At 58.7% G+C, this 57337-nt stretch carries 53 protein-coding genes and 1 pseudogene (1 of these 54 cut by a window edge); 20 read left to right on the plus strand and 34 right to left on the minus strand.

Annotation, left to right across the window (positions count from 1 at the left end; all coding sequences use genetic code 11):
- Positions 1–566: the 5' portion of a pantoate--beta-alanine ligase gene (gene panC, locus BN77_RS21985; protein WP_007536147.1), read on the minus strand. 310 nt of this gene lie to the left of the window's left edge; only the first 566 of its 876 coding nucleotides appear in the window; it begins with the start codon at positions 564–566; its stop codon lies beyond the left edge, outside the window.
- Between the two features lie 301 nt (positions 567–867).
- Between panC and BN77_RS21990 the strand changes: the two genes are divergently transcribed.
- A complete protein-coding gene (locus tag BN77_RS21990) occupies positions 868–1533 on the plus strand; it encodes a J domain-containing protein (RefSeq protein WP_007536149.1) in 666 nt (221 codons plus the stop codon).
- A gap of 20 nt (positions 1534–1553) precedes the next feature.
- Here the strand turns inward: BN77_RS21990 and BN77_RS21995 are convergent, their stop codons facing one another.
- From BN77_RS21995 to BN77_RS22005, 3 genes are all read right to left on the minus strand, one after another.
- Positions 1554–2549, minus strand: a complete 996-nt coding sequence (locus BN77_RS21995; RefSeq protein ID WP_007536150.1) for a Tim44 domain-containing protein — start codon at positions 2547–2549, stop codon at positions 1554–1556.
- Between the two features lie 86 nt (positions 2550–2635).
- Positions 2636–3094 (minus strand): YbaK/EbsC family protein, encoded by a 459-nt coding sequence (locus tag BN77_RS22000; protein ID WP_007536152.1) that lies wholly within the window; start codon positions 3092–3094, stop codon positions 2636–2638.
- 52 nt (positions 3095–3146) lie between these two features.
- On the minus strand, positions 3147–3920 hold the full coding sequence (locus tag BN77_RS22005; protein ID WP_040678622.1) for a DeoR/GlpR family DNA-binding transcription regulator: 774 nt from the start codon (positions 3918–3920) through the stop codon (positions 3147–3149).
- 613 nt (positions 3921–4533) lie between these two features.
- Between BN77_RS22005 and BN77_RS22010 the strand changes: the two genes are divergently transcribed.
- From BN77_RS22010 to BN77_RS22035, 6 genes are all read left to right on the plus strand, one after another.
- Positions 4534–5277 carry a glycosyltransferase family 25 protein gene (locus BN77_RS22010; RefSeq protein WP_007536155.1) on the plus strand — a complete coding sequence of 248 codons (744 nt, stop codon included), beginning with the start codon at positions 4534–4536 and terminating at the stop codon, positions 5275–5277.
- Complete coding sequence (locus BN77_RS22015; RefSeq protein ID WP_007536157.1) at positions 5274–6632, plus strand: O-antigen ligase family protein; 1359 nt, start codon at positions 5274–5276, stop codon at positions 6630–6632. Before BN77_RS22010 ends, BN77_RS22015 begins: the two co-directional genes overlap by 4 nt.
- 5 nt (positions 6633–6637) lie before the next feature.
- The gene (locus BN77_RS22020) at positions 6638–8560 is read left to right on the plus strand and encodes a polysaccharide biosynthesis protein (protein WP_007536161.1); all 1923 of its coding nucleotides are present in this window, start codon (positions 6638–6640) and stop codon (positions 8558–8560) included.
- 52 nt (positions 8561–8612) lie between these two features.
- The gene (locus tag BN77_RS22025; RefSeq protein WP_040678303.1) at positions 8613–9524 is read left to right on the plus strand and encodes an NAD-dependent epimerase/dehydratase family protein; all 912 of its coding nucleotides are present in this window, start codon (positions 8613–8615) and stop codon (positions 9522–9524) included.
- A 44-nt stretch (positions 9525–9568) separates the two neighbouring features.
- A complete protein-coding gene (locus BN77_RS22030) occupies positions 9569–10147 on the plus strand; it encodes a sugar transferase (protein WP_007536166.1) in 579 nt (192 codons plus the stop codon).
- 108 nt (positions 10148–10255) lie between these two features.
- Positions 10256–10690, plus strand: coding sequence for a GFA family protein (locus BN77_RS22035; protein WP_007536168.1), 435 nt, complete (start codon positions 10256–10258; stop codon positions 10688–10690).
- On the opposite strand, the gene BN77_RS22040 is transcribed toward BN77_RS22035, so the two are convergent.
- Together BN77_RS22040 and BN77_RS22045 are read right to left on the minus strand one after the other, a co-directional pair.
- The gene (locus BN77_RS22040) at positions 10687–11784 is read right to left on the minus strand and encodes an adenylate/guanylate cyclase domain-containing protein (protein ID WP_007536170.1); all 1098 of its coding nucleotides are present in this window, start codon (positions 11782–11784) and stop codon (positions 10687–10689) included. The genes BN77_RS22035 and BN77_RS22040 overlap by 4 nt on opposite strands.
- Before the next feature lie 80 nt (positions 11785–11864).
- Positions 11865–12311 (minus strand): SRPBCC family protein, encoded by a 447-nt coding sequence (locus BN77_RS22045; protein WP_007536172.1) that lies wholly within the window; start codon positions 12309–12311, stop codon positions 11865–11867.
- Between the two features lie 520 nt (positions 12312–12831).
- Here BN77_RS22045 and BN77_RS22050 point away from each other — a divergent pair.
- Complete coding sequence (locus BN77_RS22050; protein ID WP_007536174.1) at positions 12832–13962, plus strand: calcium:cation antiporter; 1131 nt, start codon at positions 12832–12834, stop codon at positions 13960–13962.
- A gap of 97 nt (positions 13963–14059) precedes the next feature.
- Here BN77_RS22050 and BN77_RS22055 read toward each other — a convergent pair whose 3' ends face one another.
- From BN77_RS22055 to BN77_RS22070, 4 genes are all read right to left on the minus strand, one after another.
- On the minus strand, positions 14060–14419 hold the full coding sequence (locus BN77_RS22055; protein ID WP_007536176.1) for an SPW repeat protein: 360 nt from the start codon (positions 14417–14419) through the stop codon (positions 14060–14062).
- A 210-nt stretch (positions 14420–14629) separates the two neighbouring features.
- Positions 14630–16408, minus strand: coding sequence for a serine aminopeptidase domain-containing protein (locus BN77_RS22060; protein ID WP_244426227.1), 1779 nt, complete (start codon positions 16406–16408; stop codon positions 14630–14632).
- A 161-nt stretch (positions 16409–16569) separates the two neighbouring features.
- Positions 16570–17988 (minus strand): lipopolysaccharide biosynthesis protein, encoded by a 1419-nt coding sequence (locus tag BN77_RS22065; protein ID WP_007536181.1) that lies wholly within the window; start codon positions 17986–17988, stop codon positions 16570–16572.
- Positions 17985–19067 (minus strand): endo-1,4-beta-xylanase, encoded by a 1083-nt coding sequence (locus tag BN77_RS22070; protein WP_007536183.1) that lies wholly within the window; start codon positions 19065–19067, stop codon positions 17985–17987. Before BN77_RS22070 ends, BN77_RS22065 begins: the two co-directional genes overlap by 4 nt.
- A 198-nt stretch (positions 19068–19265) precedes the next feature.
- Between BN77_RS22070 and BN77_RS22075 the strand changes: the two genes are divergently transcribed.
- The 3 genes from BN77_RS22075 to BN77_RS22085 all read left to right on the plus strand — a co-directional run bounded on the left by BN77_RS22075 (position 19266) and on the right by BN77_RS22085 (position 23157).
- Positions 19266–20750: a GumC family protein gene (locus BN77_RS22075; RefSeq protein WP_007536185.1), complete on the plus strand. Its 1485-nt coding sequence runs from the start codon at positions 19266–19268 to the stop codon at positions 20748–20750.
- Positions 20743–22101, plus strand: coding sequence for an O-antigen ligase family protein (locus BN77_RS22080; RefSeq protein ID WP_007536187.1), 1359 nt, complete (start codon positions 20743–20745; stop codon positions 22099–22101). Before BN77_RS22075 ends, BN77_RS22080 begins: the two co-directional genes overlap by 8 nt.
- A 123-nt stretch (positions 22102–22224) precedes the next feature.
- The gene (locus tag BN77_RS22085) at positions 22225–23157 is read left to right on the plus strand and encodes a glycosyltransferase family 2 protein (protein ID WP_007536189.1); all 933 of its coding nucleotides are present in this window, start codon (positions 22225–22227) and stop codon (positions 23155–23157) included.
- An 89-nt stretch (positions 23158–23246) separates the two neighbouring features.
- Here the strand turns inward: BN77_RS22085 and BN77_RS22090 are convergent, their stop codons facing one another.
- From BN77_RS22090 to BN77_RS22100, 3 genes are all read right to left on the minus strand, one after another.
- Positions 23247–24575 (minus strand): hypothetical protein, encoded by a 1329-nt coding sequence (locus BN77_RS22090; protein WP_007536191.1) that lies wholly within the window; start codon positions 24573–24575, stop codon positions 23247–23249.
- 188 nt (positions 24576–24763) lie between these two features.
- Positions 24764–25624 carry a DUF6492 family protein gene (locus tag BN77_RS22095; protein ID WP_040678309.1) on the minus strand — a complete coding sequence of 287 codons (861 nt, stop codon included), beginning with the start codon at positions 25622–25624 and terminating at the stop codon, positions 24764–24766.
- Positions 25625–25637: 13 nt separating this feature from the next.
- On the minus strand, positions 25638–26417 hold the full coding sequence (locus tag BN77_RS22100) for a WecB/TagA/CpsF family glycosyltransferase (protein ID WP_007536195.1): 780 nt from the start codon (positions 26415–26417) through the stop codon (positions 25638–25640).
- A gap of 272 nt (positions 26418–26689) precedes the next feature.
- Here BN77_RS22100 and BN77_RS22105 point away from each other — a divergent pair, with 272 nt between their 5' ends.
- Together BN77_RS22105 and BN77_RS22110 are read left to right on the plus strand one after the other, a co-directional pair.
- Positions 26690–27796: a glycosyltransferase gene (locus tag BN77_RS22105; RefSeq protein ID WP_007536197.1), complete on the plus strand. Its 1107-nt coding sequence runs from the start codon at positions 26690–26692 to the stop codon at positions 27794–27796.
- Between the two features lie 62 nt (positions 27797–27858).
- On the plus strand, positions 27859–28071 hold the full coding sequence (locus tag BN77_RS22110) for a hypothetical protein (RefSeq protein ID WP_007536199.1): 213 nt from the start codon (positions 27859–27861) through the stop codon (positions 28069–28071).
- A 184-nt stretch (positions 28072–28255) separates the two neighbouring features.
- Here BN77_RS22110 and BN77_RS22115 read toward each other — a convergent pair whose 3' ends face one another.
- The 6 genes from BN77_RS22115 to kduI form a co-directional block, all read right to left on the minus strand.
- A complete protein-coding gene (locus BN77_RS22115; protein WP_007536200.1) occupies positions 28256–30040 on the minus strand; it encodes an ABC transporter ATP-binding protein in 1785 nt (594 codons plus the stop codon).
- 61 nt (positions 30041–30101) lie between these two features.
- Complete coding sequence (locus tag BN77_RS22120) at positions 30102–31205, minus strand: glycosyltransferase family 2 protein (RefSeq protein WP_007536202.1); 1104 nt, start codon at positions 31203–31205, stop codon at positions 30102–30104.
- Between the two features lie 3 nt (positions 31206–31208).
- A complete protein-coding gene (locus BN77_RS22125) occupies positions 31209–32375 on the minus strand; it encodes an acyltransferase family protein (RefSeq protein WP_007536204.1) in 1167 nt (388 codons plus the stop codon).
- Between the two features lie 281 nt (positions 32376–32656).
- Positions 32657–33409 carry a 2-dehydro-3-deoxy-D-gluconate 5-dehydrogenase KduD gene (gene kduD, locus BN77_RS22130; protein WP_007536206.1) on the minus strand — a complete coding sequence of 251 codons (753 nt, stop codon included), beginning with the start codon at positions 33407–33409 and terminating at the stop codon, positions 32657–32659.
- Positions 33410–33416: 7 nt separating this feature from the next.
- Complete coding sequence (locus tag BN77_RS22135; RefSeq protein WP_007536208.1) at positions 33417–33755, minus strand: cupin domain-containing protein; 339 nt, start codon at positions 33753–33755, stop codon at positions 33417–33419.
- A 9-nt stretch (positions 33756–33764) separates the two neighbouring features.
- Positions 33765–34607, minus strand: a complete 843-nt coding sequence (gene kduI / locus BN77_RS22140) for a 5-dehydro-4-deoxy-D-glucuronate isomerase (RefSeq protein ID WP_007536210.1) — start codon at positions 34605–34607, stop codon at positions 33765–33767.
- A 245-nt stretch (positions 34608–34852) separates the two neighbouring features.
- Between kduI and BN77_RS22145 the strand changes: the two genes are divergently transcribed.
- Positions 34853–35626 (plus strand): FadR/GntR family transcriptional regulator, encoded by a 774-nt coding sequence (locus BN77_RS22145; RefSeq protein ID WP_007536212.1) that lies wholly within the window; start codon positions 34853–34855, stop codon positions 35624–35626.
- Positions 35627–35674: 48 nt separating this feature from the next.
- Here the strand turns inward: BN77_RS22145 and eglC are convergent, their stop codons facing one another.
- The 3 genes from eglC to BN77_RS22160 are packed head-to-tail and all read right to left on the minus strand — an operon-like array spanning position 35675 to position 40215.
- On the minus strand, positions 35675–37108 hold the full coding sequence (gene eglC / locus BN77_RS22150) for an endo-1,3-1,4-beta-glycanase EglC (protein WP_007536214.1): 1434 nt from the start codon (positions 37106–37108) through the stop codon (positions 35675–35677).
- A 57-nt stretch (positions 37109–37165) separates the two neighbouring features.
- Complete coding sequence (locus BN77_RS22155) at positions 37166–38473, minus strand: HlyD family type I secretion periplasmic adaptor subunit (protein ID WP_007536216.1); 1308 nt, start codon at positions 38471–38473, stop codon at positions 37166–37168.
- Positions 38470–40215, minus strand: coding sequence for a type I secretion system permease/ATPase (locus BN77_RS22160; protein ID WP_007536218.1), 1746 nt, complete (start codon positions 40213–40215; stop codon positions 38470–38472). Before BN77_RS22160 ends, BN77_RS22155 begins: the two co-directional genes overlap by 4 nt.
- A 797-nt stretch (positions 40216–41012) precedes the next feature.
- Here BN77_RS22160 and BN77_RS22165 point away from each other — a divergent pair.
- Entirely contained in the window at positions 41013–41858 is an 846-nt protein-coding gene (locus BN77_RS22165; RefSeq protein WP_040678636.1) for an inositol monophosphatase family protein, read from the plus strand.
- Here BN77_RS22165 and BN77_RS22170 read toward each other — a convergent pair.
- From BN77_RS22170 to BN77_RS22210, 9 genes are all read right to left on the minus strand, one after another.
- Positions 41849–42700, minus strand: coding sequence for a glycerophosphodiester phosphodiesterase (locus BN77_RS22170; RefSeq protein ID WP_007536222.1), 852 nt, complete (start codon positions 42698–42700; stop codon positions 41849–41851). The two genes, BN77_RS22165 and BN77_RS22170, sit on opposite strands and share 10 nt — an antisense overlap.
- A complete protein-coding gene (locus BN77_RS22175; RefSeq protein ID WP_007536224.1) occupies positions 42693–43772 on the minus strand; it encodes an ABC transporter ATP-binding protein in 1080 nt (359 codons plus the stop codon). Before BN77_RS22175 ends, BN77_RS22170 begins: the two co-directional genes overlap by 8 nt.
- 37 nt (positions 43773–43809) lie before the next feature.
- Positions 43810–44634 carry an ABC transporter permease gene (locus tag BN77_RS22180; RefSeq protein WP_007536226.1) on the minus strand — a complete coding sequence of 275 codons (825 nt, stop codon included), beginning with the start codon at positions 44632–44634 and terminating at the stop codon, positions 43810–43812.
- Entirely contained in the window at positions 44634–45524 is an 891-nt protein-coding gene (locus BN77_RS22185) for an ABC transporter permease (protein WP_007536228.1), read from the minus strand. Before BN77_RS22185 ends, BN77_RS22180 begins: the two co-directional genes overlap by 1 nt.
- Complete coding sequence (locus BN77_RS22190) at positions 45524–46669, minus strand: extracellular solute-binding protein (protein WP_007536230.1); 1146 nt, start codon at positions 46667–46669, stop codon at positions 45524–45526. Before BN77_RS22190 ends, BN77_RS22185 begins: the two co-directional genes overlap by 1 nt.
- A gap of 227 nt (positions 46670–46896) precedes the next feature.
- On the minus strand, positions 46897–47688 hold the full coding sequence (locus BN77_RS22195) for an amino acid ABC transporter ATP-binding protein (RefSeq protein ID WP_007536232.1): 792 nt from the start codon (positions 47686–47688) through the stop codon (positions 46897–46899).
- Positions 47685–48353, minus strand: a complete 669-nt coding sequence (locus tag BN77_RS22200) for an amino acid ABC transporter permease (protein ID WP_007536235.1) — start codon at positions 48351–48353, stop codon at positions 47685–47687. Before BN77_RS22200 ends, BN77_RS22195 begins: the two co-directional genes overlap by 4 nt.
- A complete protein-coding gene (locus BN77_RS22205) occupies positions 48350–48991 on the minus strand; it encodes an amino acid ABC transporter permease (RefSeq protein WP_007536237.1) in 642 nt (213 codons plus the stop codon). The genes BN77_RS22200 and BN77_RS22205 overlap by 4 nt, the downstream gene beginning before the upstream one ends.
- A gap of 87 nt (positions 48992–49078) precedes the next feature.
- Positions 49079–49906 (minus strand): transporter substrate-binding domain-containing protein, encoded by an 828-nt coding sequence (locus BN77_RS22210; protein ID WP_007536240.1) that lies wholly within the window; start codon positions 49904–49906, stop codon positions 49079–49081.
- Positions 49907–50142: 236 nt separating this feature from the next.
- Between BN77_RS22210 and BN77_RS22215 the strand changes: the two genes are divergently transcribed.
- The 4 genes from BN77_RS22215 (at position 50143) to BN77_RS22230 (ending at position 53816) form a co-directional block, all read left to right on the plus strand.
- Complete coding sequence (locus BN77_RS22215) at positions 50143–50886, plus strand: UTRA domain-containing protein (RefSeq protein WP_007536244.1); 744 nt, start codon at positions 50143–50145, stop codon at positions 50884–50886.
- The gene (locus tag BN77_RS22220; RefSeq protein ID WP_007536246.1) at positions 50883–51821 is read left to right on the plus strand and encodes a LysR family transcriptional regulator; all 939 of its coding nucleotides are present in this window, start codon (positions 50883–50885) and stop codon (positions 51819–51821) included. The genes BN77_RS22215 and BN77_RS22220 overlap by 4 nt, the downstream gene beginning before the upstream one ends.
- A gap of 92 nt (positions 51822–51913) precedes the next feature.
- Complete coding sequence (locus BN77_RS22225) at positions 51914–53263, plus strand: LLM class flavin-dependent oxidoreductase (RefSeq protein WP_007536248.1); 1350 nt, start codon at positions 51914–51916, stop codon at positions 53261–53263.
- A gap of 16 nt (positions 53264–53279) precedes the next feature.
- The gene (locus BN77_RS22230; protein ID WP_007536249.1) at positions 53280–53816 is read left to right on the plus strand and encodes a flavin reductase family protein; all 537 of its coding nucleotides are present in this window, start codon (positions 53280–53282) and stop codon (positions 53814–53816) included.
- On the opposite strand, the gene speB is transcribed toward BN77_RS22230, so the two are convergent.
- Positions 53807–54778: an agmatinase gene (speB, locus tag BN77_RS22235; RefSeq protein WP_007536252.1), complete on the minus strand. Its 972-nt coding sequence runs from the start codon at positions 54776–54778 to the stop codon at positions 53807–53809. The genes BN77_RS22230 and speB overlap by 10 nt on opposite strands.
- Before the next feature lie 204 nt (positions 54779–54982).
- Here speB and BN77_RS34950 point away from each other — a divergent pair.
- Positions 54983–55190: pseudogene (locus BN77_RS34950) on the plus strand (arginase family protein); the annotation flags it as partial.
- A 56-nt stretch (positions 55191–55246) separates the two neighbouring features.
- On the opposite strand, the gene BN77_RS22240 reads toward BN77_RS34950, so the two are convergent.
- Both BN77_RS22240 and BN77_RS22250 read right to left on the minus strand, forming a co-directional pair.
- Complete coding sequence (locus tag BN77_RS22240; RefSeq protein WP_007536257.1) at positions 55247–55714, minus strand: MEKHLA domain-containing protein; 468 nt, start codon at positions 55712–55714, stop codon at positions 55247–55249.
- Positions 55715–56812: 1098 nt separating this feature from the next.
- A complete protein-coding gene (locus BN77_RS22250) occupies positions 56813–57103 on the minus strand; it encodes a DUF982 domain-containing protein (protein WP_007536259.1) in 291 nt (96 codons plus the stop codon).
- Between the last annotated feature and the right edge of the window lie 234 nt (positions 57104–57337).

Below are 57337 nucleotides of genomic sequence, written 5' to 3' on the forward strand. Positions count from 1 at the left end.
ACGTTGCGCGAAGAGCAAGCAAGCCCGTCAGCCTCCCGCACGGTTGGCACGGCAACGACGCGAACCGGCTGGGCGAGATCCTCGACCATCCGTTTGATGAGCGCGACCTGCTGGTAGTCCTTCTCGCCGAAATAGGCACGATCGGGCTGCACGAGGTTGAAAAGCTTCGTGACGACGGTCGCCACCCCGGCGAAGTGTCCGGGCCGTACCTCTCCCTCCAGCTGATTTCCGAGTGCCGGCACATCGACGAGCGTCAGCATCGGCTGCGGGTACATCTCGCTGACTTCAGGTGCAAACAGAATATCGGCGCCGGCAGCCTCGAGCATCGCACGGTCGCGTGCCAGATCCCGCGGATACTTGCCCAGATCCTCGTTGGCGCCAAACTGCAGCGGATTGACGAAGATCGAGACCACGCTCACGTCATTTTCGGCACGTGCGCGGGCGACCAGCTCCATGTGGCCGATATGCAGGAATCCCATGGTCGGCACAAAACCGATCGTTTTGCCGTCCCGCCGAGCGACACCAAGCTGATCGCGTAAGTCTGCTATCGTGCGGATTATGCGCATAAAACCTCCTCCGAATTCCTCTGGCCGTCGTGCAGCCGGACAAATGGTGGCGGATAGAACGCGATTTGAGGAAAACCGTCAACGCGAGCAGCGCTATTATAACGATTAAGCAGCCGGCGACGCACGCGTTATTTGCCTCCCGCACGTGGTGAAGGCCACCGGCCCTGTCGGACGATTCCATCGTGTGACTTTGTTTATTCTTTTTGTCCAAACTCCGCCCCAGTGATGATAGAAGAAAGCCTCGATGGACGAATGCCCTTCATGGGTGGCACGGCAATGTCCGAACAGCGACGGAGGGATGGTGACCAATCCTTATGAGATTCTCGGCGTCCGGCGAGATGCGACCGACGACCAGGTGAAGGCCGCCTATCGGCGCCGCGCGAAGGCGACGCATCCAGACTCCGGCGGCGATCCGGAGGCATTCAGCCGCGTTCAGAAAGCTTACGAGCTCTTATTGGATCCAGTCCGCAGGAAGGTGTTCGATGACACCGGGTACGACGTCGAGCTTGCGGATCCCATCGACTTGCAGGCCCTAATGGTCATTGAAAAACTGGTCAATCAGCTGACCTTGGACGAACGCGAGCCTGGCACGTTTGATCCGCTGAGCCGCATGCGCGCCGACCTATCGGAGGACATGCGCAAGGCGCGATTCAGCAAGCGCGAACTCGAGCGCCACGCCTCACGCATCGAGCATCATCTGGAAAGGCTGGAAAAGCGACCGGCGACAGACATTCTCGGCTCCATGCTGCGCGCGCGCATCAAGGCTATTTCGACGGCAATCGGCGAAACGGAAGCAAAGATCAAGGCCAGCGAGCGGGCATGCGAAATGCTCTACGACTACAGCTATGAAGTGGATATTCAAGAAGGCGAGGAAGGCCTCGCCGTCGAAGATCAATCAGGCCCGGCCTTGCGCAACAAGCGTGACGATCGCCCGCTTTGGGTCGTCCCTACAGCGCAAGAAGGTTAGCGGACCATCCGCCCGCAAGATTATGCCGCGCGTGGCTCGGTGCCCTGGATTGCCGCGAGCTTCCACTCGCCGCCTCCCCGGCGCACAAACGTCCAGACTTCTGTCGTTTCCGTCGGTCGACTTTTGTCCCCGCTGACGAGCCTGCCGCTCGCCCGCTCGACGAGCGCGTCGACTGAAGAATAGCGCATCGCCAGCGTCGCGTATTCCGCGCCGTCCTCGCGCCAGGCTTCGGCGATGTCGCCTTGCAGCAGCTTGACGTTCGACACGTCGTTGCGCACACCGTTCGTCGCATTCTCCCCGAGTTCCTCGGCAAGGTAGGACATGGCTTCGGGCGTCGTCAGGCGGCGCAACGTGCCATAGTCTTCGGCCCCGTACGCGGTCTGCACCTCGGTTAGCAGTTGCTCGAATCGGTCAAGGTCGCGTCGGCTCAAGCCGAGTTCGTCATTCGGCTTCGCGCTTGCCTGGCGCTGGCCGTAGCCAGCCGTCGACCCAATCGACGGGATCTGAAATGAGGTGTTGCCGCTGGAAGCCATATTGCTGGCGGTTGTGCTACCGGGACGGCCATAGGCGGGCTGGCGACGATTGGCAAAGAAGCGCATGGCAAACGAAATCGCAACCGCGATCAGGGCGATCTGCAACAGCATGCCGAGGAAGCCGAAGCCGCCGCCAAAGCCGTGGCCGAGCAACATGCCAAGAAGACCGCCAGCGATGAGGCCGCCGATCATCGATCGTCCGAAGCCATTGAAAAAGCCGGGCCTCTGCGTGCCGAACGGTTGCTGGCCCGCATACGGCGCATTGGTTTGCGGGCGCGGGGTCATTGAACGCTCAATTGGGGCAGCCGGCGACGGCGCGGTGCTCGTAACGGGCGGCGCCTGGAACGTTCGTGTGCCGCGACTGCCGAAACCAAAGCTGCCCGCACGGCGCGCATCGGCCTCGCCGATCGAGACAAACACGCTAGCGCCTGTCAGAACGGCAATCGCCGCGATCTTGGCAAAACGCGAAACAGCACGGGGCATCCAATCTCTCCTGTCATGACAAACAACGCATGTCGGAGCTTATATAGGGACTGCTTGGCGGGTTTGAAGCTTTGCAGGGCCGATCTCTATTGGCAGACATCGACCCAGGTCGCCCCGGTGAGCTGCGCCAGGCGTTCTGTCGATATGCGAACGGCCGAATTGGTGGAACCCGCTGCCGGCACGACCTCATCAAATCGCCGCAGCGAAACGTCGCAATAGATCGGCAAAATCCTTGGCAAGCCGAAAGGGCAGACGCCGCCGACCGGGTGGCTGGTAGCCTCCGCGACCTCCTCGGGGCCAAGCATTCGGCCCTTGCCCCCGAAGGTATGCTTGAACTTCCTGTTATCGAGCCGAGCGAGACCGCCGGCAACGACCAACATCGTTTCCTCTCCCACACGCAGGCAGATCGTCTTGGCGATCTGAGCAGGATCGACCCCATGCGCCGCCGCCGCCAGCGCCACCGTCGAAGAGCTTTCGGCAGTTTCGATGATCTCGATATCGGGAGCATGCGCGCTGAGGAACGCGCGGACGGTTTCTAGACTCATGGGCGAAAGCTAGCGCAGGACAAGGGTCAAATGAACCCCAAATCCTCAGCATCTACGCAGGTGCTGATCCGGTTTCGATCAGCTTAACGCTGTTTTCCTGACAGAGGCGACGGATCGAAGGTGCAATGCACCGATCGGTAATGAATGTATGCACCTGGGGTAGCTGCGCGATGCGAACAGGTGCAGTGCGTTCGAACTTCGTCGAATCCGCCACCAGAATGACGTGCCGTGCATTGGCGATGATGGCCTGCGCGACCTTCACCTCGCGAAAGTCGTAGTCAAGCAGCGCGCCGTCCTCGTCGATCGCGGATGCGCCGATCACGGCATAGTCCACCTTGAATTGCCTGATGAAATCGACGGCCGCCTCGCCGACGATGCCTCCATCGGAGCCACGCACCACGCCGCCGGCTATCACGACCTCGATGGTCGGAAGTAGCCTGAGTCGGTTGGCAACGTTGATATTGTTTGTAATGACCATCAGTTCGTGATGGTTCGTCAGCGCTTCGCCGACCGCTTCCGTTGTCGTGCCGATATTGATGAAAAGCGAGGCGTTGTTGGGGATGAGACCGGCTGCTGCAACGCCAATGGCCTGTTTTTCGGTCGCGGCGATCTGGCGTCTCGCCTCATATTTCACGTTCTCAGTACCGCTTGGAAAGTTGGCGCCGCCATGGACGCGCGTCAATATCTGAGCGTCGCAAAGATCATTCAGATCCTTGCGGATCGTTTGCGGTGTGACGGAGAAATGCGCAGCCAGTTCTTCGACGAAAACACGGCCATTCGACTTGGCCATCCCGACTATTTCCGTTTGGCGATCGCTCAGGAACATGAGTTCGGTCTCTTTCACTTGCATTTCGGTTTTCCGCTTGAGAATGCTTAACAGAGGATCGGTCGTGCGCAAGAGCGATCACGTGGCGTCGGTTTGCGTCTGCGACATGTGCTTTACAACGGCACTCGCGCCAAATTGCCGGACGGGGCAGACCGCTCATCGCATCACGACCGCAAGGGTTGCTAATTAGATCGAAGCTTTCCGGTTCGTCGTCTATCACCCGCCTGCCAAAACACCCGCGGGACCAACATTCGCCAGGGGAAATTTGTCCTCGCGCTCTCCTAAAGACTTGCAAAGGCGCTTAAGAACGACGATAGCGGGCCTCATGCGGCTAGCGCGCTGAAATTTGCCATAATTGAAGTGGCATGCAGAGCCTTGCTGCAGCTGGGTTACGGTGGCCATAAATATTGTCTGTGATGGTTGTGGATACACGCAGAAGTGTTTAGGTGACGATAAACGAAAACGCTACTCATGAAACGGTCGGAGAGGGCTCCGTCCATTTTTCGGATTTGCATGATCTCCTCGTAAGCAGAGGTAACGCAAGCGCCTGAAGAGTGCCACAAATGACGCGGATCAGATGCTAGAATTGAACACCCAAACAGGAAGGAAGCGCTTGCAACGTTTGATCGGTGCTTACGTGATCAATCTGGATCGTTCCTCCAAGCGGTGGGCAGAAGTATCATCGCAAGCGATCTCAGCTGGCATGCAGATCGACCGGGTGCCTGGGGTCGACGGAAGCTTGATCCCCGCCGCGCAACGATCTGGGTTCAACGAGAAGGCGTTCCTGCGCCGGAATGGCAGGCAGATGTTGCCCGGCGAGTACGGCTGCTATCGTGCTCATATGAGGGCCTTGGAAGCCTTTCTCTCCAGCAACTACGAAAGCGCCATCATCATGGAAGATGACGTCGAGTTGCGCCAGGATTTCACCCTTAGGGCAGCCGCGATCTTACGAGCAGTGCCGTCCGCAGACGTGGTAAAGTTGCTTAATCACAGATCAAAATGGTGCCGGACGGTGGCCATCTCGGAATATGGAGATAGCATTGGCCGCTGTCTGCACGGACCGCAAGGGTCCGCGGCTTGCTACCTGGTCACGCGCGAAGGCGCTCGAAAGCTGCTTAAGAGTGCAGACAATATCGAATTTCCCTACGATATGACGCTTGAGCGCGGATGGAAGACGGGCGCTAACATCTATACCGTTCGAGAAAATATCGTCGAATTGTCCGAACGCTCGGCTGTAAGCCAGATTGCCAACAGGGCCCAATACCGCGCTGTAAAGTTGAGGGGCCCCCGTAAGATCGGCACGCACCTTCTTCGTTTGATCGAGTATGCGCGCCGAATACGGTATGCACTGTCATGACGATATCCCCATCCCGCAGTCAGGTCCTTGAGTTCGTCACCGGCATCTCATGGCTGGCGATGATGTCAGTCACGTTGATAGAAAGCGATGTCTATCGATATGCTGCCATTCTGCTCATGGGCTTGACCTTCACACTTCGAAAGGCGCCCCTGCGCCCGGCGTTGGCAGACTGGCTGGCGATCGTCTGCGTGGCCTGGGGTGCCCTGACCTTGTTGAGATTTCTCTTCGGGCTGATTGTGCTCGGCGAGAGAGGCGCGTCGGAGTGGCTCTACGCTTTCGCGATCTTTTTTCCCGCGATGGGCGTGGCGCTGCATACGAGCTGGCATCTCATCAAGCCAATTTTGCTGGTTTTCTTCTCTAGCGCGCTCGTCGTTCTGATGGTCTCGACGCCATTGTCCGCGATTATGGCGGGCGAGCGGATCTCCCCTGGCTTCCACCACAATTCGATCCACGGCGCCGTCGGATGCGGCTTCATCTTTATCGGAGCCTTTTACTGGGCAGTCCATCAATGGGAGATTGGCAGCTCTGCACGAACAAAGACAATTGTCTCGGCGATTGCCGTGATGGTCATCGGTTTGGCCCTTTTCAATATTTATGGCGCCAAGTCGAAAGGCGTATGGCTGGCGTTGCTGCCGGCCGTCGGGCTGATGTTTATAACGACCCTTCTCTATCTCAGACGAAGAACTGTGCTGATTGCCGCAATCGGTGGCCTGCTGCTTTTGTCGTGGGGGGTCTATGAGGTCCGTGACAACCTCGCGCATTATGGTGCAGCGACGCTCAATTCCGTCGTGATGATCGGCGAGCGGTTGGATAGCGGCACTCCACTTGAGCGCGTCATGAAGGACGCAATTGACTCTTCAGAGACGCCTCCCTCCTTGGATGAGCGCCTGCAACTTTGGGCCAATGCAGCTAGCGTTATTTCCGTCGCGCCGATATTCGGCAATGGAAACGGGTGGCTTACGATCTGGAGGACAACAGCTTATGCCAGCGTTCCGTACACGCTGCTACACAATGGCTACCTGGAGATTTTGGTCCGGTATGGTTTTGCCGGTCTCGCAATATTGGCGCTGATCGTTGTGTCGGCCATCTTTCGGGTTCATCGCGCGTCGTCGGCGGGCGTGATCAGCAAAAGCACTTTTGCGTGCTACCTCACATTCGCGACCTACTTTGCGTTTACGATCCTGAGTAACTCGAATAACCGGCTTGCTCTCGGCGAATCATACGCCCTGTTGTTTGCGGCCACGTGTTTTGCCTCTTCGATCAGGCTGCGCTCCCGCTCGAAGGCCCGCCGCAGTAATGTTGCTTCCCATATCGATGGCTTGTCCGAGGCGATCACGGCCCGCGTGCAGGGATAGCGCGGATGCGGGCGGTTTCCGACAGGTATGTTCAAAGCATTCTTGATTTGCCGCGGCCAACAAAGCGGGCCCTGGCAGTGCTGGTTGATTCATGCCTTTGCATTCTGACCATCTGGCTCGCCTTTTGCTTTCGCCTGAATGACTGGGTGACGCTGACGGGGGGGCAGCTTCTAACAATTCCAGTATCCCTTGTGATTGCGCTACCCATCTTCATCACAATGGGCCTCTACCGGGCGATCTTCCGCTTCCTCGGCTGGTCGGCATTCATCACTGTGATCAAGGCCATCACGATTTATGGCCTTGCGTTCATGGTCATTTTTACGGCCATCAGCTTCCCAGGGATACCGCGCACGATCGGCATCATGCAGCCGTTGTTGCTGCTCCTGGCAATCGGCCTCACCCGTTTCATGGCAAGATACTTCCTGAGTGAGGCCTACAAGCGGATACTGCGGCAAAATACGCAGACGAATATGCTCATCTATGGTGCGGGGTCCCGCGGCAGGCAGGTTGCCGGGGCGCTGAGCGGCAGTGTTGACTTCAAGGTCGTCGGCTATCTCGACGATGACAAGAGCCTGCATGGAAGTCTTATCGGCGGTGCTGCCGTCTATAACCCCGAGAAGATCGTTGAATTGAGCGCACGGCTGAATGTGCGCACGATCCTCTTGGCGCTTCCCAAGATCGATCGATCCCGCCGAAACGAGATCCTGGAGCAGCTTCGGGGCGCACGCGTTGCCGTTCGTACCGTCCCCGACCTGAACGCCCTTGCCCGTGGACAGGCGGAATTCACCGACCTGCAGGAACTGGATATCGAAGATCTGCTGGGTCGAACACCAGTTCAGCCCGATCAAGCGCTGCTGGAACGCAACATCCATGGCCGGGTGGTCCTCGTGACCGGCGCGGCTGGTTCAATCGGTAGCGAACTTTGCCGCGGGCTGGCTCGATTGAAGCCTGCTGCATTGTTGATCCTCGACCAAAACGAGTATGGCCTCTATGCGCTGGAGAACGAGCTTACCGGCGACCCGGATACCGGTCTTCAGATCGTGCCTTTACTTGCAAGTGTTTGCGACGAGCTTCGGATCCAGAAGATCATGGAGACCTGGCAGCCAAACATTGTCTATCATGCTGCGGCCTACAAACATGTGCCGTTGGTGGAGAAAAACCCGGTCGAAGGGGTCAAAACGAATATCTTGGGGACGGTGACAGTGGCGCGAGCAGCGATTGCCGCCCGCGCTGAAAGATTCATCTTGATCAGCACGGACAAGGCCGTCAGGCCGACAAACGTCATGGGCGCCACCAAACGGCTCGCGGAAATGGCGCTTCAGGGTTTGGCAGCCGAGCGCGCCTCGACGATTCTCACGATGGTGCGGTTCGGCAATGTATTGGGATCCTCCGGTTCGGTCGTCCCCTTGTTCCGCCAGCAAATTCGTCAGGGCGGGCCAATCACCCTGACGCATCCCGAGATCACGCGCTTCTTCATGACTGTGCCCGAAGCCACCGAGCTTGTGATCCAGGCCGGCTCCATGGCCAAGGGAGGCGACGTCTTCGTCCTCGACATGGGCGAGCCAGTCAAAATTATCGATCTCGCCCGCCGGATGGTGGAGCTATCCGGCTTGACCATCAGGGACGAACGAAATCCGTCCGGAGACGTCAGTATCGTCACCACAGGGCTGCGGCCGGGTGAGAAGCTTTACGAAGAACTGCTGATCGGAGACAATCCCGAGCCAACCGAGCATTCCAAAATAATGCGTGCGCGCGAGCGGTTTATCGAGTGGGCGATGCTGGCGCCAAAACTTCGGCAATTGAGTTCCGCCGCCGAAGAGGGAGATGTCGAGGAACTCAGACGCATATTGAGCGAGCTTGTGCAAGACTACCGTCCGTTCGACGGGGTCGTTGACCTTGTGTCAGTTCGCCAGGGGACCTCCAAGTGATAGTCTGTGTCAAACGATCGCTTGGCATGCCGGCGTCGACCCGGAGCTGACGATGCTGCTCGTTACCGGCGCGACCGGTTTTGTCGGTCAGGACCTTCTGCGCAGATTGCGCCTCCGCAACCTCCCGTTCAAGGCGGCCTGTCGCTCGGATCGGGCGGGATATCTTGCCGTCGGGGACATTGATGGTGGAACGGATTGGAAAGCCGTTTTGCCTGGCGTCGATGCCGTCATCCATCTCGCCGCTGCAAACCAGAATGTCGTCGATGGATCAAACCCTGGACCTGAAGTTTTCCGGACGGTGAACACCGAAGGGACAATCAATCTTGCTAAACAGGCCGCCGCGTCTGGGGTCAAACGGTTCATATTTATCAGTACCATCAAGGTGAACGGCGAACGTTCGGCCAAGGAGCGTCCGTTCACACCGCAGGATATACCGAATCCTGCGACCGACTATGCCGTTTCAAAGCTTGAAGCAGAACGCGCCCTGATCGCCCTTTCCAAGACGTCGGACATGCAGATCGTCATCATCCGCCCGCCGCTGGTCTATGGACGCGGCGCAGGCGGAAGCTTCAAGGCACTCGCGCAACTCGTTCGGAGTGGAATTCCGCTGCCCATGGCCTCGATCGGCAATCGACGATCCATGATATACGTCGAAAATCTCGCGGATCTTATCGTGACTGCGGTAGTTCATCCTGCCGCGGCTGGCCAGGTACTGTTGGCAGGCGATGGCGAAGCCGTCTCGACGCCCGAGTTGTTAAGGCTGCTCGCCGCTGCAATGGGACGCCGGGCCAGACTGGTCCCGTGTCCTCCGGCCGTTCTTCAGATGCTCGGCCGGGCAATCGGCAAAGAGGAGCTTGTAAGCCGCCTGACCGATTGGTTGGAAGTGGACACATCGCATACGCGCGCGCTATTGGACTGGACGCCGCCTTTTGATATGCGCGACGCCCTGAAACGCTCCTTTTGAGCGCTTTGGCATCGATACTTGACATGAGGAACTTGAATCTCCCGATGCTCACCGGCTTTAACAGATCCCTGAAGCGACTGTTTGACATCTGCGCTGCGTTCTTCGGACTTATCGTTCTTTCCCCGATCTTCCTTGTCCTTGTCGTTCTCGTGCGCAGGTCCTCCCCTGGTGGCGCGTTGTTTCTTCAGGAGCGAGTGGGGCGGTTCGAAGTGCCATTCGTTTGCATCAAATTTCGCACGATGGCAGCAGGTTCTCCCAATGTCGGGTCTCATGATGCAGCGTCGTCCTGGATCACTCCGCTCGGCCGAAAGTTGCGAGCATACAAGCTCGACGAATTGCCTCAGCTTATCAACGTTCTGCGCGGTGAAATGAGCTTCGTGGGTCCCCGCCCCTGTCTTCCAACGCAGCATGACGTCATTCTCGCACGACGAAAGCGCAAGGTGTTCTCCGTGCGGCCTGGCATAACCGGACTGGCCCAGCTTCAGGGAATTGACATGTCGACGCCCGAAACTCTTGCGGAAGTCGACGCCCGCTACATTCAAAAAGCTGGTTTCTGGCAAGACATGATACTCGTCATCAGCACATTGGCCGGACGAGGAACAGGGGATGCGGCCCCAAAGTAAGCTGGCTGGACGTCGAGCTGCGCCGCCGGCCGCCTGACGACAATCGCAGGCTATTACTCCCTGGCCATCTGCGGTAGAAATATAAGTTATCCTCGGGGGAGAATTTGCATGACTGCAGACGACGCCCAGCCTGTCCCCAAAATAACCCGCGGCTCTTGTCATTGCGGCGCGGTTCACTGGGAGTTTCGAGGCATTATTCCAGATGCCACGATCTGCAACTGCACGGTTTGCCGGCGCTACGGCGTGCTGTGGGCCTATGACTATGATGGCCAGGGCATTCGCGTCGAAGATAAAACCGACGCGCTCACCGCCTATATTTGTGGCTCGCAGAGCCTTTCCTTCAATTTCTGTCGTCGGTGCGGTAATCTCGTCAGTTGGCGCGCTTTGAGGCCAAGCCGAAACGGGCAGACGCGAATTGCAGTCAACCTCCGTCTTGCCGAACCCGCGGAGGTGGCCGACATTCGCCTGCAGCGGTTTGATGGTCTCCATAGTTTCGAGGACTTGCCGCCCGATGCGCGCACGGTGGCCGATGTTTGGTTCTAGCCGTCCAATTGTCGTTCCTCACCAACGCCGGCAGTCTCATCGTCAGGCAGCGTATAGACCGCACACGGCTCTCTAATTCCCCGCAACGGGTGGCTGCCCAGAGAAATCAATGCGGCGCTCGTCTCAGCCGCCACCGCGCCAGAAAGCAAGACGGTGTGCCCCAAGACCTTGCACAGCCCCTCAAGACGGCTGACCAGATTCACTGCTGGCCCAATAGCCGTAAAGTCCAGTCGGTCGGCCGCGCCGATATTGCCCCAGAGGATTTCCCCGAAATGGACTGCCACGCCGAACGGAAGCGGTGGTAAACCCTGGCCTTGGCGCACGATGTCGAGATGGTCCATGCCCGCACGCGCGGAAGCGATGGCAAGCAGCGCCGCCTCACAGGCGATGCCCGGCGTGCTTGTGACAGGGAAGATCGCCAGGACCCCGTCCCCCATGAATTTAAGCACCTCACCGCCAAAGGCGTGGACGGCACCGGCAATTCGATCAAACCAGGCGTCGAGCGTGGCGATCATCACCGCCGGTTCCGTTGCCTCGGAGAGCGCCGTAAAATCGCGCAGATCTGCGCAGAGCAGCGCGGCCCTTATCGTCTCGCCGGTGCCGCGAGACAGAGCACCGGCTTGCACGCGGGCGGCGCTTCGTCGACCGAGATAGGCCTCGAGAAGCGCGCTCAGTCCTGCCCTTGCCGACAGCGCTGCCAGGGACGGCGCGGCGAAGCGTGCTGCCAGGTCGAGATTGCCGACCTCGGCAGGCGTGAACGGCCGTGTCCCCGCCCAGCCCAGTACGGGGCTATCAAGCATTGAGCCCACAGTGCTTTCCTGGACGGGTCCAAGACCGGTCAACCATTCATGCCCGGCCCGATCGTCTGTAGTAACGACAAAGCTCAGAGCCTCGATCACGGCCCCGGTTTCGGCGCGCCACAGCCAGGTGCGGCGCGCGATGATCGGGTGGGGTGCTGCAAGTGTCAGGGCGCCGCCTGCTAGCGGCAACCCGTCATTTAGCAGCCGGCGGCCCAATTCAGCCAGGAACCGCTCGGGATCCGGCGATGCGCCTGCTTCGTCGATCAGCCATGCAAGGGAGGTGGGCAGATCCATTCTTAGATCATGCCATGGCGGCCGAAAGCTGTCACTTGCCGCGCAATTTGTTTACTGCGGTACCGATCGGAAAAAGGCTATCAAACCCGACCGGCCCATTGATCCGGGCCCGGATCACGCCCGGCCGCGCATTCCGCCAGTCTGCCGATATAATGCTCCCAGCCTTCCGCATGTCCGGCACACTGCTCGGCATTTGGCAATCCGGTATGTGTCAATCGCAACAGGGTTCCGCCCGACTTCTCGATCAGATCTATTTCCACCAGGCTCGACCCGGGCGGTACAATCTCACTCCCGTCCCACCCAAAGCTGTAGGCGAGCCGATGGACGGGCACAACCTCTCGGAAAGACCCCCGAGCGAAGCGAGCGCCGGTAACGTTGACGAGATAAAGCCCACCCGGCTGAGGCTCGACCTGTGCCTCCGTCCCCATCCAGCGCAGGATCTTTTCAGGATCGGTGAGCAAGGCAAAAACCGCAGAAGGCGGCGCCGAGATGTGGGTCTCGCGGTGGACGACAAGAGGCTCCTGCATCAACTCCTCCTATGGCTGCTGCAATCCGATCCGCCAACCGGCCTGTTGGCGCCTTTCGCGAATTCTCTCCGGGAGGAGATAGGCAAGAGATCTCCCGCAACAAGTACGCACCGGCGCCTGCCAAGCTTGCCGTTCGCAGCCGTCGATCGATAGCCAAGCTCGGCAGCGCACGCCGAACGCGCCGGCTCATCTCGTCGCCGACGGAGCCATTGAGACTAGGAGCCCGACTTGCCGTTGCAAGTGAACAACCTGCCCTTATTGCCACCTGTTGCAGCGTGATCTTCAGGCTTCTCCAAAGATCAAGACTTAAACGAATGCGCCGGCCTATTTCGACCTTTTGGATGAAAGATTTATGTCAGCGGAGGCACTTTGCGCGGCTGCTCGCGGCAAGAAGACAGCCAAATCGCCCGGACCGCATCGTCGTTCGCCTTGTTGTCCGCCCGTCCCGCTTGCCAGAGGGGAGTGGACGGATGCGCCGCGTTATGGCGTATTCTACCCAACGACTATGGGGGCCGGCAGAATGAACCCGGAAGTGGCCGCACCGCAACGCCTACGGTTGGCGCTTATACTACGTCAGGAGTGGCTCCTTGCGGTCAGCGCCGCTACAAGCATCGTGTTCCTCCTTGTCGGTCGCATTCTATTCGGCTTGCTTGCCAATCCGGCGTGGCTGCTCATCATGTTCGTCTGGCTGTTTTCAGTCGTGCTTGGCTCGGCACTGTCCGTCGTGCGTCATGCCGATCATCTCGCGGAACGACTGGGAGAGCCTTACGGAACACTTATCCTGACCCTTGCCATTACCTCAATTGAGGTGATGGCCATCACGGCGGTCATGCAGCATGGCGAGAACAATCCGACGCTGGTGCGCGACACACTTTTTGCCGTGGTGATGATCATCCTCAATGGCATGGTCGGCCTGTCCTTGCTGGTTGGGGGCTGGCGGCGGCCTGAACAACACCACAATCTCCAAGGTGCCAATGCCTATCTGGGGGTTATCGTTCCCCTGGCGACGCTGAGCATGATCATGCCCAACTTCACGCATCCAGCCAATGGGCCGCCTTACTCCGCTATCCAACAGGCGGTTCTCGCCTTCATTGCAGTTGGGCTCTACAGCATATTTCTGACCCTGCAGACCGGCCGCCATAGAGGCTTCTTCATCGACGAGACCGGCGAGGCAGCAGACCATGTCAAACCGGACGGGGGGCCGCTTTGGGTTCCCGTCATCCTTCTCTTTGCCTATATGGCCCTCGTCGTTTTCCTGGTCGAGCAGTTGGCTGCGCCAATCGACTACTTCATCGAGACGCTGCATGCTCCCGCAGCGCTTGGCGGTGTCGTCATGGCCATCCTTGTCGCAACGCCAGAGGCAATCAGCGCTGTTCGCGCCTCGCTCGCCAATCACCTGCAGAGGTCGGTTAACATCTTCATGGGATCCGTTCTGTCGACGATCGGACTGACGGTACCGGCAATGCTGGCCATCAGCCATCTCAGCGGCCATCCGGTCGTGCTGGGGCTGGAACGTACCGACAGCGTAATGCTGGTGCTGACGCTGGCCTTGAGCATCATCACCTTCGCCAGCGGACGTACCCATCTCATGCAAGGCGCCGTGCACCTTGTCCTGTTCGTTGCCTACTTTTTGCTGATATTCGAAACGTAACCGCCCTCGCGACCAATACTGATCGCGAGTCGCGCGTACGATACGTAACGGCCAAGTCCTCTCAAGGGACCAGCCGCGGCGATAGGGTCAGGTCCGGCTAAGCGTGTGCGTGCGGATGATGAACATCCCAGACTGCCCATAATGAAACCGCAGCAACGAGCACACCAAGCACGACGGCCGTCCACATCGCGTTCGCACTGGCCACAAAGCCAAGCAGCCACGGGGACGCAATCAGCCAGAGGCCGAGTACGAGATTTGCCCATTCCTCCCATTCGGAGAACACCGACAGTGCCGCTGTGGCCAACGCGCCAAGCATGACGGCTACGATCCAGGCATTCCAGCTCGGCATGGCTTCAGCCGCGAAGCCCATAACCCATGGCGAGACGAACAAGCAAACCGCCAGAACCAGATTAGCCCAGTCCTGCTTTTTCCTTCCTTCCATCAGAGTGATTGCCATGATGACCTCCCAATATAAAGCTTATCAGGCGTCGCGTGAACTTCACGCTTAAGTATATAATTTGGTGAGCTCCAAGATTTAAATCAAGATATCGCAATGCAATACTTGAGATTCAGGTCTACAGCCGCAACCACGCAGAGCATTGTTCTAAACCAGCCAGGGATACATCCCGCTGAAGTTGCTGCGCCCGGCGCGCCGCCAAAATCCATGTCAACAGATTGCTAAACGCTTGCCCTGGCGAGGGTGGCCAAGAGCAAGAGCTTGCAGCTTTGCCAGCTCAATCATTTTTTGGCGGGCCGGCAGCGGTGTCAGATTATGGTCGGCATCGGGAAACAGATGCAGCTGCACATTCGGGTAGGCAGCCAGTCTTTCGCCCGCATCGCCAAAGTTGATGCGGAACATCTCCTGCCCGTCGTCGCCTTCCGTATAGATGATGGAAAGCACAGCGCCTCGGTTGGCCAGCGATTGGAAATCGCGATGCACTTGCGCTGTCAACTGCGTGAGTGGCCGGGCGGGTGCGAAGACGGGAGACAATCCGGTAGCCGCTCGATCGACGAGGCGCACGGAGATGTTCTTGGTTACAGCACCGAGATCCACTTCGCCGTTCCACAGGCGGCGAACCGTTTCCATATCGAAGACATTTCTCATATATGCCTTGAGCGTCTTGGGCAGTCCCTTGAAGCGCCAACGGAAGGCGACCGGATTGACGATCATGCAAGCGTCCCAGCGCGGATCTGCAAGCACACTTCGGAACGCGACATAGGCGCCACTGCACCGTCCAATCAGGATTGTCCGTGCGGCGATGCCAAGGCTATCAATGAAGTCGCGAGCTATTTCGACATCGGCAATCTGGCTCTCGTCATAAAGAACCTGCTTGCGACGCCCCGCTACCGGCGGGCTATCTCCAACACCGGCGCTGTCAAAGCGCAGGGATGAGACGCCGATTGCTGCCAACTCACGCGCAAGCTCAACCGACGAACGCGCCCAACCTGCGGCGTGATCATAGGCGGTCGTCAGGATAACCGCGGTCACCCCCACGAACGCTTCGGTCGGTTCGCACAGCACTCCGTAGAGCCGATCTTGAGGTCCGAAGCGAAGAAACGTTTCGCGCATTTTGGCAGAATGGATCGACGCAATCGCAACTGGGCTCCTGGCCGGCGGCGCGCTGGGGATCCGGTATTGCGGGAGTGATTGCAGCCATTCAACTAGCTCATCATTGAGCGCGTCCGGGATTTCCTGATTGAGCGGGTTGGAGACCAGTGCATCATATCCAGCAAACGGTGTCGTGCGCAGCTGGCAGCCGGCGGCCTGGAGACTGTCGCGAAACGCTGTGTCCCCTTCCAAGCCTGGGCGCTCAGCGAGAAAGATCTGCGGCTTGGTGCCGATCTCGACATTGTTGAGATCGAGCGTTCGGAGATCGTTGGCAACGGCGGGTGGCATGCGCAGTCCCGCGATTGATCCAGGCGCGCCATCGCGCAGCTCCGGCTTGATGCCCAAACCGTCATCAATGAGCCTCGAAAACAAGGACAGCTCACGCAGATAGGCACGTCCTTTCAGGACCGGCGCCAGGAGGGCAATTGCGGCAAGCGACGGCTCTGAACGAACTTGCATGAGGGCGAGACTGGCGCCGATTCCCTGTCCGAGGAAAACCAAACTGCGTGCGCCCGACAGCACTTTCAGCTCTTCTGCAGCTTTTCCGATCACTTCGGACCACCCCGACAGCCCGCGTTCGGCCGGCGTATGATCCAGCGAATTTGCGGTTCCAGGATAGTCGAAGCGAAGGCTTGCGATGCCGATTTCGGCGAGCCGTTCCGCCAGAACGCGATAGAGCCGGCGCGTGCACATCTCCTCGATCCCCCATGGATTGAGGAAAAGCACCGCCAGGTCGCTTTTTGGTGCGCCATCATCAGCTGCGGTAAACAGACCGATATGCGACCCGAAGACCGTTGGCTGCGCGGCGGAACGCCCCTTTCCTTGTTCCCGGTTCATGCCAGTCTGCTTCACTTTTTTCTTCCCTTTGACACACTCCGATTGAGTGCCCCGCCGACCTATTCCTGATCGATATACTTTAGGAGTTAAGAATTTTCCCGAAGCAGGCGTGCGTTACTTGGATTCTGCTTCGTGGTCGATCACCAGGACGCCTTTCCCGATCAGGCTACCCGCAGCCGCCTCGTCAATGCCAAGCGGGCGCCGGCCAGGTTGAGCGCGAGTGCGGCCGCAGCATAAACCACGACACCCGTTATGATCGGGACAGTCAGGTCGACGATGACATTACCGGTCTGGTGCCTGCCGACGATGAACGTCGGCACCGCCATCGTTGCAGTCGCAAGACTGACCTTCACGATCGGACGAAGTTCAAGCGGCAAGCGATGAGCGCGGTAGGATAGGAAGTAACCGGCGATCACGCCACCTATCTCGGCAATCAGCAGCGCCCATGCCGCGCCGACCAGCTGGAAGCGCGGTACAAGGATAAACATGCCAATGATGTTGATGGCCAGTATGATCATGCCTTGCGCGCCCATCAGGCTCGGCTTCTTCGCCAGCTGAAAGCTGACATGCACGAACTGGTAGGAGATCGAACGAAACAGCCAGGCAAAGACCAGGATCGGGATGAGGATGGCAGCCGCATCGCGAAACTCCGGCCCAAGGATCAGGCTTGCGAAGCCCGGCGCCACCAGTGCCAGTCCGACGACCATCGGCATCAGCACGGTCAGTAGAACCTCGGCCGTTTCCATCAGATGCCGGTTGGTTGCCTTGTGGTCTTTCTGTGCGAGCAGACGGATCGCCACGGGAATCGTTGCGGAGCCGATCGCAACACCGGGAAAAAGAATGATCTGGCGGACCAGATCGGCCGCGGCACCATAGACGCCTGCCGCCGTCTCGCCGATGTAGGTCACAATGATCACGCGGTCGAGAACGGTGTGCAGGACAAAGATGAAGGATGATGCCGTCATCGGCAGGCCGAAGTGCACCATGTCCTTCAGCAGTCCAGGGTCAAACGGATGGCGTGGTCGGCGCCAGACATCCGGCGCGTAGACCAACAAGGTGGCGAGATAGGAGCAGGCTACGCTCACCAGAAGGCCCTGCCCGCCCATGCCGAGTACCATGACCAGGCCCGAGGAGAAGATCAGTGTCAGCACGGCACGCAGAATGACCGACCACATGTAGGCGCCGGTCTGCTGGCGTGAGCGGAACACCTCCTGTACGAATTCGAACAGCCCGACCATAAAGGCAACGAAGACCGCAGGCACGACATAGGTCGACGGGCCCTCGGCAATCAGCCACGTCACGAGAATGACAAGCGGACTAAGGAGCATGAGCCCGGCATAGGCATAGAGCGCGGTGGTGCGAACATCCTTCGATCCTCCTTCGGAATCGAAGCGCAGCACGGAGAATTTTATCCAGCCGAACAGCAGCGTCGATATGACGCCGGCAACGCCTGTGCCGACGACATAGATGCCGTATTCATGTGGGCTTAGCATGCGGGTGAAAAGCACGACTGAAACGAACCCAAAGAGGGCCGAAACAGCGTTGGCAATCATGTATGTCGAAATCTGGCGAAACATCATTCGGCAGCACGCGTGAATTCTTCGATCACCTTCATCAGCGCCTTGGGCCGGCAGCCGGCATCGAGCGGCAGCGGACGATTGGGCTTGCCGTCGTCGCGCTTGAACCACATCGGCACCCAGGTATAGCGATCGGTAATACCCCAGGTCAGAATTGCACTCGGCTGCGCCGCGTCAAAGATCGCTTCTAGAAATTCCCGCGCTCGCGCAGCGACAAGCTGGTCACGGTCATATTCGAAAGCAGGCAGTTTGTTGTCGATCACATCGAGCTCGGTCACGAGAACATCAAGCTGCATTTCCTTCACTGTTTCGACGAATTTCGACAGACCGTCTCTGTCGATGTCCATGTCACCAGGAAGATGGCCCTGAATGCCAACCGCATGGAGCGGCACGTCGCGATCCTTCAGGTCGCGCAGGAGATCCAGCAACGCTTGGCGGCGGTCACTGCATTGTTGTGTTGGATTCTCGATATTGTAGTCGTTGATGACGAGTTGTGCGGAAGGATCGACCTCAGCGGCAGTGCGCAGGGCAAGCTCAATGTAACGCTTGCCGAGCCGCTCCTGCCAGATCGAACCACGGATCGTAGCCCCGCTTTCAGGATGATCGGCAATCGCTTCGTTGACGACATCCCAGCTCGGAATTCGCCCCTGATAGCGTCCGACTACTGTCGTGATGTGGTGGACAAGTTCGCGCTCAGCCGCCGCAGCGCTCCCGATGGTCTGCGTCCATTCGGGCATGGCGCCGTACCAGGCAAGCGTATGACCGCGCATCTTCATGCCGTTCTGATCGGCAAAGGCGATCAGGCGGTCAGGTTGGTCGAACACGAATTGATCCTGGCTGGGACGCAGGTCGAACCATTTCAATCCGCCCTCGCCGACGACGAGCTGGCAGTAGTCGACAATCGCCGCCCGATAGTCGAATTCCGTAACAAGAAGGTCGGTACGCACCGCCGAGCCATAGGGAATGCTCCTTCTTGCATCGGCTGCCTTGGCAGTAGGGTGACTTCGTGCAAAGGGGTCGAGGGCGCCGGAGGATGCCAGTCCGGCACCCAATGCGCCGACAACGAAGTCGCGCCTACGCATGAATGGATATCCTTGGATTGCGTATAAATGAACCAGAATTCGACCGCGGACGCGGACAAAACCATCAATATCTCAAGTTTAGTGGAGACTTGCTTCGCGCGCACGCGACAATTGAAATCGCTATTAATGGATACTTAAGGAAAATCAGGTCTCTTAACCATAGGTCTGCGCTTTCGCGCCGTGTCAATCAGAACCGCCATGTACGAAGCTGCCTCCCGACATCAGACTCCGGTCATCAGTACACGTGGCTGGACGAAGAGCCGCGAGCGACCCGCTGACGTCGACGCGCAGGTGGGGCCGGTCATCCAGATCGCCGAGCCCCCTTCCGCAGACAACAGCTCTCCCATCTTCCAAGAGCTCTTCGAGCTCGACCTAACACGCATCCTCGACTGGTTACGCGCAGGCCTTGTGTGGATCGCCGCCCTTGCCGTCCTCGGCATGGTTGCCGGCTATGCCGTCGTCTTTGTGGTCAAGCCGCGCTTTACCGCCGGAATCGACCTTCTCGTCGACCCATCAAACCTGCGGGTCGTCGCCGACGACATCTTCTCCGAAAGCATGCAGCGAGACAGCCAGCTGCTCGATGTCGAGAGTAAGTTGCGGGTCCTGACGTCGGGTAACGTCTTGAGCCGCGTGGTCGACGATCTGAAGCTCGCCGCTGATCCGGAATTCGTTGCACCAAGCTCGAAAGACCCAAACGGTGACGCGCTTCGCACGCTCGAAAAGCGCGTGACGGCTCGCCGCGATGAACGTTCTTTCATCGTCAATGTCGCGGTATGGACACAGGACCCCGGCAAATCCGTCACCATCACCAATGCTATCGCGACGGCCTTCCAGGAGGAGCTCGCCAAGGGGGAATCGGAAGGAGCCGGGCGGGCGGCCAGCTCGCTGTTTGCGCGTCTGGGGGATCTGAAGGCGGAGGTTGCCAAGGCAGAGGCCGCCGTTGAAACATTCAAGCGCGACCAGGGCCTGCAGTCGAGTTCCGGCGAGCTCGTCAGCACGCTCCTGTCGAACCAGACAAACACGCAGCTGATCGACGCCAAGGCCCGCTTCATACAGGCGCAGTCCCGCTATAACGAACTCGTGTCGACCAACCCGAAGAACCGCCTGAACGCCTCTGCGCTGCAATCGGAAACGATGACCATGCTGCGTACGCAGTATTCGACGCTGCGACAGCGCGTAACGTCGCAATCCGCCATCCTCGGACCACGCCATCCAACAATCCTGTCGATACAGCCGCAGCTGAAAGCGCTGGAAGGCCAGATCGATGCCGAGACGGCACGCATTGTGCAAGCGGCCAAAGCTGATCTCGACCAGGCAAGGTCAGCCCTTGACGCGCTGAACTCGGAAGCCAATCAAATGAAGTCCTCGGTCTTCCAGGATAGCGCCGCGCAGATCCATCTGCGCGAACTGGAACGCGAGGCGCGTGCCAAGGCGGCCGTCTACGAAGCATTCATGGCAAGGGCCGGCGAGGCCGCGGAGCGCCAACAGATCGATACGACCAATGTGCGGGTCGTTTCGCCAGCAGTTGTCCCGACGACCCGTAGCTTCCCGCCACGCGGCTATGTGCTCGCCGGTGCCGGTGGATTTCTCGGCCTCGGACTGGGCCTTGCAGTTGCGGTCCTGTCCGGACTTTGGCGCGATTATCGCCGCCTGAGCGCAGCCCAAGGCAAAGCCTATGGCTGAGATAGGCAAGGCTGCTGCGGCAAGGAAAAGCGGCATCTTCGCCGCCTTTCTGTTCCTGGCAATCTTCAGCTATTTCTGGGTCGGATTGAGCCCGTTTCCCGATCCAAACGCCGCAAGCCTATCCACACCCTATGGCGGCACATCGAACGTGCTCAATCAGTTGATCGTCATAGCCATGTCGACCGTGGTGCTCGTAACGGTGCTTAAGAACCCGGCCCGCCACCTGCTACTGCGGCCCTACGGCCTGCTGATTTGCCTCATGGTATGGCTACTCTTCACCGGCCTCTTTGCAGGGGATCCGAGCGCCGCCTTCCGGCGCATCGTTTTTGCAATCCTGGTCTGCCTGTGCGCAAATGCGGCGCTGCTCATTCCAAGGGATGGCAGGCAGTTTGCAAAACTGATGTGCATCGGCCTGACTTTCGCGATCGGGCTTTCCTACTTTGGCGTGATTGCCTTTCCCCATCTTGCCATTCATCAGGCAACGGACGCGCTGGAGCAATCGCTTGCGGGTGACTGGCGCGGTCATTTTGGTCATAAGAATGTTGCCGCTGCCGCTATGGTCTATGCCGTCTTCTTCGGGCTCTACCTCGCAAAGGCGGGACACGGCCGGGTTGGAATGGTGATTGCGCTGACGGCCGGCTTCTTCGTTCTTCATGCAGGGGGAAAGACCTCGGCTGCAATGCTTCCAGCGATCTTGCTGCTTGCCTGCATTTTTGAGCGCTGGACGAAGCTTGGTGCGGTGATGCTCATCGGCGGCCTTGCCGGGTTGAATCTGATCTTGCTGGCTGCAGCAGTCTCCCCGAGTTTCAGCAGCCTGCTTGCCTCTGCCGGCATCGATCCGACGTTTACCGACCGTGGTTCCATCTGGCGCCTCGCACTCTCGGCAATCGCCGAGCGGCCGATCATCGGCTACGGCTTCCAATCCTTCTGGCAGACCGAAGCCTTGTTCAATAGCGGGCAAGCCATGACCACATGGGCAGTGACAGCCGCCAATTCCCATAACGGCTATGTTGAACAGCTGATCAACGGCGGCATACCGGCGCTGGCGATGGTCGTCATGTGGCTGGTGATCTTACCCATCGGCTACGTCCGCCGTGCGCTCTCCGGCAGCAACGATATCGCATTGACGCGGCTGTTTTTACGGATCTGGCTGTTCTCACTGTTTCTCGCCTGCCTCGAAAGCCCGTTTTTCGGCAATAGCGGGCCGATCTGGTTTACGATGCTCCTAGCGGTCTTCGGATTGAGGTTGCAAGCCAACGCCGGTCTCGTCATCAGAACATCCTCCTCGCCGGCACCGAAGGCGCGCCCCGCCCCGTTGGTCGACGCAATGGCGCTCGGAAAGCCGCGTTAACCTCATGCTCAGCCGACAATTGTAGAATGCTCGCCAGCCATTTACAGCTTCACCGCCGATCGTCGGCGACGTTGCCTTCAGCGGCAGCGGTAACAATCTCCTGCGTCAATTGAGGTTTGGACGATGCAGCAAAGCAAGGGGTCCGTTGAGGCAGTCGTTTGCATCCCGACGTTCCGTCGCCCGGCATGGCTTGCGCGCACGCTGGCATCGCTGGTTAACCAGGTGACCGACTTCCCCTTCGCGGTCGTCGTTGTCGACAACGACGCAGCCAATCCTGCCGGCGCGAGCTATGCCCGAGAATTTCTCGCCACGACCAACCTGCCATTCCTGGTCCTTACGGAAGAGCGGCAGGGCAATTGTCATGCCATCAACCGTGCCTTCGGCGCGGCAATGGACGCCTTCCCGGAAGCCGATTTTCTCCTCATGATCGATGACGATGAAATGGCCTTGCCTGGCTGGCTTGCTGCAATCGTCGGAACGGCCAAAGGGGAGAGCGCCGATCTCGTCGGCGGACCCGTGATCCGGGAGTTCGAAGTGCCGGTTTCGGACGCTGTCACCCAGCATCTGCTCTTCGGCTCGATAGAGGGCTCGACACGGGCAATCGATCAGATCCACGGGTCCGGCAACTGCCTGATCCGGCGGCGCGTATTTGCCGGCCTTGCCTCGCCGCTCTTTGATGTCCGCTTCAATTTTCTCGGCGGCGGCGACATGGAATTCTTCACGAGGTGCCGCAAGGCCGGCTTCAAGAGCTGGTGGTGTGCGGAGGCCGTGATCCGCGAATTCGTACCGGAGGAGCGTGTGTCAGCCCGCTTCCTGATGAAGCGCTCGCTTCGCACCGGCAGCATCAACTATGTCATTGATCGGATCCACAGCACGTCGGCAACACGTGTTCTCGCAAAAAACGCTCTCAGTCTGTGCGCCGGCTGCCTTCGATCGATGACGCTGTTCCTTCGAACCCGGCGACTGTTGCCGGCCAGCCATCCGCTCTTGGTGTCGCTCGGCCGCACATTGGCGAGCCTCGGTTTCCTGCCAACACCTTATCGGGCGAACCACTAGCTAGCTCTTCCTGATAACCGGCTATTATCGTATCTTCGCACGCAGGCTAATGTCCGTTTATTGCTGAGACACTCTTGGCCATCAGGCGTTCAATGCTGAGAGCCTATATAGCCGAGATCGTCGCCCAGGCGCTGGTGTTTTGACGCAACGATGGCGCGACCGCGGCGGATGGCGCCGATCGCGATCAGCGCAATCAGGCTGAGCAGCGGCAGGATGCGATGGTGATATCGGTCCGGCGGCCCTGAGATGATTGCAAACAGCAGATCGTTTCCGAAGCTGAGGAGAAGCAGCAGGACAGTCCAGATCCGCTCTTCGCGGCTCAGCCACTGCCAACCGCGCAGAAGAGCGACGATGGTTACGATATAGAGCGTGTAGCGCAGAGCCGTGCAGAGACCACGAACCGCTTCGGTCTGCCACAGGCCCTGCGGCTGTGCCGATTGGTAGAAGCCCTCGGGCATGCGCTCGGTCAGGACAGGAATGAAGTCAAGCGTCGTCTTGGGGGCGTAGAAGCTCAGAAGGTCAGCGGCTATAACGGCCGCGGTCTTCATCGGCTCGTAGGTCAGGCCATCCATGATTATTGGACGGGCGTGCTGCCGTTCGAAGCGGTCCAACTGGAAACCCTGCGGGAATTGGCGGGCGATATCCCAGAAGAAATCACGGCGACCGGCATTGATGGGATCTTTCTGCAGTTGGGCCATAAAATCGGCCGCCGCACAAAGCGTGGTGTCGCCCGATCCGCCACATTGGCGGGTCAGAAGCTCCGGATGGATCGAGAAGAGCCTAGAGGCGAGGAACGTCTGCCCGAGCCGTGGGACATCTGGAAAATACTTGTGCTCCAAGGCGGTGTTGACGAGCAGTAGCGTGGCGATGGCCAGCCCCGGCATGGCAAGCATCCGCAGATTGCGAAATGCCAAGGTCGCAAGCAGCGAGAAGGGCAGAACGAGCAGCAATCCGCTGGCATGACCAGAGAGGAGAATGCCCGACAGCATGGCCAGGAACGGGCTCTTCCAGCGTATCGCGACAATCAAAAAGGCGATGGCCGAAAAGAACCAGCTGTCCACGAGGACGGCGCTGGCATAAAGCGGCTGCAGGCTCAGAACCGCCAGTGGTAGCGCCAGTACGAGCGGGGCAGTTGGTGAAAAACCGCGATAGAAGAGCAGCCAGGCGGTTGCTGTCAGGACCGCGTTGAACATCGGCAGCGCCCAGTAGCCGACGAATCGGTAGGGCAATGCGATCAGAACGGCGGCGGTGTTCGACCGGATCCAACCGACGCCTTGGCCGGAATAGGCAATGGAATCGTCCATCACCAGCGGAAAGCCGTTGATCAGCGCCGGCGTCAGCAGCAACATTGTCAGCAGCAGCGACACGAAGGCCGGTCGCCACAAAGCGGTTGGGCACGCGGTTTTCTGTAAATCCATGCATTCCCCGGCTGTTTCAGCGCACGCGTCATCCCCAGCGCAGCCTCCGAATCAGAGACTTGTGGCGAGCCATATTGAAGGCGGCTAGATCAGTGTTGGAAAGGCCTGGCTACGCAGAGTATGTCCGATAATCGGGGTCATTTCCTGTTGCGGTAAAGCACTTGAGAACACGTGCTCTGGAGCCGGCGTCAGCCAAGAGCGACCTCGCGGATCACCTCGATTGGCGTGCGCGTATGCGACTGAATGGCGATCGTTGTCTGGCCGGGCTTCAACCCACCCATGAATGACGCCAATCCAGCAGCATCGAGAGCCGGCCCCTCCCAATAGGTCAGGCAAGGGCTCTCAGAGACGCGTTCGTGCCGCTCTGCAAGGTCAGGGTCATTGGCCACCGCGACACCATATATCAGGTACTCGGAAAAGTGCCTTACCCGGGCAAGCGCATCCCACCAGGCAAGACCGCTTGCTGCTTCGATGCGCTTGGTTACGGACATGACTGTCCGCCGTTCCCACAGCACCATCTGGCTTATGAAATCATCGCCCGGAGGCGCCGGCACATTCAGACCAAGCAGCCGATGGGCGTTTTGCCACCAGCGGAGGTGGCTCGGCCGGGACGGATTGACATCGCCCACTGCAACGTAGTGCGCGAGCTTCGGTGTCGATGCGATCACGTTCAAATCGAGCGGACGGCAGAAGCAATTATCAGAATCGATGCACATCACCCTTTCGCTCGGCTGCCCAAGTGTCATGGCGATCTTGCGCATCTGCTGCAGGTGCCAGCCGTAGATCGGCAAGCGAAGATGGGGCGCCCACCAGTAGCGCCGCCCACGCCATTTCAGCAGTGGCCAGAGCGGCGGAAGCAGGCTGGACGAGACGATGACGCGCCGGCGTTCGCCTTCGAGACCGGCGAAGGCGTCAGCGTCCTCGTCACCAATCACGATGTAATGCGCATCGTAGCCCGTGACGTATCGATCGATCGAGTCGCAGAGAAGACGGCAGCTCTCAAGGTCGCCGCGATAGCTCGGTGTGATCAGCGAAATTGAGGGGCTCATGATCGTCGTCCGATCAACGACTTGCAGAAAAAGCCCGCAGCGAATGCCGGAGCATCGCATAGATGGCGACCGGATTGGTGGTCAGGTAACGGGTCGTCAGCCGACGCGGTTCGAGGATCATGCGGTAGAGCCATTCGAGGCCCATCCTTTGCATCCAGTTGGGTGCACGCCTCTTGCTCCCGGCCAGGAAATCGAACAGACCGCCCGAGGTCTTGATCAGACCGACATTGTGCAACTTGTTGATGTTTCGAACGACGAACTGCTGCTCCAGTGGAACGCCGAAGCCGATCCAGAGAATGTCCGGCGCGGCTGCATTGATCGCCTGGACAACCGCCTCCTCCTCGGCGCGGTCGAAATAGCCATTGTGCCGGCCGGCAAAACGAAGCCCGGGATAGGCCTTGGACATGTTCTCCACCGCCCGAGCATTCACCTCTTCGCTGGCACCAAGGAAGTAGAAGCTGACGCCGGCTTCTGCCGCGCGCTCAGCCACAGCATGCACGAGATCGGTCGTGGCGACGCGCTCGGGCAGCGGTTTTGACGACGATAGCTTCGAGAAGATCACGACCGACATGCCGTCGGCATGAATCTGGTCGGCCTGACGCGTCATCGAACGAAAATTGGCATCGTGTTCGCAAAGCGCGATCACCTGACCGTTTGCCGAGGTGGAGTAGAAGGGGCGCCCGCCAGCACCTCTGCGCTCGAGCGCCAGCCGGATAAAGGCCACCGCAGAATCCTCCATGCCGGCCCGCACGATTGGCAGGCTTCCAAGCCGGTTCGTCGGCCAGTCATTCATCGAATAACTCAGACGCGCTGACGCACTACTATGTCTAGTCATTCACCCACCTTCAAAACGGGCATCCGCCAAAAACAGACACGATAGTTAGCCGTTTCGACGAGCGATCGCTGTAAAACCTCGCGGTATAGTTAACCCTCGCTGCACACGTGATGGTCGCAGGCGCTTGCTGAAGACACCGGGCCCTTCGCCTGAAATTGTAAGCCGACCTTTACGAAAAGACGGTATCAACGCTGTGTGGTGGCTGTCGCCACCTTTCAGAAGGTCCGGACATGCCGAAACGTCGCTATCTCGCACTGGTCTCCGATGCAGCCCAAACCTGCGGTGTGGAGGAGTTTGCACGGCAAACTGCTCTGCGTCTTGCTAAGCGGGTTCAGCAGCACGTGCTTGATGGCGATATGCGCCGTCTCAGCTCAGCCCTTGCCCATGCAGACGCCGCCATTCTCAACTTCCCCGTCGTGGCCTGGAAGAAAAAGCTGCTGGAGCCGATTGCCGCAGCACTCGCTACCCGGCTTTATCGGAAACAGCTCGTTATCGTGCTGCACGAATGGGACGCCCTCGATTGGAAGCGTCGCCTTGTCTTGTCCCCGGTAGTGATGCTTGCAACACGGATCCTGTTTTCAGCGCCTGAAGTGGCTGCAGAATTCGCCAGAAGCCCGCTGTCTGCCCTGTCCACCAGCCGGCGTCAGCTCATTCCCATTCCGCCGAATCTTGCCTTGCCAAGGGTGCTGCATGACGGCTCGGTTGCCCGAACGCTTGAGGCCCAGCGCAACGCCGGACGGCTGATCCTTGGACAGTTCGGCTCGATCTATCCCAAGAAGCAATCCACGGCGATCCTGGAAATTGCCGCGCGGCTGTTGACACTCGGTCACGACGTTGGCGTCGTCTTCGTCGGATCGTTCATCCGCGGTACCGATAACATCGAGCGGGATTTCTATGCACTCGCCGACAAGCTCGGTATTTCCGGTCGGGTCGCCGTGACAGGTTACGTCTCAGGCGCCGAGGAACTTTTCGGCATTTTCAGGCATGTCGACGTCTTCTGCTATCGCTTCTCCGAGGGGCTGACAGCGCGTCGGGCAAGCGTGCTGGCGGCAAGCTTTTCGGGCAAGCCCGTTGTCGTCAATGAACCGCAGCGGCGCAACGCCCTTGCCCATCACAGCCTGTTTCGCAAGCTGGTTGACGGCGGCGCAATACGCCTCGTCGACACAAAGGCCGATGCGAACACCATGGCCGACGCCGTCTTGGAAGCCAGCAGAAGCCATGTTGCACCATTTGACGTGAACGCAGAAATCGACGCCTTGTGGGGCGCCGTCATCGATACACTCGATGGCGAGAACGCGCCCCTGACCGTTCAGTCCGCCCTTTCATTTGAGGCTTAAGGAACAAAGGACTGCAAGGATCGTTTCCCTTGGTTAGCAGTTGAGCAGCGAGGCTATGCGAGATGGAAACGACGGAGGGCCGCCAGCTTGCGGAGGAATATCTCCGGCTCGGCGGGAAGCGACGCGTCAAGATCGATGATAACCAGCAAACTGTTCGCGCATGGGAGGAAGACCCCCCTGCCGCGGAACAGTTCTGGCATGAGCGTGTAGAGGGTTTGGAAGCTCGCCGCCGAAGAGAGGTCGAGTTCTTCCTGCCGTCAATCAACTCCCCGTAATCGACGAGGGAGGCGGAAGGTGACTTTGAGGCTGGCCTTGACGATCGAGCACGGCCAGCAAGCTGAACTGTCGCCGCACGTGGCCGACACTACGGCGAAGGGAAGGTCCTTGGCTGCCGCGCAGCTTGCGAGACGCATGGGTGGCAGGCCGTTGCGGCCTAAGATGCGGGCCTAAGATGCGGGCCTAAGAGGAGAGCCGATCAAGCTCGTAGAGCTGATCCATGCTCAATGTCGCGATCTCTGCGAAGGGTGTCTGGTTCTTGACACGGCCATTGTGAAGTATGACGACTTCGTCGCAGAAGGAGATAGTACTGCGGTGATGGCTGATGACGATTGTCGTGCGGCGACCGGCTCTTGATTTCAAAGTTTCGACAATTGCAGCTTCGGACAGTCCGTCCATGGCATTCGTGGCTTCGTCCAAAATGAGGATTTCCGGATCGCGAACCAGGGCCCTTGCAAGTGCGATGCGCTGTCGTTGACCTGCCGAGACAGTGGAACCCCTATAGCCGACGACCGTCTCATACCCGTCAGGTAGCTTGTCGATGAACTCGTGCGCCTCGGCAAGTTTGGCCGCGTTCATGGCTTCATCAAGCGAAGCGCTGTGGCCATAGGTAATGTTTTCCAGGATGGTACCGTCAATCAGCTCAAGGTCCTGGCTGGCGAGTGCAATTTGCTTTCGCCACTGAATGGGATCGATTTGATCGAGTGGAATGCCGTCGACCAGAATGGTCCCCGCATCAGGCTCGACAAATCGACACAGTAGATTGACGATCGTCGTTTTGCCGGCCCCTGATCGCCCAACGATTGCCGTCGAACGACCCTTACGAATGTCGAAGGTCGCCGCGCGCAGCACGACGGGTCGCGAGGCGGAACCTGGGTATTTGAATGTTACGCCCTCAAATTTAACGTGCTGGCGAAGTCCGTGAACCGGACGATCGCCCTCAGGCGGCTTCGGTTTATCAGAGGAGTCCAGGAGCCATCTGACCTCTTCCAACGAACCACTCCAGCCTTGTACCGCACTCCATGCCATTTGTAGTGCGCGGACATGTGGTTGCAGCCGATAAAGCAAGACGACGAAAGCCGCAATTATCGGAAAACTTACGCCCCAAAGCCAGGCGCCGACGACAACTGCCAAAAAGAGACCTGAATGCAGGACCTCCGTCAGTGGCGGTAATACTGCCTGGCGCGACTGCAGAACGAATCCCGCCTTTCTGACGGCATCCGACGAGGAATCGAAGATCGCCTTCTCGCGCTGTTCTTGTCCAAAGGCTCGGATGAGCCGCCCGGCGTGGACGAGATGAAGCATCTTGGCAGCGAGTTCGTTGTTGAACGACGTGACGTTGCGGCTCGGATCTTTGAGGCTGGCGGAAAGCAGCGCATGAAGAGCCTGGATCAGCACGAGCCCGAGCGCAACGCCCAGTGTCATCTGCCAGGAAAGAAGCAGGAGAAAGGCGAGCAAAATGACTGTGGCCGATGCGTTTACGATCGTCACAAGTGTGGTCTGTATTGCGTCCGAAGCCCGCCAGGATTCATTAGAGATGATATTGAGCAATCGCCCAGGGCTTTCCTGGAGGAAGAACGGGAATCCAATCGTCAAAAGCTGGTTGGCAAGAGAACTTCGCATGGCATGGCCGGCTTTGCCGTAGATCATATTGGTGAGCACGGCGTTGCCGAACGCCAATAGGTTCTTCAGCGTGATCAACCCGAGGATCGCCGCGGCAATCGCAATCAGCCTTGCGCGGTCATCCAACCCAGCCCCCACCTGCTGGAAGGCCGCTGAGAGACCTGCCATCCCCGATGGTTCCCCCTCGCCCGCGATGATACTGAGCATCGGGATAATGAGACCAATGCCGGTGCCTTCGAGGACAGCCGTGCATAATCCTAAGATGACAACAGCCGCAAGCAGGCTGACCTGCCGGCCAAGCGCCTGGCGTAATAGCCGGAAACTCAAAGGGGCGAATTCTAACATAGCTGTGACCCCAAAAAGCGGTAGGCGCGTGCGAGCGCGAATTCGCGGTTTGTCAAAGCCATCATGCAAGCCCTTGAAGCGGCTCTACCGACCTAGCTGGCACCGACTGATAATATCGTGCCATCAGATCCATGCGCCGGGTCGCACCGTCTGAGAAACGGCACAGCCACGGCGCGTAAGTAGCGGACCGAAGGCCGTATCGCTCCCGGCGCCGGATGAGCTGCCACTTTCCCGTCAGCGTGAGAAATGCATGTGTGAGCTCCGGCCGTTGCTCATCAATGATGAGTTGATACAGGAAATAGAAGAAACACAAGGCACCGTGCGCATAGCTCAAGGACGACGGGCCTGCTTGCTCGGCGATTTTTCTTTCGATCGCGAGAATGCAAGTGGCAGCGCGGCGCACCGTCTCGGGGGTGACTGCGACGCCGATCTCATGAAGGGCACCGGGATCCTCGCAAAGAGACTCCCGTTCAAGGTTTTCGGCGACGATCTTCAGATGCGTTTGGCGCATTTGCCGCTTATGCCGGCTTGAGACACTGTCGCTGTGGATACGGTAGGCAACGAGGCTCTCATCGATCATCGCCGCTGGAAATCGTCGCGCAATGCGTCCGAAGAGATCGAAATCCTCGGCATGGACGTAGCCATCGTCATAGACCAGCATGTCGTCAGGAATGACGTTGCGGTTATACATCACCGTCGAGTGCAGGAAGATCGTAAAGAACATCGACAAGATATGCCAATCGCCTGTTTGATAGATCGGATTTGGCCGACCGCGGACCACCCGATTGCCAAGAAGCTGGTCTATACCGGTCCCACTGATTGCGAGCTGAGGCTGCTTGGCAAAGAGCCCGACCTGGCGCGAGAAACGGGAAGGATAGGAAATATCGTCTGCGTCCATCCTGGCGATAAGGTCGCCCCTCGCCAGGGCGATGCCCTCGTTCAAAGTCGCAATCAATCCACGATTTTCCCGTGAAACGATACGAATGCGATCATCGGCACTTCGATACCGCTGCAGGATGCCTAGCGAGCCATCGGTCGACCCGTCGTCAAGCGCAATAATTTCAAAGCGCCCGTAGTCCTGGCGCAGAATGCTTTCGAGTGCGGCACCGACATGGGGTTCACCATTGTAGACTGGCAGCACGACGGAGATCAGCGGAACAGACATCCTTCAGCTCCCATGTTCATCGCGGTTGGCATAGCTGGGTTGATAGGCTGAAGCATCGTACTCTCGCCCGGCGGCCTTGTTCGGCCGGGTCGACGGCAACACATCTGTCCTCGCGGAGCTGACATAGGGAAAGTAGCGCTTGAGCTTGTTGAGCGGCTTCTCGAATGCCAGCCAGGAAATCGAAGCAAGCATCAATGTGGCCGTGGTCGCAATCACAAACCGACCCGGTCCCTGCTCCGAGACGTTGATCGGGATTGAGGACTGCGCCTTGACGACCAGCGACAGCACAACTGGGTGAAACAGATAGACGCCGTAACTCATACGTCCGATCGCGGTCATCGACCGCTGTTCCAAGATTCGGCCGAATGCTCCGCGCACGCCAGAAGAACAGCATCCGACCAGCACCACGAGTGGCAGGAGAGGAAAAACCTCAGCACCAATCCACGTCAACCACTCCAGGACGGGTGTCATCGGCACTGACTTCAACCAGAGCGCGGTCATGGCGGCGATCGTCAAAGGGACAACACTTAGTCCAATCCATGCCGGCCAGCTCTCAGTTCTTCTCCGGTGGACGGCAAGAAGGGAACCGGCCACCAGCGCATCCACCGACGCTGGAGGAAGAAGGTCGCGGGCAAGAGCTGGTGTGCCTGTAAATGGCCAATAGAAGCGATAGGCGAGCGACAACGCTAAGACAGCGACGCTGATCGGTGCAATCAACCGGCGCGGGGCCAAGAACATCACCAGCGGCCAGGCGATATAGAACTGTTCCTCGATGCTCAAACTCCAGGTGTGACACAACACCCAGGGCGTCCACTCGTTACGAAGCGCATACCAGAAGTTCGATAGATATAGCGCGTGCCACTTGAGGTTGCCTCTGGCGCCTTCAAGGTTGACGAACCAGATGAAGCCCAACATCGCGAAGTAAGGAGGAAATATGCGCAGTGCGCGGCGAACGTAAAACGCCTTCAGCGCGGCCCCCGACTGAAAGCCGACGGAAAAACGCGCGTCCAGCAGGAGCCGGGTTATCAGGAAACCGCTCAGGACAAAGAACAGCCGGACGCCGAGATGACCCAGAACTGATCCGTTGACCGCAAAGAAATGGTGGTAGAGGACCATTGAGACGGCGACTGTCCGAAGGCCGTCCAGTTGCCGGTCGCGTGCATAAGACATTGATCCCCTCAGCCGATTGGGACACGCTCCTTGTGAGAGCATGTCCCGATGGCATTCTTGCAGCTAATGTTGCTGCTGATTGTTCCGCCCCGGACGAGACGGACTGAAGTATCGACGCGGGGTGAAAAATTCCGACGGATTCGGGCCAAACTGTGACCCCCGGCACATGGTCAGACTTTAGTCCGATGTCTCAGCGCAAACATATTCGGCCGCTCGACAGCGCTTGCCATTCCAATTCTCTCGATCGGCACAAGTGAAAATCTGCCCGTTGGCCTTTGCGCTCAGCGCGCCAGCCATCCACCATCGACCGGCAGGACGATGCCGTGGACGTAATCGGATGCCTGCGATGCAAGGAAGACGGCCGCACCGCCGAGGTCTGCGGGATCGCCCCAATGGCCGGCCGGGATACGAGAAAGGATGCTGGCACTCCGATCAGGATCCTCACGCAACGCCGTGGTGTTGTTGGTCACAAAATAGCCTGGCGCAATGGCATTGACATTTATTCCCTTGGCGGCCCATTCGCAAGCTAGCAACCGGGTCAATCCGGCAAGTCCGCTCTTCGAGGCAGTGTAGGAAGGAATGCGGATGCCGCCCTGGAAGGACAACAGGGAGGCGATGTTGATGATTTTGCCGGTGCCTCTTTCCAGCATATGCCGGGCGGCAGCCTGCGACAGGAAGAAGACGCTCTTCAGATTGACGTCCATGACTTCATCCCAATCGGCTTCCGTGAAGTCGATGGCGTCGGCGCGGCGGATGATGCCGGCATTGTTGACCAGGATGTCGAGCTTGCCGAAGGTTGCCACTGCTTCGTCGACGATTGCCTTTAGCGGCTCGATCGAGCCGAGATCGGCCTTGATTGCGTAAAAGCCTGCGCCGGTCTTGCGAACCGCAGCTTCCGTTTCGTCCATCGACGAGCGCCCGACGGCAACGATTTTGGCACCGGCAGCCGCCAAGGCGATGGCGATCGCCTGGCCAATTCCGGTATTGGCACCGGTGACAATCGCCACCTGGCCGGATAGGTCGAACATGGTCATGACAGGCTCACTTCAAGAACTCGGCGCGATGTGGGGTGAAGCTATCGATTAGCCGGCCCTTTTCCAACGCCTTGACCCCGTGCACGAGATTGGAAGGAACGATGAAGCTTGCGCCCTGCCGCAGGGTTTCGGTCCGACCATCAATCGTTACCTCGAAACTGCCTTCCGCCACGTAGCTTGCCTGGATATGCGGGTGCGAATGCTCAGCACCGACAGCATTCTTCTCGAAGGCAACCTCCACCATCATCATCTCGGGCAGATAGGTCATGATCCGGCGGCTTACCCCAGGCTCCGGGTTGACCCACTTGGCATCGTCGACCGATACGAAAAGATCACTTGCTGTCATCGCGCTTCCTCACTTCAGATCTTCGATGGGGACGAGATCGACGTCGGTGTAGTCGATATTATCGCCGGCCATTGCCCAGATGAACGTATAACTCGACGTGCCCGCCCCCGCATGGATCGACCAGCCCGGCGATAGAACAGCCTCCTCGTTCTTGACGATCAGGTGGCGGGTCTCCTCAGGCTCGCCCATAAGATGCAGGACGCGGGCCTTTTCCGGCAGATCGAAGTAAAGATAGACCTCCATGCGCCGATCGTGCACATGGCAAGGCATGGTGTTCCACACCGAGCCTGCCGCAAGCGTCGTCATGCCGACAACGAGCTGGCAAGTCCTGGCGCCTTCCGGATGGATGAACTGAAAGATAGAGCGCTGATTGCTGGTCGCCTGGGCGCCGAGATCGATCCGCTTGGCATCGGCGATACCGATGTGTTTCGCAGGATGATGGGCGTGCGCCGGGGCGCTCAGCAGATAGAATTTCGCGGGCTGCGCCAAGGCAACGGATTGGAACGCTACTGTACTGCCCATCCCGGCATAGACCATGTCGCGCGTACCGGTGCGAAACTCCTCGCCGTCGATAGTAACGATACCCGCACCGCCAATGTTGACCGCGATCAGCTCACGCCGGGCAAGAAGCGTGTCGGTGCCGGCAGGCTTGATCGTTTCTAGCGCCAGGGAACCAGACATCGGCATCGCACCGCCGACGATCATGCGGTCGTAATTGGTGTAATGGAGCTGAATGCGCCCGGGCACGAAGAGCGGCGGTAACAGGAAATTCTCGCGCAGCTCGGCCGTGCTGCATCTTGCTGCCGTCTTCGGATCGATTGCGAAGCGGTTGGTAAAATCGGTGTGGTTCATCATGCCCCTCACAGAAGCTCTCATCGGCAAGTCATCATACATATTGATCACAGCATGGCAACACATGGCGTCAACCACGATCTAGAGATGATTCTGATCAAATGCCTGGTAGGAATTGATATTTTTCGGATTGAATTGAAGCTCCTTTCCATCCTGCCGTTTTTGTATGATAACTTTTGGCGAGAGTTGTCTTAGTAACCCGCTCGGTATATGCTTACGCATCATTCACGGACGTGACGACACCCTTGAACCCCGAGCCCCCACCGGTCGATCTCAATCCATCCCGAAAGCAAAAGCTCTCCGAACGTATTGCCAGTTCGCTTCGTCAGGATTTCCTCTCGGGCCAAATCGCCCTTGGCCAGAAGCTGCCGACAGAGACCCAACTCGCAGGGACCTTCGACGTCAGCAGAACAGTCATTCGCGAAGCAATCGCCGCCCTCGTTGCCGACGGGTTGCTTGAAACGAGGCAAGGCGCAGGCATCTTCGTGATCGGCCATCAGTCATCTGTTCCGATCTTAAGGCAGGATAGATCAGGCAACATATCGCATGCTCTGAACGTGCTGGAAGTTCGCATTGCGCTTGAAGCTGAAAGTGCGGCGCTGGCGGCAACCCGCAGAAATGCGTCTCAGGAAGCGCAGATCCAGGAGAGCTTTTTCGAATTCGATCGCCTCCTGCAGCTAGGCAAGCCGACGGGCCAGGCTGACTTTGCCTTCCACCGCTCCATTGCCGAGGCCACCAATAATCCTTTCTATGTCGAAGTTCTCGATGCGCTCGGCGAGCGTACAATCCCTTGCGACGTCAATTCTCCCTATGCGACCGAGGATGTGCTCTCGTTTCACTACCAGGCCGGCTTACAGCGGGAGCATCTCGCCATACTCAATGCAATTTCGGCAGGCGACGACGCCGGGGCGCGCGCTGCCATGCGCGCTCATCTCTCGGCGAGCCAGGAACGATATCGCGAACGCCTGCGCGATCGGCGAGCGCGATATCAAAGCGATGTCAACAAATCTAGCGGTTAGCACTGCTCGAACGGCTCGGATCGAATGACATCTTGCGATCACGGCCCATCAAATGTGCCAATCGCTTGCAGTGGCTTCGGTGGCCGCGTGCACCGGACTGTCGGCCAGCGCATAGGCCCTGATGTAGTCGATGTGCATTTCCGAACCGTTCGCCAGACCATTCGACGGCGTCCCCGCAGCCCCACCGACAGCGAGGTTCACCAGCATGTACATGGGATTGTGCATATCCTCTGGCGTGTCCGTCTGCGCGACGGCCACATCGTCGAAATACCAGGTAATATGATCCTCGTCCCAGAGGACGCCATAGTTGTGGAAGCCATCAGTGCTTGGAACCTTGACGGGGAAGGACGTCATGGTATGCGCGCCACCATGGTCGCTGTGGACCGTCACATTGACGGTGTTCGGGTCCTGCCCGCGCATCTCGACGACATCGAGTTCTGGCGGCCAGGATCCGTCCTCCGGAAGCAGCCAGAAGGCCGGCCAGACGCCCTGCTCTGTCGGCATGTCGGCGCGGATTTCGAAATAGCCATAGGTCTGGGCAAAAGAGGAATGGGTGTTCAGGAGCCCCGACGTGTAGTGATAGCCGTCGATCTGCGATTGGATCGCCTGCGAGGCGGGTTCTGCCGAAATTGTCAATACTCCGTTGCTGACGGAGAACGGATTTGCCGATGCGGTCGGCGCATAAGAGGGATTGATGTACCACTGAAGCTCGCCATTGCCAGTCAGCGAACTGCCCCGTTCCGGCGCCCACCAGAATTTCGCGTCCCACGTTCCTTGATCGCCATTGCGCAAAGACAGACCATTGAACTCGTCGTCGAAGGTGAGCGCCAGATTTGAACGGTCGAGTGTCAACTGGAACTGGCTGGCCTGTAAATCCGATGCCGCCGTGTTGGCGAAGACGAGGCTCTCGCCACCACCGAGGTCCAGCCGCAGATTGGCGCCCTCCTGAGTGGTATGGGCCAGAACCTGCTCGAAGGACGAGAAGCCATAGCTGTTCAGCCGGACGGTATCGTCGCTGCTGAAATCGACGATTAGATCGCTCCCGTGGCCTCGGGTGAAGATGAATGTATCCGCCCCGCCTCCACCGATCAGCACGTCATTGCCAGCGCCGCCGTCGATCGTCTGCCGTCCAGAGGCTCCCGAGATGATGTTATCCTGCGAGTTGCCAAAAGCATAACGCCCGTTACCTGTTACTGTGAGGTTTTCGAAGTTCTCAGGTAACGTATAGCTCATCCAGGTGTTGATCGTATCGACCCCGGCGCCGGGTTCTTCTACTGCGCGGTTGATGCTGGAATAGAGATAGTAGATGTCATCGCCTGTTCCCCCGTGCATGGTCACGTTGACGGAACTGTCACCCCATATGGAATCGTTGCCAGATGTGCCGTTCAGCACCGGGCCGGACCCGGTCGCGGAGAACCATGCGGTTGAGGCGCCACTGTAAAACAGCGGTTGGCCGACGGCGTTTTGTATTGACTTTGCCATTATCAACTCCTTCGGGTTTTGATGGATCTCAACGTCTTCCTCCTCCTGCGCCTGTAGCTACTCCTCCCGAAATGCACGGGCCAACTGGTCCGTAAACGGCTTTGCGAGATAGCCGAGCGCCGTGCGCTCGCCCGTCTCGATGAAGGCTTCAACCGGCATCCCGGCAACCGGAGCCAGCGGCCCAAGTCTTTGCCATTCGCTCTCGGGCACTGCGACGCGAAGCGTGTAAAAGGATTGACCGGAATGTGCGTCTGTTGTCAGATCCGCGGAGATAGATTGAACGCGTCCCCTCAGTTCAGGCGTGGTCCTGTAACTGAACGCGGTAAACCGCAGGCTGACTTCCTTGCCGATAGCGACCTCGTCGACGTCCTGTGGCGACAGCTTCAGCTCAGGTGTGAGCACGTCATGATCGGGGACGATCTGCATGATGGCCTCGGCAGGCGCGATTACGGCTCCCGATGCGTGGACGGCGAGCTGATGGACAATACCGTCTTGCGGTGCCCTGATGTCGACGTGCCGGAGCTCGTCCTCCATCGCAACGCGCCGCTCCGCATATTCGCCGCTGTCGCCTTCGGCCTGCCTGAGCTGCTCGGACACCTCGCTTCGGTGATCGTCGCCCACCTGGATAATCTGCAACTCGGTTTCGGCAATCTTTCCTTTGATCTCGGCTGTCGAGGCAACCAGACTGCCGAGTTCCCCCGTCAAATCCGCTGCATCGCGCTGCAGGGCGTAGACGCGTGTCGCGGGAATGGCTCCTTGCCGAAGCAACGGCTCCAGGCTTGCAAGTTCCTTGTCGATGATCCCGATTGCCCGACGCTTACCGTCCTGCTGCGCCGACAGACCCTCGCCCTGTTGCTCGAGCTGACGAACGCGTTCGCGCAGTTGCGCCGTCCTTCCGTCGAGAGATGCGCGACGGTCATAAAACAGCCGCTGCTCGGCGGCTATGAGGGCCGCGGTCTGAGCGGCATCGGTGCCGCTGATAGCAGCCGGAAACAGGATGGCATCGCGGCCGTCGCGTTCTGCCTTGAGCCTCGCGGACCGAGCCGTGAGTTCCCTCAGCCGCTGCGATATGATCGCGAGATTGGCCTTTGTCTGCGTGTCGTCGAGATGGACGAGAATCTGGCCGGCCGTGACGCGATCGCCGTTGCGGACGAAAACCTGCCCCACCGTGCCGCCCTTCTGATGCTTCACCGGTTTGACGTAGCTGTCGACGACGAGCATGCCCTGTGCGATCACAGCGCCGTTGATACGGATCGCCGAGGCCAGTCCGCCAAGAACGCCGACGAGGAGGATCCCGGTGGTAAGGGCAAGCAGAGTAAGACGGCGGATCGCCCTTTCTGTCGATGTTGCGGCGGCTTTGATCATGACGATGCTCCGTCGCCGGCGCGCAACAGTCGGACGAACGAACCGGTGGCCACTGCCGGCTTTGGTCCTGTCTTGAGAACAGCACCCTTCGGACCGAAGGCCTTGGCGCGGCCGCCTTCGAGAACCAGGACCTTATCGACGACAGAAAGTGCGCTCTGCCGGTGGGCGATGATCAACACCACTCCCTGGCGCGAGCGAATACCCTCGATCGCCTGCGCGAGTGCCAGCTCACCTGAAACGTCAAGATTGGAATTCGGTTCGTCGAGCACGACAAGGAACGGATCGTCATAAAGTGCCCTCGCCAACCCGATGCGCTGCCGCTGGCCCGCCGACAGCGCCACTCCCTGCTCGCCGATCCGCGTGTCGAAACCATCAGAAAAGCCCACAATCATATCGTAGACGCCCGCCGCCCGGGCAGCGGCAATGATCAACTCCGAAGAAGCTTGCGGATCGAAGCGGGCGATGTTGTCGGCGATCGTTCCCTCAAACAACGATACCTCCTGTGGCAGGTAACCGATGTGACGGCCAAGCGCTGCCGGCGTCCATTGTGAAAGCGACGCTCCATCCAGCCTGATATCTCCGCCAAAGGCTGACCATAGGCCAACGACACCCCGCGCCAACGAAGACTTGCCAGAGGCACTCGGACCGATGATGCCGACTGCTTCACCTGCTTTGACCTCGAAAGATACGCCGCGAATGATCGGTATTTTTGAGCCCGGAGCTCCGAGGTGAAGGTTCTCAACCGTCAGTGATTGCCGAGGCGCCGGCAGCGCGACCTCGCGCGGCGTCTCGTCAGAGAGCCGGATTTCGCGGTCCAGCCGAGACCAGGCCTGGCGCGCAGCTGCAAATCCTCGCCAATGTGCAATGGCAAGTTCGATCGGGGCGAGCGCGCGGCTAACGAGAATGGAGCTCGCAATCATGATGCCACCGGTCGCTTCCTGGCGAATGACCAGTATGGCGCCAACCGCCAGCACGGCGGACTGCAGCAACATGCGCATGGTCCGCGACAGCGTCGAAAGGGAGTTGACGAGAGTAGCGGTGCGCAAGTGACTGTCGAGGTGGCGTTGGTTGACCTTAGCCCAACGGGTCGAAAGGGCCGCAGCAAAACCCATCGCGACCACCGCTTCGGAGTTGCGCCTCGCGGTTTCGGCAAATGCCATTCGCTCAGCCAGGATCGTGACCGTCTCTCTCGTCGGTTGGCGCGACGTGAGCTCGGCAAGCAGTGCGAGACCGGTCAGGATTAAAGCCCCAGCTGCGGCCGTGGCACCGATCCAGTGGTGAAACAGGAAACAGAGCCCAAGATAGAACGGCATCCAGGGCAGATCGAACAACGCTCCTGGGCCCGGACCGGATAGAAACCCACGAACTGTATCGATATCGCGGATCGTCTGCAGACCATCACCGGGTGACGGTTTGCGCGATGCAGACAGCGCGACCGAGAGAAAGGCCCGTCCTGAGAACCGCTCGTCCACCGCCCGTCCGATCTGCCCCAGAAGCAGAGATCGCGTGAGATCAAGCAGCCACTGGAAGCCAAAGAGGGTTACAACGATGACGATCAAACCGATGAGTGTCGGCAAGCTGCGGCTGGGAATGACGCGATCATAGACTTGCAGCATGAAAAACGAACCGGTGAGCGCCAGGATATTGACGAGGCAACTGGTCACCCCAAGCCCGAGAGCGCCAACGCGCAACGACGAGACGAGGCCAAAGAAAGAGCGCGGCTGAGAAAGGGCTTCCGACAAATGGGCTCCTTGTGGCTAGCGCAGACGCACCATTGCCGAAGCGCTGGTCGTCGGAGAAAAAATAGTCATCGCTGCCTAGACTGAGCCAAAAGTGACCGGCTGACGACCGCAAACATCAGCATCTGTTTCACTAAGCGCTAAACCGCCAAACCAGGGGTTAAGCGCGAAGTCACGTACCAGTCACGACGTTAATCAACTGTCTTTTTCCGAGTGAAGGAATGTAATTGCTGCCCAACCGATCAGTACTATGGGGCGCACTTCAGGAAGAGAATTAAATAACGGTTGCTTTTGCGCTTGGATTTGCATTTCGAACTAAGGTTTCGAGGCCTCGCAAGTCTCGTCGGCAGCGATCTCGCTCAAATGAGGTGCTCGATGCAGCGGATCGCCGAGCAACAAACGTCAACACCCAGCGATCATACAAATTCAGCAGCGTTGAATAAGTATCACACAGTATCGCGAAGCCTTCGACTAGCAATTGTTGGCTGCCGAACGGACAGCCGGTTGAGACTTTGCTTGGGAAAGAGCCCGACAAATACCACCGATTTGTGCCCCACGAGTTGGAACGACGACCCCGCAAGGCCATTCCGGCGGCCTCCAGAGTGGCGGTGGCTCAACCGCGGCGCCACGCCCAGCTTGAGCGCCGGACGAAGAAGAGCTTTACCAGATAGTCCGACCGGTAACCCCGTGTGACCGTGCAGTGATGATGTTGCCGGATCTGCGCATACGCCATGTCCCGCCTTAAGGGCCGGCGCCTTCGTCATCAAAGCTTCATGTGGCTCTGCCATGACCTGATGACGATGTCGAATCCGATTCCTTGCGAACTCTCCACAGTGTCATCCCGCATCTCACCAGCTGCTTCGCCGCGTCTTGCCGCATTGGCAAAAGCAATTCTCATCGGTGGCGCTAAAGCGCGCAACTCTCTACGTCGCCGTCTCGATGGCGAGTTGGTCGCAAAAGCGCCCAGGGATTATCAGACGGAGATCGACGTCGCAGTCGAGCGAATTATAGTCGACGAATTGAACAGGTCCTTTCCCACCTATGCAATCAAAGGTGAAGAGGCGGTTGGCAACCGGAACGCCAAGGACGGAGCACCGGCGATCTATATAGATCCAATCGACGGGACCACGAATTTCGCCTGGGGCATCCCGCATTTCGGAATGACCATCTCGATCGTGGAGGACGGTCAACTCGTGGCTGGCGTCGTCTACGATGCAATGGTGGACGAGCTTTTCAGCGCCGAGTTGGGCGGCGGGGCATACCTCGATGGCGAGCGCATCCAATGTGTCAGCTCCAAGGGAACTGAAGATGTGCTCGTCGGCGCCGGGCTGCCAATCCCCGGCCAGCTAAAAGCCGTGTCCGAGGAAGTCTATTTCAACGCGCTCAAACGATTGATGGCGACCACCGCTGGCGTGCGGCGGCTGGGTTCAGCTGCACTGTCCATCGCCTATGTCGCCTGCGGGCGCCTTGATGGCTTTTTCGAGGACGGGCTGTCGCTGCACGATTACGGCGCTTCTGCCTTGCTGGTGCGCGAGGCGGGCGGCGTGGTTTCCGCTTTCAATGGTGGGCCTGTTACAGCCAGCGGAGACATTCTTGCCGGAAACCAGGTCCTCCATCCCTGGCTGGTTGCAGGCTTTCAGGCCTGATCTTCCATCAAAAGCCGCTCCAGGCCAACCGGATCGTCGGTCGTGATCTGGTCGGCCTTCAGCTCGAGCAGGCGGTTGACGCCTGGTAGAGCCTGCGGCACCGCCGAGTTGACCGTGTAGGCGTCGATTAGCCGCCCCGCGTCGTGAAATGCGGCAATCAGGTCATAGCCTGCCTGATCAGCATGGAGCACCAAGCGTCGGTTGAGATAGATCATCTGCGCGCGCGGAACTGCGTTAAGAGCGCCAGCAACGAAGCCCGCAAAATCGCGCGTTTCCATCAGCCGCTCCATGGCGCCGTCGTGGCACGGGTCGTAGCCGATTGCCATCTCAGGCACGGCCTGCGACAGTCGCTCGACGGCAAGCGCGTCACCGCCTGACAGAATGACAGAGCCGGCAACCGGGGAAACGGCCGCAGCGAATGCGGCAATGTCGGCGTCACCGATGGTGTCAGAATTCTCTTTCAGGTCAAGCTGCAGGCCCGCTCCCGGATGTGGGCTGATCCGAGCGAGCAGTTGTCCAAGATCATCGAGCATCATGACCTTATGGCCGCTCGGCTTGCCGAATGGGTCCCGTAGATGCAGGCTCTTCAGATAGGCCCCGGATGCCTCGCGAACCGGACCGGCCCCTGTTGTCGCCGCGTCGAGCATCTCGTCATGCAGAACAGCGAAGCCATCACCGGCAAAGCGGACAAGATCGATCTCCACGCTGGCACCGAGTTCCATACCTTCAATGATACGTTCACCTGTAAAGGAAATGTCTCCGGCAAAACGGTGACCCCGATGCCACTTCAGCCAGGTGCGATGTCCGCCTCTTTCAATCGCTATTCCCCGACCTTTAAGCATGCCCAAACGCCCGATCGTTTTGTCGAGCCGATAAGGGGGCGGATTCGTAGACAAGCCGATTTTCCCGGAACGCCCTGAAGGCCGCGGGGACTGGGTCCACCAACGTGCCTGTCGTCCAGTCGCTGTTGCCCTGCGTCATCACTTTCAGCCTTATCCCATCGACGAGATCGATTTCGACGATCTTATGGGTGCCAAAATCGATGCTGCGGTGAACGATGCCGGCCCCCTTCCCCTTCGCCTCGACCAGCGACAGCGCCTCCGGGCGAACTGCAAGCACGATTTCCCCATCCTGAACGGCAACGGGGAGCGAAAAGGCTGCATGTTGGCTCCATCCGGCCTTTACAGTCGTTTTAATGAAGTTCATCGAGCCGATGAACCCGGCGACAAACTCGGTCTGCGGCTCACGGTAAATGCGATCGGGCGGCGCGATCTGTTCGGTGCAGCCATCGCGCATTACCACGATCCGGTCGGCGAGCGCCAGCGCCTCGTCCTGCCCGTGCGTGACGAAGAGCGTGGTTATGCCAAGCCGCTGCTGGATGTCGCGCACCTCCTCGCGCAGCCGCTCGCGCAAGTGTTGATCGAGGCTGGCGAACGGTTCGTCGAGCAGCAGGATCTTTGGTTCAAGCACAAGCGAGCGGGCAAGTGCCACACGCTGCTGCTGGCCACCCGATAGCTGCGTGGTCATGCGTTTGCCGTAGTCGGTAAGGCCGACGAGGGTCAATGCCTGTTCCACGCGCTCCTCGATCTCAGCTTTCGGAAGTCGGCGAAGTCTCAGACCGAATGCAATGTTGTTGAAGACGTCCATATGCGTCCACAGTGCATGACTCTGGAAAACCATGCCTGTCGGCCGCCTTTCCGGCGGCATTGCCGTAACATCCTTTCCGTCGATCAGGATGCTTCCTGCAGTCGGCGCCTCAAAACCGCCAATCATGCGCAACAATGTCGACTTTCCTGAGCCGGAAGGACCAAGCAGGCAGACCAGTTCTGCGTCTTCAACATGGAGCGAGACATCACGAACCGCATGGGAGGTGCCGAAGCTCTTCGAGACGCTCTTTATGGTCAAGCGTGCCATCTTAATCCCTTCCTGGTGTCTTTTGCCGCAACGAACATCATGCTCCCAAGCCCTTCGCGAAGGTTCCTGTGCCGATGACCCTGCGCGCAAACATCAGTGCGATGAAAGATGGAACCCACAGCATGACGGAGAGCACGGCGCCGTATTGAACCACGATCTGATTGTTGATGAAGGTGACCATCAGCACCGGCATCGTGCGAATTTCCGGCGCGCCGATCAGCCATGCCCCTTCTGTTTCGTAGAACGTCGCGACAAAAGTCAGCAAGACCGCCGCCACGATCGTCGGAGCCGCCTGCGGCAACGTGATTGACCAGAATACACGCAAAGGGGCCGCCCCGGCATCGCGCGCTGCCTCCTCCATGCGCCGATCAACGTTTTGGAAGGCAGCGACCGGGATCCAGATCATCAGCATCAAGGTTCCGACCAACTGAATGAGAACGACGCCCCAGAATGTGCTGATCAGACCGATCCGCAGGAAGATGCCAGCAATTGCCACCAAGAGCCCGAATTTCGGAAACGCGTGCGAGGCGAGAAACGACAGGAAGAGGATATTCCTGGCCGGAAATTTCATCCGCGCGAATGCATAGGCGGCCGGAAGACAGATCACAGCGGAAAGAATAGTCACCGTCATCGCCAACCGAAGGCTAAGAAAAAGGGCCTCCCAGACATCGGTTCGCGACAGTGTCAGGGACCAATAGCGCAATCCGAAATGCTGCGGGACCACAGCCGGGTAACGCCAGACCTCGCTGAAGGCCCAGGTTCCGACAACCACCAGCGGCAAAGCGATGAAAAGCGTCAACAGCAATGCCAGCAAGACGCCGATCCAATCTGCTTCGGCAACGGCAAGTCTTGCGCGTCCCATCACACGCCTCCCCTGTTTCGGGCAATAGAGCGCACGTAGAAAATCCCGAATACGAGGCAAAAGCCGAAGGCGATCACAGCCTGCGTCAGGGCGTTGACGGGATCGTTCATGTCCGAGAATGTTCGTTGCATGAAGGGACCCATCATCTCCGGCGAAGCCGGCCCGAGAAGATACGGCAGTGTGAAGGACGAAAAGACCCCAAGGATCGCAAAAGAAGTTGTGACGAGGAGCGAATTTCCCATGCGCGGCAAAATGATCGAGAGGAAGACGCGGGGCGGCGAAGCACCGACGTCGCGCGCCGCCTCAATCGAGCTTTTCGGGATATTGCCCAACCCTGCCGTCAGCATCAGGACAGTGAGCGGCAGGTTGTCCCAGACGAGCCCGATGACCGGACCCCAGGGCGTAAGATAAGGAGATGGCAGCTTTGGCAATCCGACGGCGTTCAGCAGTACGTCGACGGCGCCGTTTGGTCCAATGGTGCGGATAAGTGCATAGGACAGGATGATCGAGGGCACGAACATCGGGAAGATGGCAAGCCCCTGCACATAGGTGGAGAGCGGTCCATGAGAAAATCGAAGGTAGAGCGCGATCGGAAGACCAGTTGCCAGAAGCAACAGGCCGCAGATCAAGGTCGTCCAGAGCGTGACCCAAAGATTGGCACGACTGTATTGGTCGCTGAAGAAGAAGTGATAGGAGGCGAAGGATAGCGCCGAGGTGCCGTCCTGCTGTGTGATAAACACCGTGCTCGCCACCGCCGATAGGATCGGGTAGATGATCAGCCAGGCCAGAAGAAGCACAGGCAGGGCAACCAACAAAAGCCCCACCCGGCCCTGCCCACTCGCCGGCGCAGAAAGCCGCGCCGTAAGCGGAAGTGTGATGGACCTGCGCATTACGTGCGGCTTATGCCCGGCGCGACGTTGCGATACCAACCGTCGTTGATGGTGGTTTCCCAGTCACCAGCCGGGAAGGTCGGGATCGTCGCCGGAATGACGTCGGCATACTTCTGACGCAGTTCATCCGAAATGTGATCCCAGGAAATGCCAGGAAAGCCGCCGATTTCAGTGATGATTGCTTCCTGCATCTCCTTCGTCAAAAGGAAAGCGGCAAGCTTCATCGCAGCCTCATTGTTGGCACCGTTCGAAAATACCGTCATGCGAGAGAAGCCGCCGCATAGCGCCAGATCACCGAGCTGGACGAGACCAGTGGTTTCCGGCAGGACGCCCTGTGAAATCGCCTGCAAGACCTGGTCGGACCAGACCGGCGTCATTGTCACGACGCCTTGCGCAAGAAGCTGGATCGACTGCGTGTTTCCGGCCGTATACGCGCCCTTCTCGTACAGCGACGGCGCCAGATCGTTGAGAAGCGCCCAGGCTGGTTTCAATGCTTGATTGGCGTAGTCGGCTGTGAAGTTGTCGATCGTGAACTTCTTCGGGTCGCGGCCATTGGCTTCATGAATAGCGCGGCGAACAAAGTTGCCGCCGGAACCACCCTTATCCGGACGATTGTAGATGAACTGGCCCGGGTTGGCCTTGATCCAGGCTGTCAGCTGCTCCCAGCTCTTGGGGGCATCCTTCGGATCGAGCTTGGTCTTGTCATAGGCGAGCAGCACCTGCGAGCCGCGATAGGGCAGAGAGTACTTGCTGTCGAAAGCGAGTGGATTGACGTGATCGAAGCCTTTGATGTTCTGCGCCGAGAACTCCACCCAAAGGCCGGCCTCCGCACCGGATGCCGGAAGGCGCGGATCGAAAGTTTCGAAAATATCGGCTTGCGGGTCCGCCTTCGTCTTGAGAGCCGCCAGAGCGCGGTCTGCAATGGCGCGCAAACCAGTATTGTCGCCAGCGTCTGTGATCTTCACAACCACACCCGGGTAAGCCTTTTCAAAGGCCGGGCGGACGACGTTGTTCCAGAAGTCGATGATGTTTGCGTCCGATCCGCTGTAGAGATCGATCGTCGTTGTCGCTGCCGATGCAATGCGTGGCAGCATCAGCATACCAGCGGCCGCGGTGCTGGTGACGAGGAAATCGCGTCTGTTCATAACCCTCTCCATTGGCTCGGATGTAGAAGGCCGTGCTACGCCTCGAGCGTAACAGCGTCATGACAGCGCAGCGTTCTCGATGAAAGTTTGCACAGCTGTGCAACGGCTGATGTGGCATGCAAAATCTGAAAAAAGGCGGCTCACCGCTTCGATGTCACATGACCTGCTCGCAGGCTTATGGTGCATGCTTTAGATCTTTCCCCCGCTTCATTTCGCCAAGGAAGCCGCTAGAGCAACATCGACGCGCCACGATCGAGATAGGTATCGAGAAACTGCTCCAGACGTGGATGCCGCGGCTTCTTGAAAACCTCCTGGGGTGCGCCGGTAAAGAGGATTTTTCCGTGATCGAGGAAGGCGATCTGCTGACCGACCGTGGCGGCAAAGCCGATCTCGTGCGAAACGACGACCATGGTCATGCCTTCCTTGGCAAGATCGCGCATGACGTTCAGCACCTCGCCGGTGAGTTCCGGATCAAGCGAGGAGGTCGGCTCATCGAAGAGCATAATCTTCGGCTTTAGCGCAAGCGCACGCGCAATTGCCACACGCTGCTGCTGGCCACCGGAAAGCTGTGAAGGGTAGTGCCCGGCGCGCGCCTCAAGTCCTACCTTGACGAGTTGCGCCATGGCACGTTCCTCGGCGTCTTTGCGGCTCATCTTGTGGACTGTCTTCAAGGCTTCGCTGACATTGCCGAGTGCCGTCATGTGCGGCCAGAGATTGAACTGTTGAAACACCATTCCGATCTGCGCCCGGATTGCCCGATTGGCGGCCGGTGGAATACGCTCGCGAACGCCTTGCGCATTTTCCGTGAAGCCAAGGACCTCGCCATTGATCGTGATCGTGCCGGATGTGGCCTCTTCGAGGAAGGCCATGCAGCGCAAGAGTGTGCTCTTGCCAGACCCTGAGGGCCCGATCAGGCAAGAGACTTGCCCCTGCGGGATCGCAAGATCGATGTTCTGGAGTACGGTGGTGTCTCCAAACGTCTTGAAGAGATTCTTGACTGCGATCGCGGGGAGGCTCATGCGTTGAAAAACCTGAATCTGGTGAGTTTCGTTTCGACGAGGCGGCCAAGACGGCCGGTGATCTCGACAAGAGCCCAATAAAACAGCGCCAGCACAGAAAGTGCTTCGACGAATGCATATTGCTGGGCGCCGATGGCGCTCAGTGTGGCGGTCAGCTCGGGCACCGTTATAATCGACAGAACGGCCGTTTCCTTCATCAGCAAGACAGCCATGTTGAGTGACGGCGGCAGCACCAGCATGGTCATCTCAGGCAATAGAATGCGCTGGATGATCTGGCCCTGCGTCAGTCCCACACATTCCCCCGCTTCAATATGCCCCTTTGGAACCGCCATGAAGCCGGAGCGGAAGATCTCGCTGTAGTATGCCGCACCATAGATCGAGATGCCGATCAGGCCCGCAGGCACCGGATTGAGGGACAGGCCGACAAACGGACCGCCATAATAGACCAGAAAGATTTGGATCAGGAACGGCGTGCCGCGCAGAACGGCGACACAGAAACCGAGCGCCTTGTCGAGGATTACGCCGCCAAACCGACGGCCGACGGCGACGAAAAACCCGATGATAGCGGCAGCGATCGTGCCCACGATCCAGATCATGATCGTCACGCCCGCCCCGCTTGTGATCGCCGGCAATTGATCGAGAATGACGTTGATGTCGAAGCTCATCGTGGTACCCCCGGAAGGGACCGCTCGATGAGGTCACCGGCAAGCGCCACAATCCAGTTAATGGCAAGATAGATAAGGCCGGCAGCGGCGAAGATTTGCAGCGGCAGAAATGTGCTGCCGGCAAGGTCCTGCGCCATGCGGGTCAGTTCGATCACACCGACGACCGAGACCAGCGATGAGGCCTTCAGAATGAGGATCGCCTCGTTGACGAGGGCTGGAAATGTAAGGCGCAGCGCGATCGGCGCCTTGATGCGACGAAAGATCTGCGCCGGCGTCAAACCGACCATCTCAGCCGACTCGATGAGACCGACCGGCACGCTGGCAAATCCGCCGCGCATGTTCTCCGCCTGATAGGCGGCCGTGCAAAGCGAAAGCCCAACGATCGCCGCAACGATGCTCGGTACGTTCAAGCCGATCGCTGGCAGCATGTTGTAGATCAGGAGCAGCTGCACGAGCAGCGGCACACCGCGGAAGAAACTGATGAAAATTTGTGCAGGCACGATAAAGAGCTGCTTCTTCGACAGAAGCATGCCGGACAGAAGGATCGCGATTGCAAAGCCAATCAGAATGGAGACGACGCTGATCGTGACCGTATAGACCGATGCGTAGAGCAGCAATTCAAAGAGTTTGATGGACATATACGGCTTTTGTCCGCCTGACTGTCTGGGGATCCGAGCATCTTCGATTGCGCCCCGAGCGGAGCGCAATCGACTTGTCGTTTAAAATCAGAATGCGGGATCCTTGACGGCGTCCGGCGTTTCGAAGGTCGCGCCGAACCACTTCTTCTGAAGCTCGGCCATGCGGCCATCGGCCTTTATCTTCAAAAGGGCCGCATCGATTGCGTCCATCAGTGGTGCATGATCGGCGTCCTTCAGGCCAATGAAACCGAAATAGGACTTCTTACCGAAGGGCGGCAAGACAACTTCGAAGGTGCCTTCGCGTTGCTTGGCAACGAAAGCTATATTGGGCAGCGAGTTGGCAACCCCGGCGATACGGCCAGCGGCGAGATCGGCATAGGATTCAGTAAAGGCGGGGTATTCGCGGATATCGACCTTCGACGGCAGCGTTCCCGAGAATTCCTTCAGCTGGTCGAGCTGCGAAGTCGCCTTGCCGACACCAATCGTCTTGCCGGCGATATCTTCCGGCTTGCTGATCGTGGTGTCGCCAGCCTTCTTCAGGATGGCGATCGTTGCCTCGGCGATCGGCGGTGTAAAGCGATAGCGTTCCATACGCTTTTTGGTGATCGTCGCCGGACCGGCAACGACATCAAATTTGCCGGCCTCGAGCGCCGGAAAAACGCCATCCCAGGGAAGCGCAACCCACTCGATCTTGACGCCGAGCTCCTTGCCAATCTCCGCGAAGAGGTCGACGTTAAGACCGGCATGCTCGCCGGCGTCGATGAAGTCGAAAGGGGCGAAGGCGGTTTCGGTGCCGACCTTGAGCGTACCAGCGGCCTTCACCGCAGCGAGCGTGTCGGCAGCGTGCGCCGACAGCGTCGCTCCGAACAGGAATGCCGCGCCGACAAGGCCCTTAAGCAGTGAACGTGCGATCATGATTGTCTTCTCTCTCCAGTTTTTGCTCCGGCAAAGGAGCCGAGTTCCCGATTTTGTCCCGTACTGCGAATTTCTGCGGTCCGCTTTTGACTATACAAATAGATATAGCGTGGCCTAAGGTGTCAACGTCAAAGTCGCCGGACGCAAATTTTGTGCCGAACATTTGCATCGCAAACACTGCTCGGGTGTTTGGGTCCGGAGGATCTCAGGCCGCTTTTTTTTCGAGAGGTCGCAAATTGGAGCCGATTTATCTCAGGATATTCGAGGATATCGAGGCCAAGATCCTGAGCGGCGCGTGGCGTCCGGGTGACCGCATTCCACGAGAGCACGACCTGGTAAAAAGCTATGGCTGTTCGCGTATGACCGTCACCAAGGCGCTCACCACACTTGTCGAACGAGGGCTGGTGGTGCGCAAACGCAAGACAGGTTCGTTCGTCGCCTCGCCGCAGATCGACCGGACGGTCATGGACATTCAAGACATCGGCACCGAGGCCGTGTTGGCAGGCCATGAACATCGCTACGAGATACTGATGCGCCGGGTTGATACTTTGGGCCAGGCAGAAGCGCGGCAACTGCATGGGCAGGCAGATGCCGAGGTGCTGCGCATCCAGTGTCTACATATCGTCGACGGCAAACCGACCGCCATCGAACGCAGAATCATTCTGCTCGACGCCGTGCCACTTGCTAGAGACGAGACCTTTGCAAGCGCACCACCGGCAGAATGGCTTTTGTCGCAGGTGCCGTGGTCCAAGGCAAAGCATGTGATACGGGCGGTTTCGGCCGATGCGGCAACGGCGCGCATCCTTGAGATCAAGCGCGGCGAGCCCTGCCTGAACCTCATCCGGCAGACCTGGCAGAACGATCGCATGGTCACCTATGTGGAAATCACCCATCCCGGCGACCGCTTTCAGTTTGCAGGCATCTTCCACCCGGCCGAAAAGCACGCTTTGCGCCGACAACCGCATGAGGCACCGCCTTGAGCGAGGAACAGAATTCCAGAGCAATTCCGTTCAAGGGCCTGCAGGCTTTCGAAGCGGTTGGACGCTGCGGCAGCGTAATGGCGGCAGCAACGGAGCTAAACGTTTCGCCCGGCGCTATCAGCCAGCAAATCCGCAAGATCGAGAGCTTTCTCGGGGTGACACTTTTGGAGCGAAGCGGCCGAACGGTGGAACTGACCCATTGGGGACGGCTCTATCATGCCGAAATATCCAAGGGATTTGAGCAGTTGGCCTTTGCTCAGCAACTGCTTGAGCGGGCGCGCAATGAGACCGGCTTGGTGCTCAGCGCCTTGTCGTCCGTCGTCAACAAATGGCTGGGCCGCCGCATTTTCGACTGGCAAGCGCTGCATCCCGACGCGCAAGTCCGACTGATTGGCCGCGATAAAGAACCACGAATGGGCTTCGACGAAGTCGATTTCCGCGTCAGTTACGGATCCGATGTCTTGCAGCACGACCACTATGTCGAGCTGTTTCGCGATTGGGTCGTTCCGGCCTGCTCCCCTGTTCTGATCGATGGCGCAAAGATTTCAGCCGCAGATCTTCTGTCCTATCCACTGCTGCATGTCGAATGGGAACGACATTTCACGCCTTACCCAAGTTGGGCGGAGTTCGCCGCGAAAATAAATGCCGGATTGAAAGCGCGTACCTCCGCCTTGTCGTTCACTCTATCGAGCAGCGCCATCGATGCTGCCGTCAACAAGCGCGGAATTGTTCTCGCACAGATGTCGATGATCGCCGATGAATTGGAAGCGCAGACATTGATCATTCCAGTCGATATCAGAATGCCACTGCGCGAGAGCTATTTCCTCGCCTGGGACCGCTCCGCGCTCCAAAAGCCATATGGCTCGGAGTTTCGCGACTGGGTCATTGCCACCGCACGCAGACAGGCGCAACTCTCGGCGCCTCCGATTCTTTAGAAAAACTAAATCGGAAATCAGCGTTACCACATTGATGAAAAAGGTCGCGTGGCGCTAACCTTACGCAAACGGAAAACCTGCGGGAGAACGAGATGGCGCGCACCGACAAGATGAAACTCGGAACCTTCGTCTACACGTTCGGTTTTCATCCGGCGTCCTGGTTGCATCCAGCAAGCGACGTTCATGGCGCCAATGATTTCAACCATCTGCTTAGTGTTGCCAAGCGCTCGGAGGCGGCAAAGTTCGACTTCATGTTCATGGCCGATTCCCCCGCTGCGGCCATCGGTGATCCGGACGCGCTTGCCCGCATCCCGACAAAGATGAATCGCTTCGAACCCTTATCGCTGCTGTCGGCTCTGTCAGTGACAACGAAGGATCTCGGCCTCGTCGCCACCGTCTCAACCAGTTATTACGAGCCTTACAATGTCGCGCGCCTCTTCGCGTCGATCGACCATCTAAGCGGCGGCCGCGCCTGCTGGAACGTCGTCACCTCCGACCACGACGAGACCGGCTATAATTTCAATCGCGAAGGACTTGACCCACACGCCCTGCGCTACGAGCGCGGCAACGAATTCGTCGACGTCGTCTTCGGCCTGTGGGACAGCTTCGAGGAGGGCGCGCTGCTCCTCGATCGCGCAAATGGCGTCTATTACGACAAGACAAAGCACCACACGCTCAATCACAAGGGCAAGCACTTCCAGGTCCGCGGACCTCTTAACATTGCCCGCACGCCACAGGGCCGACCGGTCATTGCGCAGGCCGGCGGCTCGGAGCCCGGTATGGACATGGCCGCGCGCACGGCCGAGATCGTCTTCAGCCTCGCCTCCAATATCGACCGGAACCGCGCCTTCTACGAAAACGTCAAGGCCCGGATGCCAGCCTATGGGCGCAATCCAGACAACCTGAAGATCATGCCAGGTGTTGTGCTAAACGTCGGCGAAACAGAAGCAGAGGCAAAGGCAAAGGTCGATTATCTCATAGAGAAAATGCATCCGGATGTAGGGCGCCTCATGCTTTCAGAGTTCCTCGAGGCCGATCTTAGCGGTGCGCCTCTGGACCAGCCTTTTCCGATGGACCGGCTGCCGGCCGCACCGAAAGGCTCGCGCGCGCTGTTTGAGGAACTGGTCGACTTCGTTAAGAGTGGCCGCACGCTTGGAGAACTGGTGCGCCACTACGCCGAGAAGCATACGGGCAACGGCATCACCGGCACACCGGCCCAAATTGCCGACTTCATGCAGGAGTGGTTTGAAACGCGCGCGGCTGACGGCTTTATCCTGATGTTCCCGACGCTACCTGCGAGCCTTGATGATTTTGTCAAGCTCGTCCTGCCGGAGTTACGGCGCCGCGGGCTCTTCCGCGAGGAATACGAAGGCAGGACGCTACGAGAGAACCTCGGACTTTCTATGCCGGTCAACCGCTTTGCGAAAGCGACTACGCCCTGACCAAGGAGGTGAAGCAATGGACACTCTGTCGATGCGACCACTTGTCGATCAATCTGCGTTCAAGCTGTCGATGCGCCAGTTGGCAGGGGCAGTGAGCGTGATTACCGTCGGCGAACACGACGACCGCACTGGCTTCACCGCAACCTCCGTATCCTCGCTATCGGCCGATGTGCCATCACTCATTGTCAGCGTCAACCGCGCGTCGTCCTCGTGGCCCGCCATGGAGAAGTACCGTCGTTTCTGCGTCAACGTGCTGGCTTCAGACCAGGAGCATGTCGCAAAATCCTTTGCCGGCCTTGGGGGTCGACGTGGCGCGGAACGCTATGCGGACGCGCATTGGTATTGCCTCGCCACCGGGATGGCTGCCCTCAGGGACGCGCTGACCGTTCTGGATTGCGAACTGGAAAAGGTTCTGAACCACCACTCGCATGCCATCCTGATTGGCCGTGTCTGCGCAATTGAAATCCGCGAAGACGTCGAGCCGCTGCTTTACTGGCGCGGCGGTTATCGACGCCTTTCCGGCGAGGTCCAAACGGATCACACTCAGATCTGACTTGCCTTGCGCAGCTCTTCGACTTGCTTGGCAATGACGCATAGAAGCTCAAACATCATAGTGGCGCCGGCAAGTGCAGTCATGCCGGCAAGATCGAAGGGTGGAGAGACTTCGACCACGTCCGCGCCGACGATGCGCACACCCGCAAGCAACCGGATCATCTGCTGAGCTTCGCGGGTGGTAAAGCCACCCGTCTCAGGTGTCCCCGTACCTGGCGCCATCGACGGATCGATGCTGTCGATGTCGAAAGTGACATAGGTTGGCAAACCGCCTACGATCTCGCGCGCTTCGCGCATGACATCCTCAGCGCCGCGGCTGACGAACTCTTCCATATAGATGATGCGCACCCCCTGCTGCTTTGCCCAGTCATGTTCGCCGGCATCGTAGATAGAGCCACGAATTCCGATCTGAACGATGCGCCCCGGATCGAGCAAACCTTCCTCGATTGCCCGACGGAACGGCGTGCCATGCGTATAGGGATTATCGCCAAAGTAGCAGTCGTTGGTGTCGGAATGGGCATCGAAATGGATGAGACCGATCGGCCCTCCCGTCGCAAGGGCACGCAAAACCGGCAAGGTGGTGAGATGATCACCGCCGACCGACAGCGGAATTGCGCCTGCCGTGACGATCTCGGCCATGCCTTTTTCGATGCGGCTAAGGCCATCGATAAGATCGATCGGATTGACAGAGAGATCGCCAACGTCGGCAACATTGGCGATGCTGAACGGTTCCGTGCCGGAGACGTGGTGAACGCGCCGCATCAGGCTCGATTGATTACGGACCTCGCGTGGGCCATGCCGAGCGCCGGCCCGGTTCGTCGTCCCGCCGTCCCAGGGAATGCCGACAAGCGCAATGTCCAGGCCCGCTGCGCTCGTTACCGCAGGCAGGCGCATGAAGGTCGAATGTCCAGCAAAACGCGGGACCTTTGCGGCATCGACCGGTTGAAAGAAACTGCCGTTCATTGTTTGTCCTTTGCTAGAAATAGTGTCGCAATGTGTGATCCTGCCGCCTCTCCCGCAAGCCATCTTCTGTTAATTTCCGATCAGTGAGCAGCTCTTTCGGGGATGCCCGAGCGCCTGCGCATGCAGGCAAGATAAGCCCGCGAGTGTGACGCACGCCAAAAGCAGTTGTCATGGGCGCCGATGCCCTTCAAATGCGTTTGCGCCGGGCAAGGAACGCCTGAGATGGCGGCTTGACGAGCCGAGAGGCTTGGAACAGCTGCGTGGCCTCAAAGGTCTGAACCTAGTCGGAGCAGATGTCGTTGAGGAAGCGCCAGTACGATAGCACGGCCAATACAGCACAGGCTGCCGCTCAGGTGCTGTTGAGATCCTCAGCCTCCTGGTCTTTAGTCCGGCTATTGCACCAAAAAACTGAGCAACACGGGGTCCTGGAGCGTGATGCCAGGTGTGGCGATACCCAGCCTGGCTCGGTTAGACATTCGTCCAGGTGGCGAAAGTTGCTGCCTGGCCTTGCGACCTGCCGTGCTCGTCAAGCAGCTGCCAGACAATTCCATTCTCCATCCAGAAGCGCTTTCCGGACTTGGTGACGCGTAGCGCCCGACAATCGGCGATATAGCCTTGGCGCTCAACTGCATCCAGAAGCAATTGGCGCTCTTTTCGGTCCGGAGCCTCGGCAGACAAGCGCGATGGCAGCTTCGTAAACTCATCCCATGTATATTCGAAGCGCGCCTGGGCTGAAACGTTGGCATAGATGAAGCGCGGATCAGGATCCGTGTTATGGACCAAAACGACCGCTGGGGCTTCTCGATAGAGCCAGCCGGGCCCCTGGCCCGGTTCAACAAGCGCCTTGCCCACGAGCCGCTGAAAACTGCCGGTCAACAGCTTGAAGAATTCCAGGTCGGTGGCCGGATCGACAGGCCCGGGTAGCCTCTTTTCCATCCTTGTTCCATCGTCTGTCGCTAGCGAAATCGTCGCCTAACGAATTGTTGAGACCATCGAACAGACCGGAACCGCCGCCAGAACCCGATCCGATTTCGATTCTAGGCGTCGAATAGCGACGACGGCAACTCAACAGTTATTCGGCCAGGTCCCGAAAGACGGATTGCCACGGCTTCTCGCAAGAGAGCAAAGCGGAGCTCCAATGCGGTGATCTCCGGTGACCTTGGCAGCTTGGTCAATTCGGCTGCGAAAAGATCAAACTCCCTTCCGAGCGCGGTTTCATCAAAAGGTGGGTTCACTTGCTCTCGACCGATGTTTGCTTGAAGACTCAACAGACATGGACTTACAGCGAGACCTGCGAATGCGCTTAACCTGCGTGTGGTCATGCTGAATATCCAATTAACAATCTCGCGGGCGGCGTTAAAAATTGACACGAGCGAGCGGCGCAAATCTCCGTCGCCCCCGGTCTGCAGAAGGCCAAAGGCTGCGGTCTAGCTGGTGCAGCGTCATAGACAGCGCGCGGTAACGGCTGCTGCCCGACCAATTGCGGGTCTAACGACGTCGACAGGCGCTAAACATTTCCAACTAACAACATCCCGACGGCAATCCAAAAAAGCGCGCATACTTCTGCCGCCACCAAATAACCAATCAGACGATCACTCATTGATGCCCCTCCTCAGAAGGCCATTCAACGACGTCCCACTCCACCAAGACGTGTCTGACCTTCCACTACGGCCTGTACACGGCAGCCTAATCGTCAAATTCGCCGAAGCACAGCAACCATAACGCGAATTTTGGCATGCGCCATTATTTTTTAACTCGGACGTCAGTAAAATGCAGCAGTAGCCCTGGAATGCGCCGACGAGTTTTCGTGCTTCATCTTGCGTGAGGGCAATGGGAAGTGCGATTGACGAGCAACGCCGACACCCCTGACCTTGATCCAGCTAGCGGTGATTTGATCATTGATGCTTGGTACGAAACGAAGATGAGAACCGCTTACCTTGAAGGCCTCGAATGTGAGGCGTATCGTTTCATTGTTGCCCGCTCTAGGGCACTGCTCATCATTTCTTCGGCCCTGCCCACTGCGGGGCTTCTTTTTCAGCTCGCTTTCAGCATCTTTGTCGCGTCGTCCGGCAGGATCTGAACACCTGCCTCATGCGCGGCTACGACGAAGGCTGCTCGAGCATTTGCCGCGTCCGTATAGAACTCCGGGGCCTCCAGAGTCGGCACCGGTGCATGATGGAAGGATGGAACGTTCGACCAATCCCATCTGTCGCTGAGGAGAATGGCGGCGAGGTCCTCGACTGAATCAGCATGCCGATAGCGGCCGGTGTTGCCTTCAAATCCGACATCCATCGGACTGATAGAAACGGGAACCTCTCCAGCCATCCCCTAAACCCCCTTGGCACCAGAGAATCCAATAAATGGAAATGCGATCGGTTTCGTCCAGTGTCGCGGCGCAACATCCTGCCTGGCGACTAGAAGACTGACCCAAACAAGACCATTCATTTATGCGAAAGTTCTTGTGACCCGGACGGACAAGTCATTTCGAAGTTGTCAGATCCGCTGCGTGCGGGAACGAGATGCAGGAACGCGAAAGGGTCTTCCGCAAACGATGTCGGC

Source organism: Rhizobium mesoamericanum STM3625 (assembly GCF_000312665.1).
GTDB lineage: Bacteria > Pseudomonadota > Alphaproteobacteria > Rhizobiales > Rhizobiaceae > Rhizobium > Rhizobium mesoamericanum.

Coding starts and splice junctions, on each gene's coding strand:
- BN77_RS21995 (WP_007536150.1), bottom strand. CDS start 2,549: ATGCCCCGTGCTGTTTCGCGTTTTGCCAAGATCGCGGCGATTGCCGTT.
- BN77_RS22090 (WP_007536191.1), bottom strand. CDS start 24,575: ATGGATTTACAGAAAACCGCGTGCCCAACCGCTTTGTGGCGACCGGCC.
- BN77_RS22020 (WP_007536161.1), top strand. CDS start 6,638: ATGCGGGCGGTTTCCGACAGGTATGTTCAAAGCATTCTTGATTTGCCG.
- BN77_RS22040 (WP_007536170.1), bottom strand. CDS start 11,784: ATGGATCTGCCCACCTCCCTTGCATGGCTGATCGACGAAGCAGGCGCA.
- BN77_RS22015 (WP_007536157.1), top strand. CDS start 5,274: ATGACGATATCCCCATCCCGCAGTCAGGTCCTTGAGTTCGTCACCGGC.
- BN77_RS22230 (WP_007536249.1), top strand. CDS start 53,280: ATGGACACTCTGTCGATGCGACCACTTGTCGATCAATCTGCGTTCAAG.
- BN77_RS22195 (WP_007536232.1), bottom strand. CDS start 47,688: ATGAGCCTCCCCGCGATCGCAGTCAAGAATCTCTTCAAGACGTTTGGA.
- BN77_RS22205 (WP_007536237.1), bottom strand. CDS start 48,991: ATGTCCATCAAACTCTTTGAATTGCTGCTCTACGCATCGGTCTATACG.
- BN77_RS22045 (WP_007536172.1), bottom strand. CDS start 12,311: ATGCAGGAGCCTCTTGTCGTCCACCGCGAGACCCACATCTCGGCGCCG.
- BN77_RS22055 (WP_007536176.1), bottom strand. CDS start 14,419: ATGGCAATCACTCTGATGGAAGGAAGGAAAAAGCAGGACTGGGCTAAT.
- BN77_RS22005 (WP_040678622.1), bottom strand. CDS start 3,920: ATGTTCCTGAGCGATCGCCAAACGGAAATAGTCGGGATGGCCAAGTCG.
- BN77_RS22180 (WP_007536226.1), bottom strand. CDS start 44,634: ATGGGACGCGCAAGACTTGCCGTTGCCGAAGCAGATTGGATCGGCGTC.
- speB (WP_007536252.1), bottom strand. CDS start 54,778: ATGAACGGCAGTTTCTTTCAACCGGTCGATGCCGCAAAGGTCCCGCGT.
- BN77_RS22000 (WP_007536152.1), bottom strand. CDS start 3,094: ATGAGTCTAGAAACCGTCCGCGCGTTCCTCAGCGCGCATGCTCCCGAT.
- BN77_RS22060 (WP_244426227.1), bottom strand. CDS start 16,408: ATGAACCGGGAACAAGGAAAGGGGCGTTCCGCCGCGCAGCCAACGGTC.
- kduI (WP_007536210.1), bottom strand. CDS start 34,607: ATGAACCACACCGATTTTACCAACCGCTTCGCAATCGATCCGAAGACG.
- BN77_RS22070 (WP_007536183.1), bottom strand. CDS start 19,067: ATGCGTAGGCGCGACTTCGTTGTCGGCGCATTGGGTGCCGGACTGGCA.
- BN77_RS22065 (WP_007536181.1), bottom strand. CDS start 17,988: ATGATGTTTCGCCAGATTTCGACATACATGATTGCCAACGCTGTTTCG.
- BN77_RS22075 (WP_007536185.1), top strand. CDS start 19,266: ATGTACGAAGCTGCCTCCCGACATCAGACTCCGGTCATCAGTACACGT.
- BN77_RS22225 (WP_007536248.1), top strand. CDS start 51,914: ATGGCGCGCACCGACAAGATGAAACTCGGAACCTTCGTCTACACGTTC.
- BN77_RS22025 (WP_040678303.1), top strand. CDS start 8,613: ATGCTGCTCGTTACCGGCGCGACCGGTTTTGTCGGTCAGGACCTTCTG.
- BN77_RS22120 (WP_007536202.1), bottom strand. CDS start 31,205: ATGTCTGTTCCGCTGATCTCCGTCGTGCTGCCAGTCTACAATGGTGAA.
- kduD (WP_007536206.1), bottom strand. CDS start 33,409: ATGACCATGTTCGACCTATCCGGCCAGGTGGCGATTGTCACCGGTGCC.
- BN77_RS22185 (WP_007536228.1), bottom strand. CDS start 45,524: ATGCGCAGGTCCATCACACTTCCGCTTACGGCGCGGCTTTCTGCGCCG.
- BN77_RS22105 (WP_007536197.1), top strand. CDS start 26,690: ATGCCGAAACGTCGCTATCTCGCACTGGTCTCCGATGCAGCCCAAACC.
- BN77_RS22165 (WP_040678636.1), top strand. CDS start 41,013: ATGTCGAATCCGATTCCTTGCGAACTCTCCACAGTGTCATCCCGCATC.
- BN77_RS22080 (WP_007536187.1), top strand. CDS start 20,743: ATGGCTGAGATAGGCAAGGCTGCTGCGGCAAGGAAAAGCGGCATCTTC.
- BN77_RS22050 (WP_007536174.1), top strand. CDS start 12,832: ATGAACCCGGAAGTGGCCGCACCGCAACGCCTACGGTTGGCGCTTATA.
- BN77_RS22030 (WP_007536166.1), top strand. CDS start 9,569: ATGCTCACCGGCTTTAACAGATCCCTGAAGCGACTGTTTGACATCTGC.
- BN77_RS22125 (WP_007536204.1), bottom strand. CDS start 32,375: ATGTCTTATGCACGCGACCGGCAACTGGACGGCCTTCGGACAGTCGCC.
- BN77_RS22115 (WP_007536200.1), bottom strand. CDS start 30,040: ATGTTAGAATTCGCCCCTTTGAGTTTCCGGCTATTACGCCAGGCGCTT.
- BN77_RS22035 (WP_007536168.1), top strand. CDS start 10,256: ATGACTGCAGACGACGCCCAGCCTGTCCCCAAAATAACCCGCGGCTCT.
- BN77_RS22155 (WP_007536216.1), bottom strand. CDS start 38,473: ATGATCAAAGCCGCCGCAACATCGACAGAAAGGGCGATCCGCCGTCTT.
- BN77_RS22085 (WP_007536189.1), top strand. CDS start 22,225: ATGCAGCAAAGCAAGGGGTCCGTTGAGGCAGTCGTTTGCATCCCGACG.
- BN77_RS22175 (WP_007536224.1), bottom strand. CDS start 43,772: ATGGCACGCTTGACCATAAAGAGCGTCTCGAAGAGCTTCGGCACCTCC.
- BN77_RS22200 (WP_007536235.1), bottom strand. CDS start 48,353: ATGAGCTTCGACATCAACGTCATTCTCGATCAATTGCCGGCGATCACA.
- BN77_RS22100 (WP_007536195.1), bottom strand. CDS start 26,417: ATGAATGACTGGCCGACGAACCGGCTTGGAAGCCTGCCAATCGTGCGG.
- BN77_RS22095 (WP_040678309.1), bottom strand. CDS start 25,624: ATGAGCCCCTCAATTTCGCTGATCACACCGAGCTATCGCGGCGACCTT.
- BN77_RS22240 (WP_007536257.1), bottom strand. CDS start 55,714: ATGGAAAAGAGGCTACCCGGGCCTGTCGATCCGGCCACCGACCTGGAA.
- BN77_RS22210 (WP_007536240.1), bottom strand. CDS start 49,906: ATGATCGCACGTTCACTGCTTAAGGGCCTTGTCGGCGCGGCATTCCTG.
- BN77_RS22250 (WP_007536259.1), bottom strand. CDS start 57,103: ATGGCTGGAGAGGTTCCCGTTTCTATCAGTCCGATGGATGTCGGATTT.
- BN77_RS22170 (WP_007536222.1), bottom strand. CDS start 42,700: ATGCTTAAAGGTCGGGGAATAGCGATTGAAAGAGGCGGACATCGCACC.
- BN77_RS22135 (WP_007536208.1), bottom strand. CDS start 33,755: ATGACAGCAAGTGATCTTTTCGTATCGGTCGACGATGCCAAGTGGGTC.
- BN77_RS22190 (WP_007536230.1), bottom strand. CDS start 46,669: ATGAACAGACGCGATTTCCTCGTCACCAGCACCGCGGCCGCTGGTATG.
- eglC (WP_007536214.1), bottom strand. CDS start 37,108: ATGGCAAAGTCAATACAAAACGCCGTCGGCCAACCGCTGTTTTACAGT.
- BN77_RS22110 (WP_007536199.1), top strand. CDS start 27,859: ATGGAAACGACGGAGGGCCGCCAGCTTGCGGAGGAATATCTCCGGCTC.